This is a genomic window from Dactylosporangium sp. NPDC051484, assembly GCF_040689395.1.
Classification (GTDB): Bacteria; Actinomycetota; Actinomycetes; order Mycobacteriales; family Micromonosporaceae; genus Dactylosporangium.
On the sequence record NZ_JBFAZX010000041.1, the window covers coordinates 1 to 46,703 of the forward strand.

46 protein-coding genes, 1 rRNA gene and 1 pseudogene are annotated in these 46,703 nt (G+C 72.2%); 28 read left to right on the forward strand and 20 right to left on the reverse strand.

What is annotated here, in order from left to right; translation table 11 throughout:
- The 3 genes from rrf to AB0367_RS35340 all read left to right on the forward strand — a co-directional run.
- Window positions 1-98, forward strand: a 5S ribosomal RNA gene (gene rrf, locus AB0367_RS35330); the annotation flags it as partial.
- Window positions 99-1,891: 1,793 nt separating this feature from the next.
- Window positions 1,892-2,956, forward strand: coding sequence for a tetratricopeptide repeat protein (locus AB0367_RS35335; protein WP_366230908.1), 1,065 nt, complete (start codon window positions 1,892-1,894; stop codon window positions 2,954-2,956).
- Entirely contained in the window at window positions 2,953-3,963 is a 1,011-nt protein-coding gene (locus AB0367_RS35340; RefSeq protein ID WP_366230865.1) for an HAD-IIA family hydrolase, read from the forward strand. Before AB0367_RS35335 ends, AB0367_RS35340 begins: the two co-directional genes overlap by 4 nt.
- A 44-nt stretch (window positions 3,964-4,007) precedes the next feature.
- Here AB0367_RS35340 and AB0367_RS35345 read toward each other — a convergent pair whose 3' ends face one another.
- Window positions 4,008-4,346, reverse strand: coding sequence for an SCP2 sterol-binding domain-containing protein (locus tag AB0367_RS35345; RefSeq protein WP_366230867.1), 339 nt, complete (start codon window positions 4,344-4,346; stop codon window positions 4,008-4,010).
- 109 nt (window positions 4,347-4,455) lie between these two features.
- On the opposite strand from AB0367_RS35345, the gene AB0367_RS35350 reads away from it, so the two are divergent.
- From AB0367_RS35350 to AB0367_RS35375, 6 genes are all read left to right on the forward strand, one after another.
- Window positions 4,456-5,097 (forward strand): hypothetical protein, encoded by a 642-nt coding sequence (locus tag AB0367_RS35350; RefSeq protein ID WP_366230869.1) that lies wholly within the window; start codon window positions 4,456-4,458, stop codon window positions 5,095-5,097.
- Window positions 5,094-5,324, forward strand: a complete 231-nt coding sequence (locus AB0367_RS35355; RefSeq protein WP_366230870.1) for a hypothetical protein — start codon at window positions 5,094-5,096, stop codon at window positions 5,322-5,324. Before AB0367_RS35350 ends, AB0367_RS35355 begins: the two co-directional genes overlap by 4 nt.
- Before the next feature lie 22 nt (window positions 5,325-5,346).
- Window positions 5,347-6,144 carry a TlyA family RNA methyltransferase gene (locus AB0367_RS35360; RefSeq protein ID WP_366230871.1) on the forward strand — a complete coding sequence of 266 codons (798 nt, stop codon included), beginning with the start codon at window positions 5,347-5,349 and terminating at the stop codon, window positions 6,142-6,144.
- Window positions 6,141-7,034, forward strand: a complete 894-nt coding sequence (locus AB0367_RS35365) for an NAD kinase (RefSeq protein ID WP_366230872.1) — start codon at window positions 6,141-6,143, stop codon at window positions 7,032-7,034. Before AB0367_RS35360 ends, AB0367_RS35365 begins: the two co-directional genes overlap by 4 nt.
- Before the next feature lie 38 nt (window positions 7,035-7,072).
- On the forward strand, window positions 7,073-8,824 hold the full coding sequence (recN, locus tag AB0367_RS35370; protein ID WP_366230873.1) for a DNA repair protein RecN: 1,752 nt from the start codon (window positions 7,073-7,075) through the stop codon (window positions 8,822-8,824).
- Between the two features lie 156 nt (window positions 8,825-8,980).
- Window positions 8,981-9,613, forward strand: a complete 633-nt coding sequence (locus AB0367_RS35375; protein WP_366230909.1) for a DedA family protein — start codon at window positions 8,981-8,983, stop codon at window positions 9,611-9,613.
- Here AB0367_RS35375 and AB0367_RS35380 read toward each other — a convergent pair.
- Window positions 9,542-9,883, reverse strand: a pseudogene (locus AB0367_RS35380) (PASTA domain-containing protein); the annotation flags it as partial. The gene AB0367_RS35375 and the pseudogene AB0367_RS35380 sit on opposite strands and share 72 nt — an antisense overlap.
- A gap of 15 nt (window positions 9,884-9,898) precedes the next feature.
- Between AB0367_RS35380 and steA the strand changes: the two are divergent.
- The 6 genes from steA to AB0367_RS35410 are packed head-to-tail and all read left to right on the forward strand — an operon-like array spanning window position 9,899 to window position 17,680.
- Entirely contained in the window at window positions 9,899-11,071 is a 1,173-nt protein-coding gene (gene steA / locus AB0367_RS35385) for a putative cytokinetic ring protein SteA (RefSeq protein ID WP_366230875.1), read from the forward strand.
- A gap of 16 nt (window positions 11,072-11,087) precedes the next feature.
- A complete protein-coding gene (locus tag AB0367_RS35390) occupies window positions 11,088-12,035 on the forward strand; it encodes a copper transporter (protein WP_366230876.1) in 948 nt (315 codons plus the stop codon).
- Window positions 12,036-12,051: 16 nt separating this feature from the next.
- Entirely contained in the window at window positions 12,052-12,873 is an 822-nt protein-coding gene (locus AB0367_RS35395; RefSeq protein WP_366230910.1) for a hypothetical protein, read from the forward strand.
- Entirely contained in the window at window positions 12,870-14,456 is a 1,587-nt protein-coding gene (locus tag AB0367_RS35400) for a lipid II flippase MurJ (protein WP_366230877.1), read from the forward strand. Before AB0367_RS35395 ends, AB0367_RS35400 begins: the two co-directional genes overlap by 4 nt.
- Complete coding sequence (locus AB0367_RS35405; RefSeq protein ID WP_366230878.1) at window positions 14,457-15,551, forward strand: glycosyltransferase family 4 protein; 1,095 nt, start codon at window positions 14,457-14,459, stop codon at window positions 15,549-15,551.
- Window positions 15,551-17,680 (forward strand): hypothetical protein, encoded by a 2,130-nt coding sequence (locus tag AB0367_RS35410; protein ID WP_366230879.1) that lies wholly within the window; start codon window positions 15,551-15,553, stop codon window positions 17,678-17,680. Before AB0367_RS35405 ends, AB0367_RS35410 begins: the two co-directional genes overlap by 1 nt.
- A 127-nt stretch (window positions 17,681-17,807) precedes the next feature.
- On the opposite strand, the gene AB0367_RS35415 is transcribed toward AB0367_RS35410, so the two are convergent.
- From AB0367_RS35415 to arfB, 4 genes are all read right to left on the reverse strand, one after another.
- Entirely contained in the window at window positions 17,808-18,395 is a 588-nt protein-coding gene (locus AB0367_RS35415; RefSeq protein WP_366230880.1) for an NUDIX hydrolase, read from the reverse strand.
- Window positions 18,392-20,098: a CTP synthase gene (locus AB0367_RS35420; protein ID WP_366230881.1), complete on the reverse strand. Its 1,707-nt coding sequence runs from the start codon at window positions 20,096-20,098 to the stop codon at window positions 18,392-18,394. The genes AB0367_RS35415 and AB0367_RS35420 overlap by 4 nt, the downstream gene beginning before the upstream one ends.
- 148 nt (window positions 20,099-20,246) lie before the next feature.
- A complete protein-coding gene (locus AB0367_RS35425; protein ID WP_366230882.1) occupies window positions 20,247-20,891 on the reverse strand; it encodes an epimerase in 645 nt (214 codons plus the stop codon).
- Window positions 20,892-20,925: 34 nt separating this feature from the next.
- Window positions 20,926-21,351, reverse strand: coding sequence for an alternative ribosome rescue aminoacyl-tRNA hydrolase ArfB (gene arfB / locus AB0367_RS35430; RefSeq protein ID WP_366230883.1), 426 nt, complete (start codon window positions 21,349-21,351; stop codon window positions 20,926-20,928).
- Between the two features lie 115 nt (window positions 21,352-21,466).
- Here arfB and AB0367_RS35435 point away from each other — a divergent pair, with 115 nt between their 5' ends.
- Window positions 21,467-21,874: an ATP-binding protein gene (locus tag AB0367_RS35435; protein WP_366230884.1), complete on the forward strand. Its 408-nt coding sequence runs from the start codon at window positions 21,467-21,469 to the stop codon at window positions 21,872-21,874.
- On the opposite strand, the gene AB0367_RS35440 is transcribed toward AB0367_RS35435, so the two are convergent.
- Both AB0367_RS35440 and AB0367_RS35445 read right to left on the reverse strand, forming a co-directional pair.
- Window positions 21,871-22,242, reverse strand: a complete 372-nt coding sequence (locus tag AB0367_RS35440) for a YchJ family metal-binding protein (RefSeq protein ID WP_366230885.1) — start codon at window positions 22,240-22,242, stop codon at window positions 21,871-21,873. The genes AB0367_RS35435 and AB0367_RS35440 overlap by 4 nt on opposite strands.
- A gap of 122 nt (window positions 22,243-22,364) precedes the next feature.
- Window positions 22,365-23,075 (reverse strand): RICIN domain-containing protein, encoded by a 711-nt coding sequence (locus AB0367_RS35445; protein ID WP_366230886.1) that lies wholly within the window; start codon window positions 23,073-23,075, stop codon window positions 22,365-22,367.
- Window positions 23,076-23,231: 156 nt separating this feature from the next.
- Between AB0367_RS35445 and ald the strand changes: the two genes are divergently transcribed.
- Together ald and AB0367_RS35455 are read left to right on the forward strand one after the other, a co-directional pair.
- Window positions 23,232-24,347, forward strand: a complete 1,116-nt coding sequence (ald, locus tag AB0367_RS35450; protein ID WP_366230887.1) for an alanine dehydrogenase — start codon at window positions 23,232-23,234, stop codon at window positions 24,345-24,347.
- A gap of 6 nt (window positions 24,348-24,353) precedes the next feature.
- The gene (locus AB0367_RS35455; protein ID WP_366230888.1) at window positions 24,354-25,319 is read left to right on the forward strand and encodes a site-specific tyrosine recombinase XerD; all 966 of its coding nucleotides are present in this window, start codon (window positions 24,354-24,356) and stop codon (window positions 25,317-25,319) included.
- A 105-nt stretch (window positions 25,320-25,424) separates the two neighbouring features.
- Here the strand turns inward: AB0367_RS35455 and AB0367_RS35460 are convergent, their stop codons facing one another.
- The 4 genes from AB0367_RS35460 to AB0367_RS35475 all read right to left on the reverse strand — a co-directional run bounded on the left by AB0367_RS35460 (window position 25,425) and on the right by AB0367_RS35475 (window position 29,284).
- A complete protein-coding gene (locus tag AB0367_RS35460) occupies window positions 25,425-25,682 on the reverse strand; it encodes a hypothetical protein (RefSeq protein ID WP_366230889.1) in 258 nt (85 codons plus the stop codon).
- A 274-nt stretch (window positions 25,683-25,956) separates the two neighbouring features.
- A complete protein-coding gene (locus tag AB0367_RS35465; RefSeq protein WP_366230890.1) occupies window positions 25,957-27,153 on the reverse strand; it encodes a hypothetical protein in 1,197 nt (398 codons plus the stop codon).
- Window positions 27,083-27,730 carry a SigE family RNA polymerase sigma factor gene (locus AB0367_RS35470; protein ID WP_366230891.1) on the reverse strand — a complete coding sequence of 216 codons (648 nt, stop codon included), beginning with the start codon at window positions 27,728-27,730 and terminating at the stop codon, window positions 27,083-27,085. Before AB0367_RS35470 ends, AB0367_RS35465 begins: the two co-directional genes overlap by 71 nt.
- Window positions 27,731-27,982: 252 nt before the next feature.
- Window positions 27,983-29,284, reverse strand: coding sequence for a protein kinase (locus tag AB0367_RS35475; protein ID WP_366230892.1), 1,302 nt, complete (start codon window positions 29,282-29,284; stop codon window positions 27,983-27,985).
- Between the two features lie 168 nt (window positions 29,285-29,452).
- On the opposite strand from AB0367_RS35475, the gene AB0367_RS35480 reads away from it, so the two are divergent.
- From AB0367_RS35480 to AB0367_RS35495, 4 genes are all read left to right on the forward strand, one after another.
- Window positions 29,453-30,388, forward strand: a complete 936-nt coding sequence (locus AB0367_RS35480) for a ParA family protein (RefSeq protein ID WP_366230893.1) — start codon at window positions 29,453-29,455, stop codon at window positions 30,386-30,388.
- A gap of 141 nt (window positions 30,389-30,529) precedes the next feature.
- Window positions 30,530-31,492, forward strand: coding sequence for a ScpA family protein (locus AB0367_RS35485; protein ID WP_366230911.1), 963 nt, complete (start codon window positions 30,530-30,532; stop codon window positions 31,490-31,492).
- Window positions 31,489-32,874 carry an SMC-Scp complex subunit ScpB gene (gene scpB, locus AB0367_RS35490; protein WP_366230894.1) on the forward strand — a complete coding sequence of 462 codons (1,386 nt, stop codon included), beginning with the start codon at window positions 31,489-31,491 and terminating at the stop codon, window positions 32,872-32,874. Before AB0367_RS35485 ends, scpB begins: the two co-directional genes overlap by 4 nt.
- On the forward strand, window positions 32,861-33,670 hold the full coding sequence (locus tag AB0367_RS35495) for a pseudouridine synthase (RefSeq protein ID WP_366230895.1): 810 nt from the start codon (window positions 32,861-32,863) through the stop codon (window positions 33,668-33,670). The genes scpB and AB0367_RS35495 overlap by 14 nt, the downstream gene beginning before the upstream one ends.
- 100 nt (window positions 33,671-33,770) lie before the next feature.
- Here AB0367_RS35495 and AB0367_RS35500 read toward each other — a convergent pair whose 3' ends face one another.
- Entirely contained in the window at window positions 33,771-34,331 is a 561-nt protein-coding gene (locus AB0367_RS35500) for an NAD(P)H-dependent oxidoreductase (protein ID WP_366230896.1), read from the reverse strand.
- Between the two features lie 108 nt (window positions 34,332-34,439).
- Here AB0367_RS35500 and AB0367_RS35505 point away from each other — a divergent pair, with 108 nt between their 5' ends.
- From AB0367_RS35505 to der, 3 genes are all read left to right on the forward strand, one after another.
- Window positions 34,440-35,078, forward strand: coding sequence for a MarR family winged helix-turn-helix transcriptional regulator (locus AB0367_RS35505; protein ID WP_366230897.1), 639 nt, complete (start codon window positions 34,440-34,442; stop codon window positions 35,076-35,078).
- 180 nt (window positions 35,079-35,258) lie between these two features.
- Entirely contained in the window at window positions 35,259-35,930 is a 672-nt protein-coding gene (cmk, locus tag AB0367_RS35510) for a (d)CMP kinase (protein WP_366230898.1), read from the forward strand.
- A 5-nt stretch (window positions 35,931-35,935) separates the two neighbouring features.
- Entirely contained in the window at window positions 35,936-37,300 is a 1,365-nt protein-coding gene (gene der, locus AB0367_RS35515; RefSeq protein ID WP_366230912.1) for a ribosome biogenesis GTPase Der, read from the forward strand.
- A 30-nt stretch (window positions 37,301-37,330) separates the two neighbouring features.
- Here der and AB0367_RS35520 read toward each other — a convergent pair whose 3' ends face one another.
- From AB0367_RS35520 to AB0367_RS35550, 7 genes are all read right to left on the reverse strand, one after another.
- A complete protein-coding gene (locus AB0367_RS35520) occupies window positions 37,331-37,756 on the reverse strand; it encodes a PIN domain-containing protein (protein WP_366230899.1) in 426 nt (141 codons plus the stop codon).
- A complete protein-coding gene (locus AB0367_RS35525; protein WP_366230900.1) occupies window positions 37,753-37,962 on the reverse strand; it encodes a type II toxin-antitoxin system VapB family antitoxin in 210 nt (69 codons plus the stop codon). Before AB0367_RS35525 ends, AB0367_RS35520 begins: the two co-directional genes overlap by 4 nt.
- A gap of 73 nt (window positions 37,963-38,035) precedes the next feature.
- The gene (locus AB0367_RS35530; protein WP_366230901.1) at window positions 38,036-38,812 is read right to left on the reverse strand and encodes a dihydrofolate reductase family protein; all 777 of its coding nucleotides are present in this window, start codon (window positions 38,810-38,812) and stop codon (window positions 38,036-38,038) included.
- Between the two features lie 14 nt (window positions 38,813-38,826).
- Complete coding sequence (locus AB0367_RS35535) at window positions 38,827-39,978, reverse strand: lysylphosphatidylglycerol synthase transmembrane domain-containing protein (RefSeq protein WP_366230902.1); 1,152 nt, start codon at window positions 39,976-39,978, stop codon at window positions 38,827-38,829.
- Window positions 39,979-40,033: 55 nt separating this feature from the next.
- Entirely contained in the window at window positions 40,034-41,113 is a 1,080-nt protein-coding gene (locus tag AB0367_RS35540; RefSeq protein ID WP_366230913.1) for a glycosyltransferase family 4 protein, read from the reverse strand.
- A 59-nt stretch (window positions 41,114-41,172) separates the two neighbouring features.
- Complete coding sequence (locus AB0367_RS35545; protein WP_366230903.1) at window positions 41,173-41,571, reverse strand: 6-carboxytetrahydropterin synthase; 399 nt, start codon at window positions 41,569-41,571, stop codon at window positions 41,173-41,175.
- Between the two features lie 29 nt (window positions 41,572-41,600).
- Window positions 41,601-42,599 carry a zinc-binding alcohol dehydrogenase gene (locus tag AB0367_RS35550; protein ID WP_366230904.1) on the reverse strand — a complete coding sequence of 333 codons (999 nt, stop codon included), beginning with the start codon at window positions 42,597-42,599 and terminating at the stop codon, window positions 41,601-41,603.
- A gap of 191 nt (window positions 42,600-42,790) precedes the next feature.
- Between AB0367_RS35550 and AB0367_RS35555 the strand changes: the two genes are divergently transcribed.
- The 3 genes from AB0367_RS35555 to AB0367_RS35565 all read left to right on the forward strand — a co-directional run bounded on the left by AB0367_RS35555 (window position 42,791) and on the right by AB0367_RS35565 (window position 46,605).
- Window positions 42,791-43,504 carry a CDP-alcohol phosphatidyltransferase family protein gene (locus AB0367_RS35555; RefSeq protein WP_366230905.1) on the forward strand — a complete coding sequence of 238 codons (714 nt, stop codon included), beginning with the start codon at window positions 42,791-42,793 and terminating at the stop codon, window positions 43,502-43,504.
- A gap of 50 nt (window positions 43,505-43,554) precedes the next feature.
- On the forward strand, window positions 43,555-45,192 hold the full coding sequence (locus tag AB0367_RS35560) for a sulfatase (protein ID WP_366230906.1): 1,638 nt from the start codon (window positions 43,555-43,557) through the stop codon (window positions 45,190-45,192).
- 126 nt (window positions 45,193-45,318) lie between these two features.
- On the forward strand, window positions 45,319-46,605 hold the full coding sequence (locus AB0367_RS35565) for a glycoside hydrolase family 3 N-terminal domain-containing protein (protein ID WP_366230907.1): 1,287 nt from the start codon (window positions 45,319-45,321) through the stop codon (window positions 46,603-46,605).
- Window positions 46,606-46,703: the final 98 nt, after the last annotated feature.

A 46,703-nucleotide genomic window follows, 5' to 3' on the forward strand; every position in this document is an offset into this window, starting at 1 on the left:
GGGAAACGCCCGGTCCCATTCCGAACCCGGAAGCTAAGCCCTCCAGCGCCGATGGTACTGCACCCGAGAGAGTGTGGGAGAGTAGGACGCCGCCGGACAAATTTTCGATCGAGGGCCGCCCATCTGGGCGGCCCTCGACTCGTTTCACCGGGTCGAGCGCAGGTGGCGCACCCCGGTCGGGAAGGATGAAGTCGTGAACGCAACGCCACACGACGGCAAGGGCCAGGACGGCAACGGCAACGGCGGCCCGCGGCGGCCGCACAGGGACACCGGGCCGGCTCGCGGTCGCGACGCCCGTGGCCGCGATGATCGCGGTCGCGACGATCGCCCCAGGGGCGGATTCCGCGACGGTGGCGCTCCGCGGGGTGATTCGCGGGGCGATCGGCCTGAGCGCGGCGGGGCAGGCGGCTACCGGGGTGGTTTCTCGGGTGGACCGCAGGACCGTGACAGTGGCTTCCGTGAGCGCAGTGGCGGCTTCCGTGACCGCGACGGTGGGCCGCGTGGGGACCGTCCGTCCGGCTTCCGTGACCGCGACGGTGGGCCGCGTGGGGACCGTCCGTCCGGCTTCCGTGACCGCGACGGCGGGCCGCGTGGGGACCGTCCGTCCGGTGGGTTCCGTGACCGTGACGGCGGCAGCCGTGGCGAGCGTCCGTCCGGTTTCCGTGACCGTGATGGCGGGTCCCGTGGCGACCGTCCGTCCGGTGGGTTCCGTGACCGCGACGGCGGGCCGCGTGGGGACCGTCCGTCCGGTGGGTTCCGTGACCGTGATGGCGGGCCGCGTGGGGACCGTCCGTCCGGTGGGTTCCGTGACCGTGACGGCGGCAGCCGTGGGGACCGTCCGTCCGGCTTCCGTGACCGCGACGGCGGGCCGCGTGGGGACCGTCCGTCCGGTGGGTTCCGTGACCGTGACGGCGGCAGCCGTGGCGAGCGTCCGTCCGGCTTCCGTGACCGCGACGGCGGGTCCCGTGGCGAGCGTCCGTCCGGCTTCCGTGACCGCGACGGCGGGCCGCGTGGGGACCGTCCGTCCGGAGGGTTCCGTGACCGTGACGGCGGCAGCCGTGGCGAGCGTCCGTCCGGCTTCCGTGACCGTGATGGCGGGTCCCGTGGCGAGCGTCCGTCCGGCTTCCGTGACCGCGACGGTGGGTCCCGCGGTGAGCGGCCCGGCGGTGGGTTCCGTGACCGTGACGGTGGCAGCCGCGGTGAGCGTCCGTCCGGGTTCCGTGACCGTGACGGTGGGCCGCGTGGGGACCGTCCGTCCGGAGGGTTCCGTGACCGTGACGGTGGCAGCCGTGGTGAGCGTCCGTCCGGCTTCCGGGAGCGTGATGGCGGGCCGCGTGGGGACCGTCCGTCCGGGTTCCGGGACCGTGACGAGCGGCCGTATCGGGACCGTGACGGCGGGCCCCGTGGTGAGCGGGCCGGCGGTGGGTTCCGGGACCGCGATGGCGGGTCCCGTGGTGAGCGTCCGTCGTCGGGTTTCCGTGACCGTGACGGCGGCAGCCGTGGCGAGCGTCCGTCCGGTTTCCGGGACCGTGACGGCGGGTCCCGTGGTGAGCGTCCGTCCGGCTTCCGCGACCGCGACGGCGGGCCGCGCGGCGAGCGTCCGTCCGGCTTCCGGGACCGCGACGGCGGGAATCGGCCCGGGTCTCGGGACCGTGACGGGGACAAGCGCCCTGGTGGGTTCCGGGACCGGGATTCCGGCGGGCGCGACGGCGGGTTCCAGCGCGGCGAGGGGCTGCGGCGCACCGACGCCGGCGGGTACCGGCCGCGGACGAGTGACCCCGGGTTCGTCAGCAGCGAGGAAACGGGCGAGGAGACGGTTAGCCGGGTTGCCGATCCCGTGCTCGCGGACGACATCGAGGCATCGGAACTCGACCGGGAGGTCCGGGCGGAGCTGAGCTCGCTCGCGCGGCCCGTGGCCGAGGAGGTCGCTCGTCGGATCGTCGCGGCGGGGCAGCTGATCGACGACGACCCCGAGCTCGCGCTTGCGCATGCGCTCGTGGCGCGTCGGAAGGCGTCCCGGATCGCGGTGGTGCGCGAGGCGGCGGGTCTCACGGCGTACCACGCCGGGGAGTGGCAGACGGCGCTTGGAGAGCTGCGGACGTACCACCGGATGAGCGGGCGGCAGACGCACATCGCGGTCATCGCGGACTGCGAGCGGGGGCTCGGTCGGCCGGAGAAGGCGATCGACCTGTTCCGGACCGCGGACCGTGAGCGGCTGTCGGCCGAGGAGATCGTGGAGTTGCTCATCGTCGCCGCGGGTGCCCGCGGGGACATGGGGCAGCACGACGCGGCCGTCGCGATGCTGCAGGTGCGGGAGCTCACGTCGGCGCCGGAGGCACCCTGGGCCGCGCGGCTGCGGTACGCGTACGCCGATGCGCTGCTGCGTGCCGGGCGGCGGGAAGAGGCGCGGGAGTGGTTCGCCCGGGCCTCGGACCTGGACGAGGACCTACGCACCGACGCGGCGGAGCGGCTGCTGGAGCTCGACGGGATCACGCTCGACGGGGACACGGACGAGTCCGACGAGCAGGACGGCGACGAGCCGGCCGCCCAGGCGGCGGACGACGAGGACGATGACGACCGCGACGACGAAGACGACGATGACGACCGCGACGACGAAGACGACGATGAGGACGACGACGTAGACGACGAGGACGATGACCGCGACGACTACGACGACGAAGACGACGAAGAGCAAGACGACTACGACGACGAAGATGACTACGACGACGAGGACGAGGACGACCTCGACGACGATGAGGACGACGACGTAGACGGGGACGCCGACGTCCACGACGCCGACCGTGAGGACGGCGAGGACGGGACGGGCCGGGGAACCGATCCGGATGTGGCCGTGGGCGACGACGACCGGGACGGGGACCACGGCGATACTGAGCCGGTGACCACACGGGACAATGCGAAGCCGGCCGGCGGCCGCGACAGGACGGATAGGGCGTGAGCGCGGCCGGGCCGGAGGAGGACGGCGGCGATCTGGTCGGCCACTACGACCTGGTGATCTTCGATCTTGACGGGGTGTTGTACCTCGTCGATCAGGTCATCCCGGGGGCTGTAGAGGCGTGCGCGAGGCTGCGCGAGCGGGGGATCCCCAGCGCGTACGCCACGAACAACGCCTCGCGGCTGCCCGGCGACGTGGCCGCGCTGCTCACGCGGATCGGCATCCCCGCAGAGCCGCGCGAGGTCGTCACGTCGGCGCACGCGACCGCGCTGCTGATGGCGGAGCGGTTCCCGGCCGGGACGCCGGTGTTCGTGCTCGGGGCGCCGGCGCTGCGCGAGGAGGTCGTCGCGGCGGGGCTGACGCCGGTGACCGAGGCGGAGCAGGCGCGGGTCGTCGTGCAGGGGTACGGGCCGGAGGTGCGCATGCGTGAGCTCGGCGACGCCGCCGTGGCGATCCGCGGCGGCGCGGCCTGGATCGCGACCAACGCCGACAAGACGTTGCCGTCGCCGCGTGGGCCGCTGCCGGGCAACGGGTCGCTGGTCGTGGCGCTCGCCACGGCGCTGGGACGGCAGCCGGACACGATCGTCGGCAAGCCGGACCCGGCGCTGTTCCTGGAGGCGGCGCGGGAGCGGGGCGCGCAGCGGCCGATCGTCGTGGGGGACCGGCTCGACACGGACATCGAGGGCGCGTACCGGGCCGGGATGGACAGCCTGCTCGTGCTGACCGGGGTGTCCGACGCCGCCGAGCTGCTCGCGGCGCCGGTCGAGCGTCGGCCGACGTTCGTGGCGGAGGACCTGGGCGGGCTTTTCGAGGCGGCTCAGGCCGTACCGCGGCAGGGGCAATGGCAGGTCACGGACCGTGACGGACAGTGGGAGCTCGCGGGCGACGGACGCCCGGTCGACGCCCTGACGGCCCTTTGCCAGGTCGCGTGGGCCGCGGGCGAGGTGCGGCCGATCGTCGCGGAGGGCGAGGCCGCGCAGGCCGCGCTGAAGTGGTTGAAGCTGGCCTGAGAGCCATGCGCGGTGCGGCGACATCGTCGCCGCACCGCACCGGTTTACAAGAGCTTGCGGAGCTTCAGCATGTCCAGCATGCCGGCTTCGATCTTGATGCGACCGCTCGTCCAGGCCGACATGACGTGGAGCCCGCCGTTGACCAGGGCGACAAGGTCGTCGCTCGACGAGGTCAGCTTGATCTTGGCTCGTGGGTCGTCGCCGTCCTGAAGGTCGGTGATCTGGCCGTTCTTGAGCCGGCCGTGGAACGCCACTTCGAGGTCGGTGACGCGGCAGGCGAGGGAACGGTCGAAGTCGAGCTTCTCCCGTGCCTCGGTGGCGTTGGCCGAAAGTCGCTCTGCCAGCTTCTGCAGTGCGGCACGACACTCGTCAACCGTTGCCATCGTTTGAATCTCCGTCTTTCTGCGGCTATGTGGAATGTGACGGTACCGTACGGCGCCGAGGCCTGCCCGGTAGCGTGAGGGCGTACACCACTTGGAGGAGAGACGCAACATGGCGCAGGAAGCATGGCGAGCGTATCTGGAACTCGCCTACGGCATGACCGAGGCCACCACGAAGAAGGCGACCAAGACGGTCCGGCGCCTGGTGGGCAAGAGCGGCGCGACGGCCGAGCAGCTGCAGACGATGGCCGAGGACCTGCTCCAGGCCGGCTCGGCGAACCGTGAGGCGCTGACGAAGCTGGTGCGGTACGAGCTGGATCGGGCGCTCGGTGCGGTCGGCCTGGCGACCGCGGACGAGGTCGCGGCGCTCACCTCCCGCGTGCACGAGCTCGAGGCGCAGCTGAAGGAGGCGACCGTGAAGGCGGTCGCGCCGCCGCACGAGCCCGCGCCGCCGGTGGGTGCTGAGGCGATCGAGGAGGCCCCGCAGGAGGCCCCGCAGGAGGCGGCGGTGAAGACCGCGCCCGCGAGGAAGGTCGCGAAGAAGGCGGTGGCTCCGGCGGCACCGGCCGAGGCGGCCGCTCCGGTCAAGGCGGCGGCTCCGGCCAAGGCGACCGCGGCACGGCGGGCGCCGGCGAGGAAGGCCCCGGCGAAGGCCGCCACCAAGACCGTCGCGGCGGCCTCTGAGGCCGGGCCGGCCTCGGACAAGCTGCCCGTGAAGAAGGCCACGCGGACGCCCCGTAAGACCGCGTCATGACGACCCCGGTTCCCGGTCCCGTGCCTGGTGGGGGGCCACGTCCGGGGCCGGTGCCCGGGCCCGCCGCCGCGCCGGGCCCGCCCGGTGCGGCGGTGCTCGGGCGGGTCGAGGCGGCGGTTGCGGCGCTGGGCGAGGTAGCGTCGCTTCCGCTGCGGCAACAGGTCGGGGTGTACACCGACGCGCACCGCACGCTGCAGGAGACGCTGAGCACGATCGAGGAACGCTGAGCATTCAGGGAGCTGCTGGCAGATGGCGCGCCGGAATCGACTCGACGCCGAACTCGTGCGCCGCGGGTTGGCCCGCTCCCGCGAGCAGGCGGCGGCGCTGATCGCCGCGGGCCGCGTGGAGGTGCGGGGAAGCACCGCGGGCAAGGCCGCGGCACAGATCGACCCGGCGGACCCGGTTCGGGTGCTGGAGTCGGCGGTGGACGAGTACGTGTCGCGGGGCGGGCACAAGCTGGCGGGGGCGCTGGACGCGTTCGGCGCGCTGCCGGTCGCGGGGCGCCGCTGCCTCGACGCGGGTGCCTCGACGGGCGGGTTCACCGACGTGCTGCTGCGCCGGGGCGCGGCTTCGGTCGCGGCGGTCGACGTGGGGTATGGGCAGATCGCCTGGTCACTGCGGACGGACCCGCGGGTGCAGGTCATCGAGCGCACGAATGTGCGCATGCTGACGCCCGAGCAGATCGGCGGCGCGTGCGAGCTGACCGTGGCGGATCTGTCGTTCATCTCGCTGCGGCTGGTGCTGCCCGCGCTGGCGGCCTGCACGACCCCCGGCGGCGACCTCGTGCCGATGGTGAAGCCGCAGTTCGAGGTGGGGCGCGAGGCGCTCGGCGACCGCGGGGTGGTGCGCTCGCCGCAGCTGCGCGCCGCGGCGGTGCTCGACGTCGCCGCGGCGGCCGCGGAGCTCGGCCTGGGCGTGGCCGGCGTGGCGCGCAGCCCGCTGCCGGGGCCGCAAGGGAACGTGGAATTCTTCCTGTGGCTGCGGCGCGACGCCCCTGCGGTGGATCCGGCCGCGGTGGACGACGTGGTGGAGGGGGTTGTGGCGTGAGCGTTCGTGAGGCGCTGCTCGTCACGCACACGGGCAAGGCCAGCAACAACGACCATGCTCGCACGGTCGCGGCGGACCTGCTCGACAACGGTTTCACGGTGCGGGTCCTCGCCGACGAGGCCGCGCAGCTGGACATCCCGCGGGCGGTGCCGGTCCGCGGTGAGGCGGCCGCGCAGGGGGTCGAGATCGTGTTCGCCCTCGGCGGCGACGGCACGCTGCTGCGCGCCGCCGAGCTGGCCCGGCCGGCGAAGGCCCCGCTGCTGGGCATCAACCTCGGCAAGGTCGGCTTCCTCGCCGAGGCCGAGATCGGCGACGTCGACAAGGCGGTCCGCGAGGTCGTCGAGGGCACGTACACGGTCGACGAACGGCTCACGGTCGACGTCACCGCCGAGCACGACGGGCGGCTGGTCGGCAGCTCGTGGGCGCTCAACGAGGCCACCGTGGAGAAGGGCGCCCGGGAGAAGATGCTGGAGCTGCTCGTCGAGGTCGACGGGCGGCCGCTGTCGCGGTACGGGTGCGACGGCGTGGTGTGCGCCACGCCGACGGGATCGACGGCCTACGCCTTCTCGGCCGGTGGGCCGGTCGTGTGGCCGGAGCTGGAGGCCCTGCTGCTGGTGCCGATCTCGGCGCACGCGCTGTTCAGCCGGCCCCTGGTGATCGCGCCGACGTCGACCATCACGATCAACGTCGAGCCGCTCACCAGCTTCGCGCTGCTGTCGTGCGACGGCCGGCGGGTCATGGACCTCGCCCCGGGGTCCACGGTGACGGTACGCCGGGGATCACTTCCGGTCCGCGTCGTCCGCCTGCGTGAGCGCCCGTTCACCGATCGTCTCGTGGCGAAATTCGGTCTCCCGGTCGAGGGGTGGCGGCACAACAAACGGCATGGCTGAGTGGAGAACTGGCACACCCCGCAGCTAGTGTTCCTCACGTGCTGGAGGAACTCCGCATTACCGGACTGGGCGTGATCGAAGACGCCACCCTGCCCTTGGGCCCGGGCCTGACCGTCATCACGGGCGAGACCGGCGCGGGCAAGACCATGGTCGTGACGAGCCTCAATCTGCTGTTCGGCGGGCGCGCCGACGCGGGCAGGGTGCGCGCCGACCCGGGGCGCGCCACCGTCGACGGCCGGTTGACGCTGCCCAGGCACGTGCGGGCCGCCGTGGAGAGCCGCATCGCGGACGCGGGCGCCGAGGTCGACGACGACGGCACGCTGCTGATGAGCCGCACGCTGACCGCCGAGGGCCGCTCCCGCGGCCACGTCGGCGGGCGCACGGTCCCGGTCTCGCTGCTGTCGGAGGTCGGCGAGCGGGTGTTCGCACTGCACGGCCAGTCCGACCAGCTGCGCCTGCTGCGCCCGGCCGAGCAGCGCGCCGCGCTCGACCGCTATGCCGGGCCCGAGCACGAGAAGCTCCTCGGCCAGTTCGCCGAGCTTTACGCGCGCTGGCGGGGCGTCGAGGACGACCTCGCCGACCGGCGCGCCAACGCCCGCCAGCGCACCCAGGAGGCCGACCTGCTGCGGCTCGGCCTCGACGAGATCAGCCGTGTCGACCCGCAGCCCGGCGAGGACGAGCTGCTGCGCGAGGAGGCCCAGCGCCTCGAGCACGTCGAGGGCCTGCGCTCGGCCGCGCAGCTGGCACACGTGGCACTGGCCGGCACCGGCGAGGGCGACGACGTGGCCGACGTGCTCAGCCTGATCGCGACCGCCCGGCGCACCCTTGAGGCGCAGTCCGGCGTCGACCGGGTCCTCGGCGAGCTCGCCGCGCGCCTCGACGAGGTCGCCACGCTCGCCGGCGACGTGTCCACCGAGCTGGGCACCTATCTCGCCTCGCTCGACGCCGACCCGGGCCGGCTGCAGGAGGTGTATGAGCGGCGGGCCGCGCTGCGGGCGCTCACCCGCAAATACGCCGAGGACGTCGACGGCGTCGTCGCCTGGGCGGAGCACGCCCGCACCCGCCTCGCCGAGCTCGACACGTCCGACGAGCTGCTGGAGGAGATCGACCGGGAGCGCAGGCGGCTGCACGGCGAGGTCGCCGAGCTCGCGGTCACCCTGTCCGCGGCCCGGCACGAGGCCGCCGGGCGGTTCGCCGCCGACGTGACCGTCGAGCTCGCGGGGCTGGCGATGCCGCACGCGCGGATCGAGGTCGTCGTCGTGCCGAAGCCGGCCGGGAGCGGGCCGAGCATCCCGACGCCGTCCGGCGCGGACAGCGGTGTCGGGCCTGACGGGGCCGACGACATCGAGATCCGGCTGCTGCCGCACCCGGGGGCGCCGGCACAGCCGCTGCAGAAGGGCGCCTCGGGCGGCGAGCTGTCGCGGGTCATGCTCGCGATCGAGGTCGTGTTCGCCGGGGTCGGCGGGCCGCCGACGCTCGTGTTCGACGAGGTCGACTCCGGGGTCGGCGGGACCGCGGCGGTGGAGATCGGCAAGCGGCTGGCCCGGCTCGCGCGGGACCACCAGGTGCTCGTGGTGACGCACCTGCCGCAGGTGGCGGCGTTCGCGGACCGGCACCTGGTGGTGGCCAAGGACACCGGCGGCGCCGTGACGACGAGCGGCGTGCGGGTGGTGGAGCACACGGAGCGGGCCCGGGAGCTGGCCCGGATGCTGGCCGGCCTGCCGGACTCTGACCTCGGGATCGCGCACGCGGAGGAGCTGTTGTCGGTGGCGGATCGGGAGAAGGCTTAGTCCCCTCCAGGCGGCCGCCGGCTGCTTCGTTGCGGGTGGCCTCGTTGTCACTGAGCGTTTGCGTGTTCGTCGTACGTTTCGACTGTGGTGGATGCGGTTGCGGGGTCGCCGTGGGTGCTGCTCGTGGTATTCCTTGTGGCCGGGCTCGATGCGATCGTGCCGCTCTCGCCGAGTGAGTCCACGTTGATCGCGGTCTCCGTGCTGGCCGGGGCCACCGGGGAGCCGCACATCGCGCTCGTCATCCTGGCCGCCGCGTCGGGGGCGTTCGCCGGCGACGTGGTGTCGTATCGGATCGGGGTGCGGGCCGGGGCCGGGGTGCTGCGCCGCCTGCGGGGGAAGTCGCGCGGGCTGGCCGCGTACGAGTGGGCGCGGCGGACGCTGCACAGCCGCGGGGGACAGGTGCTGGTGTTCGCGCGGTACCTGCCCGGCGGTCGGTCCGCGTCCGCGCTGGCCGCCGGGGTTGTCGGCTACCCGGCGGTGCGCTTTCAGGCCTGGACGGCGCTCGGGGTGAGCGTCTGGGCGTCGATGGCCGGGCTCATCGGGTACACGTGCGGGCTCTCCTTCGGGGGTAGCCCCTGGAAGGCGCTGCTGGTCGCCTATGCGGGGGCCGGCGCGCTGCTGGTCGCGGCGGAGCTGGTGCGGCGTTTCTCAGCGCCGGCCGACCAGCAGGTTGACTTTCGTGCCGACGGGGGCGACGGTCATGGCCAGGGTGGACTGCTCGAGCACGATCATGTGGCCGGTCGGGCCGATCTCGCGGATCACTCCGAGCTCGAGTCCGGCGGCGCGTAGTGCGGCGGTCGCCTCGGCCGGGGTCTGTCCGGCGAGGTTGGGCACGCGGGTCAGGCGGATCGACGATAATGTTTCCATCTGGCGACTCCTCATGATGGACCCCTGCGCTGACGTGAGGCACCGCCGGACGTCGTAAATACGCCTCCGTAGTGTCGGGTAGGCGACATTCAGCGTGGGGTGTCGAGGGTGACCGGCATCACGCCGAAACGTGAAATAGGGCGTTCCACCTGGTCGTGGACATGTCGCACGCGGCTTTCGGCAACGGTCCATGCCAGGATGGTGCTGATGCGACTTCCAACCTTGCGCCGCACCCGGCCCGCCGAGCCGGGTGTCATCGCTGGCGTCGTGCGGCTCGATCGGCGGACGAAGCGCCTGGTGGGGCGGCTGCGGCCGGGGGACGTCGCGGTCATCGACCACATGGACCTCGACCGGGTGGCGGCCGACTCGCTGGCCGCGTCGGGCGTGGCGGCGGTGCTCAACGCCAAGCCGTCGGTGTCCGGGCGGTATCCGAACCTCGGGCCCGAGGGATTGATCAAGGCCGGCGTCCCGCTCGTCGACGACCTGGGCGAGGAGCTGTTCGAGCGGCTGCGCGAGGGCAACTCGGTGCGCATCGAGGGTGACACCGTGTATATCGGCGACGAGGCCGTCGCCAAGGGCGTGCGGCAGGACGCCGACTCGGTCGCCCAGGCGATGGCCGACGCCCGGGAGGGCCTGTCGGTGCAGATGGAGGCGTTCGCCGCCAACACGATGGAGTATCTCAAGCAGGAGCGCGGCCTGCTGCTCGACGGTGTCGGCGTGCCCGAGGTGCAGACCCAGATCGCCGGGCGGCACTGCCTGATCGTGGTGCGCGGGTATGACTACAAGGCCGACATCGACGTGCTGCGGCCCTACATCCGGGAGTACAAGCCGGTCCTCATCGGCGTCGACGGCGGGGCCGACGCGCTGGTCGAGGCGGGGTTCACCCCGGACATGATCATCGGTGACATGGACTCGGTCAGCGACGACGTGCTGCGCTGCGGCGCCGAGATCGTCGTGCACGCCTACCCCGACGGGCGCGCGCCGGGCCTGGCCCGGGTGCAGCGGCTCGGCGTCGAGGCGATCACCTTCCCGGCCGCGGCGACCAGCGAGGACATCGCGATGCTGCTGGCCGACGAGAAGGGCGCGTCCCTCCTGGTGGCGGTCGGCACCCACAACACGCTCATCGAGTTTCTCGACAAGGGTCGCGGCGGCATGGCGTCCACGTTCCTGACCAGGCTCAAGCTCGGCGGCAAGCTCGTCGACGCCAAGGGCGTCAGCAGGCTGTACCGGCAGAGCCTCTCCGGTTCCTCGCTGATCCTGCTGCTCGTCTCGGCGATCGCCGCGATGGCCGCCGCGCTCGCGGTCACCACGATCGGCCGGGCCTATCTCAGCGTCATCGCCGAGTGGTGGGACAACCTGATCTTCACGCTGTTCTCGTAGACGGGCCGCATTTCCTGTGATCAACTTCCGATACCACGTGGTGTCGCTGGCCGCCGTGTTCCTGGCGCTGGCCATCGGCCTCGTCGTCGGGACCGCGGCGGCGAACGGGCCGCTCGCCGAGAACCTCAACGAGCAGGTCAACAAGATCACCGAGGAGAAGCAGCTGCTGCGCGACGACCTCGAGCAGTCCCGGGCGGAGCTGAAGAAGAACGCCGACTTCGCCACCGAGGCCGCGCCGATGCTGCTGAGTAACAAGCTGCCGAACAGGAACGTGCTGCTCATCAGGCTCAACGGCAGCGACAGCAGCGACGTGAACACCGCCACCAACGGCGTGGCCGCCATGCTCGCCACCGCGGGCGCCAAGGTCGTCGGCACCGTCACCGTCAAGGAGAAGTTCACGGCCGTGGCCAGCAACGAGACGTTGCTCCGGCTCGCCGAGACCTCCGCCCCGCCGAGCGTCAGCGGCGCCCTGCCCAGCCAGGCCAACGGCGTGGACACCTCGGCCGCGCTGCTCGCCGCCGTGCTCGTCGGCAAGACCGGCACACCGCAGATCGAGGGCGCGCGCACCGTGCTCAGCCAATACGAGTCGGCCGGGTTCATCGGGCTCGACGGCGACTTCAAGGCGCCTGCGGAGGCGGTCGTGATCGTCGCCGGGGCGCCCGCCGCCGGCAAGGACGCCAAGGACCGCAACGCCGCCGCCCTCACCCTGGCCAGCCGGTTCGACCTGGCCGGGCGCGTCGTCGTGGCCGGGCTGTCGGCCAACGGCCTGGTGTCGTCGGTACGCGGCGACGCCTCCATCGCCCACTCCATCTCCACCGTCGACAACGCCGTCACCGCGTCCGGGCAGCTCGCCGCGGTCATGGCCCTCGTCGAGCGGCTCGGCGGCAAGACCGGCCACTACGGCATCGGCGACGGCGCCAGCAGCCTGCTGCCCAAGGGAGCGAGCGTGACCAGTGGCTCGTAGCCGCGTCCTGAGGTTCATCGGCGGCGCGCTCGCCGGCCCGGTCGGCGGCGCCGTCGCCCGCGCCGCGCTGCGCGCCCTGCGGGACAACCCCGCGCTAGAGCGCACCAACTTCCGCGGGCGCACCGTCTCGCTCGCCGGCGGCCCGGCCCTCGCCCTCGGCGCCACCGCCGGCGCGATCGTGCACCGGCCCGAGCACGCCGCCGCGACCGCGATCGCGGGCCTCGGCGCCGGGGCCGTCGGGCTCTACGACGACCTCGTCGGCACGCGGCCCGAGCACGCGGCCAAGGGCTTCCGCGGGCACCTCGGCGCGCTGCGGCAGGGCCGGGTGACCAGCGGCCTGGTGAAGATCGCGGGGGTCGGCGCCGCCGGGCTCGCCGCGGCCGCGCTGCTGCCCCGCAAGCGCGGGATCGACGTGCTGCTCGGCGCCGGGGTCATCGCCGGCGCGGCGAACCTGTTCAACCTGCTCGACCTGCGTCCCGGCCGGGCCCTGAAGGCCGGGCTCGCGGCCGGCACGCCGCTGGGGGCGTCCGGCCCGCTCGGCGCGGCCGGCGCGCTGCTGCCGGCCGACCTCGACGAGCAGATCATGCTCGGCGACGCCGGGGCCAACGCGCTCGGCGCGCTGCTCGGCACCGCCTACACGGCCCGGACCGGCACGTTCGGGCGGCTCGCGGCCCTGGCCGGGATCGTCGCGCTGACCGCGGCGAGCGAGAAGGTGAGTTTCACCCGGGTCATCGAGGGCAACCCGGTGCTCAACGCGGTCGACCAGTGGGGACGGCGTCAGCACGACTCGGATCAATCGAAGACGTCCGACGAGCCCACCCCGTATCCGCGCGGGTGACGGGAAGCCGGATCTTCGGCGCGGCGGCACTCGTCGCGGGGCTCACCATTCTGAGCCGGATCGCCGGATTTGCCCGCATCATGGTGTTCAGCGCGACGGTCGGCTCCACCGGCCTCGGCAACGCCTACCAGACGGCGAACACCGTTCCCAACATCATCTTCGAGCTCGTCGCCGGTGGGGCCCTGGCCAGCCTCGTTGTGCCGCTGCTGGCCGGCAAGGACCGCGAGACCGTCGGGCGGACCGTGGGCGCGCTGCTCACCTGGATCGTCCTGCTGCTCACGCCGATCGCCGTGCTGGTCGCAATGCTCGCCCACCCGCTCGTCGAGCTGCTCGCGAGCGGGCAGAATCCGCAGGTCATCGACGCCGGAGCAGCCATGCTGCGGGTGTTCGCGCCGCAACTGCCGCTGTACGGGGTGGGGATCGTGCTGGCGGGGGCGCTGCAGACGTACCGCCGCTTCGCCTGGCCGGTCATCGCGCCGCTGCTGTCGAGCCTCACGGTGATGGGCGTCTACATCGCGTTCGGCGTGCTGGCCGGGCGCGGGGCCGCGCTCGGCGGCATCTCCGACGGTCACCTGCTGGTGCTCTCCGGCGGCACGACGCTCGCGGTCGCGGTCCTCTCGCTGTGCCTGATCGTGCCCGTGAGCCGCCTCCGGCTGCACGTGCGGCCCACGACCAGCCTCGACGTCGGCGCGATCGCCAAGCTCAAGCCCCTCGCGATCGCCGGGATCGTCACCGTCGGCACCCAGCAGCTGGTGCTCGGGCTCGCCACCCGGCTGGTCAGCTACGGCCCCGACGAGGGCGTCATCGTCGTCTACGGCCTCGCCCAGACGATGTTCCTGCTGCCCTGGGCGGTGCTCGCGGTGCCGGTGGCCACCACGGCCTATCCGGCGCTGGCCGAGCACGGCCACGCCGGCGACCGGGCCGGGTTCGCCGCCGTGCTCGCGCCCGCGGTGCGCGCGGTCGTGCTGCTGAGCTGCCTCGGCGCGGCCGGGCTGATCGTGCTCGCCCGGCCGATCGCGGTGCTGCTGGCCGCCGCCTCCTCGCACCCGCCGGCGATCGGGCCGCTCGCCGCCGGGATCGCCTGGTTCGCCCCCGGCCTGCTCGGCTACGGCCTGTTCGCGCTGCTGTCCCGGGCCCTGTACGCCGGCGGCAACGCCTACCCGGCCGCGATCGCCACCGCGATCGGCTGGGCGGCCGCCGCGGTCGCCGCGGTGGCCCTGGCCGTAGCGCTGCCCGTCGCCGATCGGGTGGCCGCCGTCGCCGCGGCGAACTCGGCGGGCATGCTGGTGCTGGGGGCGGCACTGCTGGTCGCGGTGCGGCGCCGGGCCGGGTCCGAGGCGCTGGCCGGCGCCTGGCGCACCACATCCATCTCGGTCGTGTCCGCCGCGGCGGCCGTCGGCGCCGGGCTGCTCGTGCGGGCACATCTGCCAACCCCGGGTGTGGGCTGGGCCCTCACGCAGGGCATGCTGTGCGGAGTCGTGGTGGTGGCGGTGTTCCTCGCCGGAGCGGCGGTCGCGGACCGGCGGACCCTGCGGCGATTGATCGGAGGCAGGCTGATCCGAAGACGACGAAGGGACGGGTAGGTGAGCGCCCGCATCGCGTTGGTCCTGGCGTCGAGCACGGGCGGCATCGGTCGGCACGTCGGCATGCTCGCCCAGGGTCTGGTCGCCCGCGGCCACGAGGTCAGCGTGCACGGGCCGGCGGCGACCGAGGAGCAGTTCGGCTTCGCGGCGCGCGGCGCGCGGTTCGTGCCGGTGGAGATCCCGGCCAGCCCGCAGCCGGGCGACGTGCTCGCGGTGCGCGCCCTGCGCCGCTCGGTGCGCGGCGCCGACGTGATCCACGCGCACAGCCTGCGCGCCGGGCTCGTCGCCGCGCTCGCCCGCCCGGCCGGCACCCCGCTCGTCGTCACCTGGCACAACCTCGTGCTCGCCACCGGCCTGCGGGCCAAGCTCTACCACCCCCTCGAGCAGCGTGTCGCCCGCGCCGCCGACGTCACCCTCGCCGTCTCCGGCGACCTCGTGGCCCGCGCCCGCGACCTCGGCGCCCGCGACGTGCGCCTGGCCAAGGTGCCCGCGCCGGCGCCGCGGCCCGTGGCCCGAGGCCGCGACCAGGTCCGTGAGGAGCTCGGCCTGGAGCCGGAGCAGCCGCTGGTGCTCGCCGTGGGCCGCCTGCACCCGCAGAAGGGCTTCGAGACGCTCGTGTCCGCCGCCGCGCGCTGGCACGACCGCGTGCCCGAGCCGTTCGTCGCGATCGCCGGCAGCGGGCCGTCGTACATGTCGCTCGCCCAGCGCATCTCCGTCGAGCAGGCCCCGGTGCACCTGCTGGGCAACCGCGACGACGTGCCCGACCTGCTCGCCGCGGCCGACCTCGTCGTGGCGACCAGCGTCTGGGAGGGCCAGCCGCTGTTCATCCAGGAGACGCTGGCCGCGGGTGTACCGCTGGTGTCCACCGCCGTCGGCGGCGTCCCCGAACTCGTCGGCCCGGCCGCGCGGCTCGTCGCGCCGCACGACGTCGACGCTGTGCACGACGCGGTGCTCGACCTGCTCGACGACCCGGCGGCCCGCGCGGAGCTCGGCCGGCTCGGGCTCGCGCAGGCCGCCGGCTGGCCGACCGAAGAGGACACCATCGAGCAGGCCGAGGCGGTGTACGCACAACTGCGCGCCCGCGAGGAGGGCTGATGCGGCACTGGCTGCATCGGTTCACCCCCGCCCTGCTGGCGCTGCTCGCCGGGCTCCTCGGGCTCGTCGCGCTGGTTCCGCAACCGGCCGCGCCGCCCGCCGCGCCTACCGCCGACTACGTGCTGATCGTCGGCGTCGCCGGGATGCGCTGGGACGACATCACCGCCACCGACACCCCGGCCATGTGGCAGATGGCCCAGGACGGCGCGATCGGGGCGCTGTCGGTGCGCTCCGCGCGGCGCATCACCTGCGCTGGCGATGGCTGGCTGACCCTCGGGTCGGGCAACTTCGCGATCTACACACCCGGTGCGGTGACGCCGACGTGCCCCCAGCTGAGCGTGCCGATCCACGTGGACAACTCGGGCGCCTCGCTGCCCGACCAGAGCGACATCGTCGCGCGCAACCGCGGCCTGCACTGGGGCGCCCGGCCCGGCGCGCTCGCTGAGGGCGTGCGGTGCACCACCGCGATCGGGCCGGGCGCGGCGCTGGCCGCCGCCCGCCCGTACGGCCGCGTCGACCGCTACTCCGCGAACCTCAACGACGGCCTGCTCTCCGCCTGCGCGCTGACGCTGATCGACCTCGGCCAGATCGCCGGCGACGACCCGGTGACCCGCGCCGCGGGCGCCCGCCGCGCCGACGCCGCGCTCGCCTCGATCCTCGCAGCCCGGCCCGAGCGCTCGGTCGTCGTGCTCGCCGGCCTGTCCGACCTCGACGCCACCAGCCGGCTGCACGTGGCGATCGCGCAGGGCCCCGGGTTCACCGGCGGCTGGCTCACCTCGCCGTCGACCTCGCGGCACGGGTATGTGCAGGTCGTCGACCTCGCCCCGACCGCGCTCGCGGCGCTGGACCGGCCGGTGCCCGGCAAGCTCTTCTCCGGCGGTGCCGCCTCCACCAGCGACAGCGGCCGCCCGTCCGACGTCGCCGCGGCCATCAGCCGGCTCGCCGACGCCGACCGTGAGGCCAGCGTCCAGCGCCGGGTCGGCACGAACTTCCTCACCACCCTCGTCCTCGCCGAGCTCCTGCTGTTCGTCGCCGTCGTGCCGTTGCTGCGGCGGGCCCGGCGCCCGGCCGGACCGCTGACCCACCGGCCCGTGCCGCGCCCGATCGTGCGCGCCGCCGAGGTGCTGCTCATCTCCGCCTCCCTCGCCGTGCCGGCGGCGCTCGTCGCCGACCTGCTGCCGTGGTGGCGCTGGGCGCGGCCCGGCCTCGGCTTCGGCGGCGTGACCCTCGCCGTGCTCGCCGTCGCCACCTTCGCGATCGCGTTCGTCACCGCCCGCAGCCGGGCCATCGCCCCGCTCGGCGGCGTCGCCGCGATCGCCGCCCTCGCGGTCGCCTTCGACGTGCTCACCGGCTCGCGGCTGCAGCTCAACGGCGTCGCCGGGTACTCCGCCGTGCTCGGCGGCCGCTACGCCGGCGTGGGCGTCATCGGCCTCGGCCTGCTCGTCGCCGGCGCGCTGCTCGGCGGCGCGGCCTTGGCCCAGCGCTTCGAGCGGCGCTGGCGCCCGTTCGTCATGGCCCTCATCGGCGCGGTCGGGATGGTGGTGATCGGCAGCCCGTACCTCGGCGCCGACGCCTCCGGCGCGGTCGCGCTCACCGCCGGCGTGTGCGTGGCCGCGGCGATGGCCGTGGGCGGCTGGCTCACCATCACCCGCCTGCTGTGGGCGGCCGCCGCCGCGCTGTTCGTCACCGCGGGCTTCGCGGTGCTCGACCTGTTCCGGCCGGAGGAGCAGCGCAGCAGCATCGGGCGGCTGCTGGGGCGCACCCAGGACGGCACGGCCGGGTTCATCGCCCGCCGCATCGGCGAGGCCGACGTGGTCACCACCGTCACCAGCCCGCTGACCGTGCTGGTGCTGGGATCCCTGCTGTACGCCACCTTCGTCCTGCTGCGTGGCTGGGGCGGCCTGCGCCGGCTGTTCGGCGTCTTCCCGCCGGTCCGCGGCGCGCTGTCCGGACTGGTGGTCGCGTGCCTGCTGGCCGGCCTCGTCGAGGGCGTGTCGTTCAACGTGCTCGGCGCCGCCCTGGCCACGGCGCTGCCCCTGGTCGTGCTGTCCTGCCTGCGCGTGCTCGACCACGCTGACGACCGCAGCCAGCCCGCCCCGCGCGTGCCCGAGGCGGCTCTGGAGAGCTAGCCGCTGATCTTGCAGTTGTGGTGCCGCGACACTCCGCAAGTGTCCGTGTTTGTCGGCACCACAACTGCAAGATCGACGCCCAGGGGTGGCGTGCGGGGACACCGCATCGCGGTCCCTGGGCGCGGACTCACGTGGCGTCGGTGGCCGGGCGCAGCGTCGCCCAGTCTCGGGCCCGCGACTGGGCGGCGCCGAGAACACCGATCACACAGGCCGCGTTGGTGATCTCGCCGGACAGGGCCATCGTCACGGCCTGGTCGAGATCGATCCAGTGCAGCTCGAGGTCGGCCTCCTCGTGGGTGCGCTCGTGGCGCTCCTGCTGCGGTACCGGCGCGATGTCCCGGGCCAGGAACAGCCGGATGCGCTCGTTGGAGCAGCCCGGGCTGGGGTGGACCTCGGCCAGCAGGTCCCAGCGGGCGGCGACCAGGTCGGCCTCCTCGGCGAGCTCCCGGGCGGCGGCGTCGACCAGCGACTCGCCCGGCACGTCGATGAGGCCGGCGGGCAGCTCCCACAGGACCTGGCGGACCGCCGGACGGTACTGCCGCACGAGCGCCACCCGTCCGTCCGCGTCCAGCGCCACGACCCCGACGGCGCCGACGTGCACCATGTAGTCGCGGTCGACGACCTCGCCGCCGGGCATCTCGATGGCGTCGGTGACGACGGAGAAGACCCGGTTGCGCAGCCGTTCGGTGTGCGAGCGCACGTCATAGGCCGTCACGCGTCCACCGTCTCCAGCTCGACCGGCAGGCGGTCGGCGGCGTTGTAGGCGACGGCGGCGCCGACGAACGCGGCGAAGAGCGGGTGGGCGCGGGTCGGGCGGCTCTTGAGCTCGGGGTGCGCCTGGGTGGCCACGAAGAACGGGTGCCGCTCGCGGTCGAACTCGACGAACTCGACGAGCCGGCCGTCCGGCGACGTGCCCGAGACGTGCAGGCCGGCACGGGCCATCGCGTCGCGGTAGGCGTTGTTGACCTCGTAGCGGTGGCGGTGTCGCTCGGAGACCTCGGTCTCGCCGTAGGCGTCGGCGGTCAGCGTGCCAGGCACGAGCACGGCCGGGTAGGCGCCCAGCCGCATCGTGCCACCCAGGTCGCCCTTGCCCGCGACGATGTCCTCCTGGTCGGCCATCGTGGCGATGACCGGGTCCGAGGCGTGGGCGTCGAACTCGACCGAGTTGGCCCCGGCGACGCCGCCGACGTGGCGCAGCACCTCGATCGTCATGCACTGCAGGCCCAGGCACAGGCCGAGGGTCGGGATGCCGCGCTCGCGGGTGTACTGCGCCGCGCCGATCTTGCCCTCGATGCCCCGCACGCCGAAGCCGCCCGGGATCACCACACCGTCGACGCCCGCGAGGGCCTGCGCGGCACCGGCCGGGGTCGTACACGCGTCGCTGGGCACCCAGCGGATCTCGACCCGGGCCCGGTGCGCGAAGCCGGCGGCGCGCACGGCCTCGGTGACCGACAGGTAGGCGTCGGGCAGGTCGACGTACTTGCCGACGATCGCGACCGTGACCTTCTGCCGCGGGTGGTGCACTCGCTCGAGCAGGTCGTCCCACTTCTTCCACGCGACGTCGCGGAACGACAGGCCCAGGCGGCGCACCACGTAGGCGTCCAGGCCCTCCTCGTGCAGCACCCGCGGGATGTCGTAGATGGACGGGGCGTCGGGCGCGGACACGACGGCCTCGGCGTCGACGTCGCAGTACAACGCCAGCTTGTTCTTGGTCTTGTCGGGGATCTCCCGGTCCGAGCGGCAGACCAGCGCGTCGGGCTGGATGCCGATGCTGCGCAGCGCGGCCACCGAGTGCTGGGTCGGCTTCGTCTTGAGCTCGCCGCTGGGCGCCAGGTAGGGCACCAGCGACACGTGCAGGAAGAAGCAGTTGTCCCGGCCGATGTCGTGGCGCACCTGGCGGATCGCCTCCAGGAACGGCAGCGACTCGATGTCGCCGACCGTGCCGCCGACCTCGGTGATGACCACGTCGGGCGCCACGCCGTCGGCGTCGGGGGCGGACATCGCCCGGATCCGGGCCTTGATCTCGTTGGTGACGTGCGGGATCACCTGGACCGTGTCGCCGAGATACTCCCCGCGCCGCTCCTTGGCGATCACCGCCGAGTAGATCTGGCCGGTCGTCACGTTGGCGTTGCGCGACAGGTCCTGGTCGAGGAACCGCTCATAGTGGCCGATGTCGAGGTCGGTCTCGGCGCCGTCTTCGGTGACGAACACCTCACCGTGCTGGAACGGGTTCATCGTTCCAGGGTCGACGTTGAGGTAGGGGTCGAGCTTCTGCATGACGACCCGCAGCCCGCGGGCGCTGAGCAGGCTGCCCAGACTCGAGCCCGTCAGGCCCTTGCCGAGTGAGGAGGCAACGCCCCCGGTGACGAAGATGTGCTTAGCCTGCCGGCTGACACCGGTCCGTGCTGATGAGGACAAAGCCTGCTCCCGTGGGGTTCGTCACGCTGCCGAGTCAGCGATCCACGGGAGTCCAGCCTAACAGCAGGTAAACGGCGGTGCAGAAGACACACCTTGGGTCACACGCGTCACACACCCCGTCGGTGCCCGCCATTAGGGCCGAGCCCGGCTAGGCCGCAGCGATGTCGCGGGAGGCCCACACGCGCCGGTCGGGCCGGTCGCGGGCGACCTTCAGCATGGCCCGGCCCAGCTGCGAGGTGCTCGTCGCGATGCCCGGGGCGAAGCGGACCAGCAGCGATGACAGCGGGCTGAGCGCGGTGTACATCACGTTGTAGAGCCGGACCTTCGAGCGGGCGCCGTGCTCGGGCATGATGAAGCCGGGGCGGAACGCGTACGCCCGCAGGTCCAGCGCGGCGACGTCGTCCTCGGTCCGGGCCTTGACGCGGGCCCACATCTGGCGGCCGTCGGTGTCGGTGCCGGCCCCCGAGACGTAGACGAAGACCATGCCGGGGCGCTGTTCGGCCATCCGCCGGGCGGCGGCGAGCGTGTAGTCGTAGGTGATGCGGCGGTAGTCGGCCTCGCTCATGCCGACCGAGCTCACGCCGAGGCAGAAGAAGCAGGCGTCGTATCCCGCGAAGTCCACGCCCGCGAAGTCGGTGAAGTCGCCGTGACGGACCTCGCGCAACTTCGGATGCGTCACGCCCGTCGGCGCGCGGGTCACGACCAGGACCTCGTCGACGTCGGCGGCCAGCAGGCACTCGCGTAGCGCGCCCTGACCGACCATGCCGGTCGCCCCGAACAGGATCACCTTCATGCTCACCATGATGCCCGGATCGCCGAAATCGCGGCTAATCGCTGGGGCGGCGGCGTTCCTGCTTGCGCAGGGCGGTGCGGCGTTTGTCCGTCAAGCGGCGCTCCACGGCCCCCTTCGACGGTTTCGTCCGTTTCCGCGGTCTCGGTGGCGCGGCGATCGCGGCCGCGATCGCCGCGGCCAGCCGCTCCTCGGCGGCCCGGCGGTTCTGCAGCTGCGAGCGGTGCTCCGAGGCCACGATCGACAGCACACCGTCGACCAGCCGGCCGGCCAGGCGCTGCAGAGCCCGGGCCTTCAGCGGCTCGGGCAGCGCGGCGGTCGCGGCCACGTCGAAGCGCAGCTCGACCCGCGAGTCGGTGGTGTTGACGGACTGGCCGCCGGGGCCGCCGGAGCGGCTGAAGCGCCACGTCAGCTCCGCACGCGGCAACGCGATGTCGTCCGTCACCCGCAGGTCGTCATCCATCCGCCTAGCATGCGGGTCGCGGAATGCAATTTGCACCTCACGGGTGACTTGACGTCGGCTCGCCTCCCGCTGGAGGTACTCTCACCGAGGCGAGACGCAGCGGAAAGGTGACACCGTGGCTGAAGCCGTTCAGACGACGGCGCTGCTGGTCGAGCAGTTCGGCGTCGCCCAGATCACCCCGATCCGCCACGCCGTGAGCCGTGGCGCCTCGGCCGCCGGGCTGAGCGGGTCGCGGCTGGAGGACTTCGTCCTCGCCGTGAACGAGATCGTCACCAACGCCGTGCGGCACGCGGGCGGCGGGGGCCTGGTGCGGCTGTGGGTGGCCGGCGGCGTCCTGGTGTGCGAGGTCACCGACCATGGCGCGGGCATACCGGCCGAGCGGCTCAACGGGCAGGCACCGCCGCCCAGCTACTCCATCAGCGGGCGCGGGCTGTGGCTGGCCCGGCACCTGGTCGACGAGGTCGAGGTGAGCACCGGCGAGGCCGGCACCATCGTGCGGCTGAGCAGCGCGGTGCCGGATTAGGAGACCTCGTCGAGGTAGCGCCAGGCGCCGCCGACCTTCACGAAGCGGCTGCGGTCGTGCATCCTGCCCGGGCGGCCTTCGGCGACGTATCGGGCGCGAAACTCCACGACCCCCTCGGTGTCGAACAGGCCGCCGCCCTCGCGGTCCAGGATCGTCAGCCCCTGCCAGTTCTGGTCCTCCTCAAGGGTGAGCGCCCGGGGCCGGGTCGTCTCGTGCCAGGTGCGCAGCAGGAACTGCCGGTCGCCCACCACGTACGCCGTGTAGCGCGCCCGCATGAGCAGCTCGGCGCTCGGCGGCTCGGCGCCGCGGTGGTACTTGCCGCAGCAATCGTCGTACGGTTCGCCGAGTCCACACGGGCAGGTGTTCATGCCGAGCATTGTTCCCGACGCGCCCGCGGTGGCACCCCGCGGCCCTTGGCCGGTGGCCCGCCTGGTCCGCTCCGGCCGCCGTCCTGCTCAGGGCCTGACGCCGGCGGCGCGGCGCGCTAGCCTTACAGCTGCTGGAACTGCCAGCGCTGGTTGGTCGAGCCGTCGCAGTCCCACTGCCGGGCCACGGCGCCGGGCGCCGGGTTGCCGGCGTCGATGCCGATGCAGCGGCCACTGTTGAGGCTCACGAGGCGGTATCCGTCGCCGTCGCGGACCGGCCGCCACAGCTGGTTGGGCCCGCCGTGGCAGTCCCAGATGACGAGCTGCGGTCCGTTGTCCTTCGACCCGCCGTCGACGTCCAGGCAGCGGTTGTCGGCGGCGTTGATGAACTCGAACGTGTCCCGGCTGCCGTTCATCGCCTGAGGTACCCACAGCATGGTCCGGTTGTTGCCGTCGCAGGGCTGCTGGGAGGCGTTGCTGCCGTTGCCCGGGTTGGCCTGCAGGCACAGGCCGGAGTGGTCGGGGCGCATCAGGGTCGGCCGCGCGGCCAGCAGCGCCTTCGGCGGGGTCGGTGACGGGGCAGCGGGCGACGACGGGGGTGGCTCCGAGGACGGCGCGGCCGACGGGGCCGGCTGCGACGCGGCGTCGCTGTGCGGCTCGGCCTGCTCGCCGGCGCTGGTGTCGTGCGGCGAGTCCGACATGAAGGCCCGCACGCCGAAGCCGATGCCGACGATCAGCGCCAGCACCAGGAAGCCGAACGCGGCCAGCAGCACCTTGTCGGGCTTCGGCGCCGGCGGCTTGGGTGGTACTGGCCGGGGCCCGCCATAGACGGTCATGGCCGCACAGCATAGATCAGCCGTTCGGGCGACACTGTGTCAATCCGTCCGCGTAGGAGTTCACACTGTGCAGCCCGCACGCGCTGCTCACGGGCCATAAACTCCCGCTTGTACACACAGCGTAACGGTGCGCTGAGTGGAGGAGGGGTCGCAAACGTGAAGGTCGCAATTCCGCGCGAGGTCAAGAACCACGAGTACCGCGTGGCGATCACACCCGCCGGCGTCCACGAACTCGTCGAGAACGGGCACGAGGTCTTCGTCGAGACCGGTGCCGGCGAGGGTTCGTCGATCACCGACCAGGAGTACCGGGAGGCCGGCGCCGGCATCCTGCCGACCGCCGACGACACCTGGGCCGAGGGCGACCTGGTGCTGAAGGTCAAGGAGCCCGTCGCCGAGGAGTACGACCGCATGCGCTCCGGGCAGGTCCTCTTCACCTACCTGCACCTGGCCGCGTCACGCGACTGCACCCAGGCGCTCGTCGACCGCAAGGTCACCGGCATCGCCTACGAGACCGTGGAACTGCCCGACCGGTCGCTGCCGCTGCTCGCCCCGATGTCCGAGGTCGCCGGCCGGCTGGCCCCGCAGGTGGGCGCGTACCACCTGATGCGCGCCGGCGGCGGGCGCGGCGTGCTGCTGGGCGGCGTTCCCGGCGTGTACGCGGCGAAGGTCGTCGTCATCGGCGCCGGCGTCTCCGGGCTCAACGCGGCCGCGATCGCGCTGGGCATGCAGGGCGAGGTGCTGCTCCTGGACAAGAACATCTCCCGGCTGCGCGGCGCGGACGCCATCTACCAGGGGCACCTGCAGACGGTCGCGTCCAACGGTTACGAGATCGAGAAGGCCGTGCTCGACGCCGACCTGGTCATCGGCGCCGTGCTGGTGCCGGGTGCGAAGGCGCCGAAGCTGATCAGCAACGACCTGGTCAAGCGCATGAAGCCGGGCAGCGTGCTGGTCGACATCTCCATCGACCAGGGCGGCTGCTTCGAGGACTCGCACCCGACCACGCACGACGAGCCGACCTACCGGGTGCACGACTCGATCTTCTACTGCGTGGCGAACATGCCCGGCGCCGTGCCGCATACCAGCACGTACGCGCTGACCAACGTGACCCTGCCCTACGCGCTGGAACTGGCCAACCGCGGCTGGCACGACGCCCTGCGCCGCGACCCGGCGCTCGCGCTCGGGCTCAACACGCACGACGGCCACGTCACCTACGGCCCGGTCGCGGACGCGCACGGGATGAACCCCATTGCCCTGCAAGACGTCCTGGCATAGAACTCCATGGTGGACGTCGACGGCGGGAACCCGACTGTGCAGCTGAGCCGTGTCGTCGACGCCTACCTGGACCACCTGACCGTCGAGCGCGCGCTCGCGGCGAACACGCTCGCGTCGTACCGCCGTGATCTCGAACGCTACGTCGAGTGGCTGGCCGGGGCCGGGATCGGCCGCCTGTCCGACGTGGCCGCGCGCGACATCGCCGGCCATGTCGCGGCGCTGCGCACGGCCGACGGCGACAGCCCGCCGCTGTCGGCCTCCTCGGCCGCCCGTGCCGCCAGTGCCGTGCGCGGCCTGCACCGCTTCGCGCTGCTGGAGGGGCTGGCGCCGGACGACCCCTCGCGCGAGGTGAAGCCGCCGTCGCTGCCCAAGCGGCTGCCCAAGGCGCTCGACGTCGACCAGGTGTCGCGGCTGCTCGCGGTGCCGCCGCAGGCCGCCGGGCCGCTGGACCTGCGCGACGCGGCGCTGCTGGAGTTCCTCTACGGCACCGGCGCCCGCATCTCCGAGGCGGTCGGCATCGCCGTCGACGCCCTCGACCTCGACGCCCGGCCCGGCATGGCCGTGCTGCGCGGCAAGGGCGGCAAGACCCGGCTGGTGCCGATGGGCAACTACGCGCGCACGTCGCTGGACGCGTACCTGGTCCGCGGCCGCCCGTCGCTTTCCGCCAACGGCACCGGCGTGCCCAACGTGTTCCTCAACGCACGCGGGGGCGCGCTGTCGCGGCAGAGCGCCTGGACGATCCTGCGCAAGGCCGCGCACCGGGCCGGCCTGCCGGTCGACGGGCCGGCCGGCGTCTCGCCGCACACGCTGCGGCACTCCTTCGCCACGCACCTGCTCGACGGCGGCGCCGACATCCGGGTCGTGCAGGAGTTGCTCGGGCACGCCTCGGTGACCACGACGCAGGTGTACACCCTGGTCACGGTCGACCGGCTGCGCGAGGTCTACGCGACGGCGCACCCGCGCGCACGCTGACCCGCGATGGCTGGATGCGGGAGACCTATCGGGTGCGGCGCGTCGCCCGTGGTGCCGGGTACCCGTGCCGGGTGGCCGGGCGGGCGACGCGCCGCCGGGCGCGGGCTACTTGTGGCGGTTGTACATGCGTGGGGCCTTGGGGCTGCCACCCTTGCCGACGCCGCCGCGGCCGCCGCGGCCGCCCGAACCCGGGGGCAGCGAGCGATTGGCCTGGGCGCGGCGCAGGGCCTCGAGCGGATTGGCCGGCGCGCTCTCCTCGACGGCCTCCGCGGCCGTGCTCTCGGCCTCGGGGGTCCTGTCCGAGGCGTGCGCGGCATGCTCGGCGGCGTGCGCGGATTCGTCTGAATGGTTTACGGCAGGCATGGGAGCGTCTCCTTCGCGGGACGTGCTGACCGCAGCCAACAGGCTGCTGGACAGGCTGCAAACGACTGGCGGTAGACGGACAGGCTGCTGCCGCGCGGGAGGCGAAGCGGGAAGTGATAAACCCACAACGGGGGCCGGCCTGCTGCGCCGGATCGGCGGTCAGCGGCGGGCGCGCGCGGCGTCAGTGGGCTCAGAAACGCATGCGCAAGACGCTACAGCACCCCGGCCCCTCGCGCACGCGAGTTTTCGCCGGGGTGCTGTAGATGCCGTGCGTTCAGGGGAACACCTTGATCGCGGGTGGCCACGCCGCCGTGTTGTCCGCGTCCTGCGGCCTGATGCCCAGCGTGATCTGCGTGACCTGGCTCGCCGGGGTCGGCTTGAGGCCGTTGAGCTCGGCCTTGACATACGTGGTGCCGTCGCCGAGCACCCGCTGGCACTCGATGCTGGACGTACAGTCGAGCTTGTCGGCCATCCTGGGCCCGGCGTCGGTGCGGCCGAACGACAGCGTCAGCGCCGGGAAGCTCTGCAGGTCGATCGGCTCGGTCAGGGGCAGCGCCGGGTGCTGCGGCGACAGGCGGACGGCCGACACCACCTGCTCGCCGCTGCCCATGTCCCCCATGTCGGTGCCGTAGCTCACCGACAGCAGGCTGAAGCCGTGCGGCAGGGACGAGGGAAGGAAGCCGACGGGAAACTCCTTCGTCGCAGACGGCGCGAGCCCGTCGGCGATCGCGACGAGTTCCTCTTTCGTGGGCACGCTCTCCCACGACGACCAGTAGATGGCCGCCCAGGCGTCCGTCGTGTACTGCCAGGCCAGGGTCGGCACCTGCCCCCGCACCGTCTGCATCCCAGCCCGGTCGGCGCTCGGCAGCGGCGGTTCGGCCGAGTCGCCGGCGTAGTGCAGCAGCCCGACGCCCGCGCGCACCCCGAGCTTCTGCGCGGACTTACCGAACGCGGCCGCGTGGAAGGCGCCGGGGCGGTACACCACCAGGATCCCGCCGCGGAGCAGCCCCGGCACGCGCGACAGGCCGGGCACCGACGCCGCCGTCGTGGGCAGCGGCGACGAGAAGTTGGCCGACAGGTCGATCCCGGCGTCGATCGAGGACTGCTGGTACGCCATGGTCACCAGGTCGGGGTCGCTCACCAGGTAGGACCCGGCCGTGTAGCCCTTGTACGTGGTCACGAACGGCTGCGCGTCGGCGAACGCCGTCCAGCCCGCCGACATCGCCGGGTTGTGCAGGGTGCTCGGGTCGACCGCGGGCGTCAGCGCGGCCGGTGTCGCGGCCAGGACCAGGGCCGCGGTGACGGCCGCGACCGCCGCCGCGGCGCCCCCGCCGACCGACGACAGCAGGGCGAGCCGCCGCCGGCGGCGGGCGAGGTGCCGGCCTGCGGCGGTGATGTCGTCAACGCTGAGCCGCGGTGGCGGCGCATCGTCCCGCACCGACGTCAGCAGCGTGCGCAGATCCTGTTCCATGCCCTTCCCTCCCATCCTGGTCGTGGCCGAGGCCGATCGGGACGACGCCATCCGCCACAGCGCCGCCTGCGGTGTCGTCAGTGGCCCGCAGTTCCTCCGCGCCGAGCAGTGCGCGGAGCGCGGCGAGCCCCCTGGCGGTCTGGCTCTTGACCGTGCCCGGCTGGCGGCCGAGCACCTCGGCGGTCTCCTCAACGCTCAGCCCCTCGTAGTACCGCAGCACCAGCACGGCGCGCTGGCCGGGTGCCATGCGGGCGAGCGCGGCGCGGATCCGCAGCCGCTCGTCGACCTGGTCGGCGTGGTCGGGCCCAGGCAGTTCGGGCAGCGCGTGTCCGGCTGAGCGTTCCCGGCGGCGCCACGGTCGCCGGCTCTCGTCGACCAGGGCGTGCACGATCGCCCGCCGCACGTACGCCAGCGGCGTGTCCACCTTCTTCCAGCGCACGTACAGCTTGGCCAGCGACGCGGCGACCGCGTCCTCGGCGGTGTGCCAGTCCCCGCAGGTCAGGTAGGCGAGCGAGCGCAGACCGTCGAATCGCGCGGTGACGAATTCGCGGAAATGCGCCTCGTCGTCTTGATTCACCCGGCGGGCTCCCTTCGTCGAGGGTGGACGGAACCGCCCGGGGAAGGGTTGCACACGATTGCGGATTCTTTTTCCGGTCAACGGGGCCTATGTCCCGATCGACGGCAAATGTCGAGCCAAGTCGGTACGTCCGGACGATACGGGTACCGCCTTGGGGTGACTGCCCGTTTATGCTGAAATAGGCGATAAGCCGGGCTGTGCATGGCCGGACTTATCGCCTGTTTCAGTCTTTCGCCGGGGTGCTGCGCGCGATCACGGTGCCGCGGCGGCCGTGGCTTCCTGCGATGCCGGTGGCGGGGACGGAGCTTGCGTCGTCGGCTCGGCCGGCGGCTTGCTCGTCGCCGGGGGAGCCGACGACGCCGGGTGGCTGCCCGGCGCCGAGGAGCTCGGGGACGCGGTCGCCGAGGGGGTGCCGGCCCGCGGCGAATCGTCGTGCGTCGGGGCGTGCGACGGGGGCGGGGCGCCTGGCTCGTGGGCCGACGTCGGCGTGGCCACCGACGCCGAGACGATCGGGTGGGGGCCGCTGGAGTCGGGCGGGCTGACGAACTTGCGGTTCAGCGCGATCGCCGCCAGGACGACGCCGGTGACGAGCGCGACCATCGCCACGCCGGCGGCGATCGGGACCCACAGCGGGCGCCCGGCCGGCTCGCCATCGCCGTCACCGTCGGGCTCGGGCGTCGTGATGGCGGTCGGTGCGGAGGTGCGCACCAGCGGTACGACATCCAGGTCTTCGCGCGTGGCGGTCCGCTCGGCGCGGGCCGCGGCGGCCATGGCGGCGGCGGTGGGGAAGCGGTCCTGCGGATCCTTGGCCATGGCCCGCTCGACCAGCGCGCGCGTGGCGGGCGCCAGCGTCTCCGGCAGCGGCGGGGGCTCGTCCTGCAGATGCTTGATGGCGATCTCGAGCGGCGAGTTGCCGCTGAACGGCGGGGCGCCGGTGAGGCAGTGGTACGCCACGACGCCGAGCGCGTAGACGTCCGTCACCGGCGAGATGGGGTTGCCGGAGGCCTGCTCGGGCGACATGTACAGCGCGGTGCCGATGACGGCGTTGACCTTCGTGACCGAGGTGACCGACTCGGAGCGGGCCACGCCGAAGTCGACCAGGGTGACGGCACCGTTGTCGGAGACGAGCAGATTGCCGGGCTTGACGTCGCGGTGGATGATCCCCTTCTCATGGGCGGCGTGCAGCGCGTCGGCTGCCTGGGCCACGATCCTGAGGGTCTCCTCGACCGGCAGCGCGCCCGCGGCCTTGATCCGCTCGCCGAGGGCGCTGCCGTCGACGAACGCCATGACCAGGAACAGCGTGCCCTCGGGGGTCTCGCCGTAGTCGTAGACGCCGACGACGCCCGGGTGCCCGATCGAGGCCATGATGCGTGCCTCGGAACGGAACCGGCTGCCGAACTCGGCGTTGGCCACGTGGCCCGGTAGCAGCACCTTCACGGCCACGGTGCGCCCGAGCGTCTTGTCGGTGGCCCGGAACACCTGCCCCATGCCGCCGCTGGCGACGAACTCATCGAGGCGGTATCGAGCGCCGAGCACGTCCCCTGGTCCCAACACGTGCATGACCGTACCCAACGATGAGCTTCGCGACACGCCGGGCGCGCAGTGCGATATGTACCCTGCAGTGACGTACAGTCGGGCAACGGCTGACTCGCTCCCCCCCGCAGGCCGACGCCGATTCGGTCCCGGGTGGAGACAAAGCCGCCGGGAGGGGCGAAGACAGCGATGACAGGCATGGGCGACCAGGCGGAGTCGTGGACCACCGCGATGCGCGCCGAGCAGGCCTCGCTTGACCTCGGTGCGGAGCTCGGGCCGGCCGACCCGACCGCGTACACAATGCGCAAAGCGATTCCCGAGCCGATGCCGATGGACCGGCACGGCCCGGCGCGGATCATCGCGATGGCCAACCAGAAAGGCGGCGTCGGCAAGACGACGTCGACCATCAACCTCGGCGCGGCGCTCGCGGAGTACGGGCGGCGGGTGCTACTCGTCGACTTCGACCCGCAGGGCGCGCTCTCGGTCGGTCTCGGCGTCAATCCCCACAACCTCGATCTCACGATCTACAACGTCCTGATGGACTCCGACGTGACGGTCGAGGACATCAGGATCAAGACGGACGTCGCCGGGCTGCACCTGCTGCCGGCCAACATCGACCTGTCCGCCGCCGAGATCCAGCTGGTCACCGAGGTCGCGCGGGAGATGGCCCTGGCCCGGGTGCTGCGCCCGGTGCTCAAGGAGTATGACTTCATCCTGATCGACTGCCAGCCCTCGCTCGGCCTGCTCGCGATCAACGCCCTCACCGTCGCACACGGCGTCATGATCCCGCTGGAATGTGAGTTCTTTTCACTTCGCGGTGTCGCGCTGCTGCTCGATACGATCGACAAGGTGCGGGAGCGGCTCAACTTCGACCTGGAGCTCGAGGGCATCCTGGCCACGATGTATGACAGCCGCACCACGCACTGCCGCCAGGTGCTGCAGCGGGTCGTGGAGGCGTTCGGTGACAAGGTGTATCAGACCGTGATCACCAAGACGGTCAAGTTCCCGGAGTCGACCGTCGCCGGTGCGCCCATCACCACCCTCGACCCGGCCTCCTCCGGTGCGCGCAACTACCGGCAGCTGGCGCGCGAGGTGATCGCGCAGCAGGCCGAGCGGCGGCTGTAAGGGTTTTCGCTGTTCGTGCGCTAGGTTCTTCGCGTGACTGAGCCGGTTTTGGACTCGGCGTCGGTTTTCGACTCGGCGTCCCCGCCCCCGCCGTCCTCGGACGCCGCCGGGCCACTGGACGCTGCGCCGGTTCCCGCGTCCGTGCCGGCCCCGGCGGCTGCTTCGGACCCGTCGGCTCCGGCCACCTCCGGTTTTCAGGTCAGGCTCGCCAATTTCACCGGCCCGTTCGACCTGCTGCTGCAGCTCATCGGCAAGCACAAGCTCGACGTCACCGAGGTCGCGCTGCACACGGTGACGGACGATTTCATCGCGTACATCAGGGCGATGGGCGACGCCTGGGATCTCGACGAGGCCTCGGAGTTCCTGGTCGTGGCGGCGACACTGCTCGACCTCAAGGCCGCGCGGCTGCTGCCCTCGGCGACCGTCGAGAACGAGGAGGATCTCGCGCTGCTGGAGGCGCGGGACCTGCTCTTCGCGCGGCTGCTGCAGTACAAGGCCTTCAAGGAGGCCGCCGCCCACATCGCCGGCCTTGAGGCGATCGGGTCGCGGCGCTACCCGCGCTCGGTCGCCCTCGAGCCGCGCTACGCTGAGGCGCTGCCCGACCTGGTCCTCGGCGTCGGCCCGCAGCGGCTGCTGAAGCTGGCGCTGAAGGCGTTCACCCCGAAGACTCCGCCGGTCGTGTCGATCGCGCACATCCACATGGTGCGGGTCAGCGTGCGCGAGCACGCGAACATCATGCGCGACCGCCTGCGGGAATGTCGCGTTGCGACGTTCGCCGACCTGTGCGTGGATTGCGAGTCGACGCTGGAGGTGGTTGCCCGCTTCCTCGCCCTCCTGGAGTTGTACCGCGAGAATCTGATCAACTTCGAGCAGGTGCAGGCGCTGGGCGAACTCATCGTGCACTGGACGGCCGCCGAGGACGCGGACGTCAGCATCGAGGTCGAGGAGTACGAAGGGTCGCCGGCTCCGGCGGCCGGCGGCCCCACTCCTGCCGATCCTCCAGATTCCTCCAACTTGGTGGATTCCGCGGGTTCGTTGGATGCTTCGGACCTGTCGGTGGGCGGGGACGCTGGGGTGGACGTGGACAACGAGGTGGACGAGTGAACCAGGACGACAAGCCGACGGGGTCGCTTGCCGACCAGGCCGCGAACTGGATTCCACCGTGGGCCCGCCCGAAGCCGGAAACGCAGCCGCAGTCCTTTCCCGACTTGCAGTGGCAGTCCGACCCCGAGGATCCCGACTCCCCGGATTCCGCTGATTCACCGGCTTCTTCGAATGCGGCTGATTCGGTGGCCTCCGCAGATGCGGTTGATTCGCCGGCTTTCTCGGGCGCCGCTGATTCGTCGGCCTCTCCGGATTCCTTTGATGCGTCGGAACCCACCGCGCCGGAGCCTTCGGATTCGGTTTCGTCTTCGGAGCCTGAGCCGGTCGCTGAGCCCGGGCCGGAGCTTGCGTCGGATTCTGTGCCGGAGTCCGAGCCGGCGCCGGTTTCGCAGCCTGAGTCCGAGCTTGCGTCGGTTTCCGAGCCCGAACCGGCTCCAGAGTCTGAGCCCGAGACCGTCCCCGAGCCCGAGCCGGTCACTGCGGCGGAGCCCGAATCGGTTGCCGAGCCTGAGGCTCTCTCCGAGGCCGGGTCGGTCGTCGAGCCTGAGCTTCAGTCTGTCGCCGAGGCGGTGCCTGAGGCTCTGTCCGAGGTCGGGTCGGTCGTCAAACCTGAGTCTCAGTCTGTCGCCGAGGCGGTTGTCGAGTCCGAGCCCGCTGTCGAAACCGATTCCACTGCCCTGTCCGATTCCACTGCCCCCTCCGAGCCCTCTGTCGCGTCCGAGTCTGTCGCGGATCCTGCGTCTCTCGTTGAGGCTGCGGGGGCGCCGGGTGTCGTGGCGCAGGTCAAGGTGGGCACGAAGAAGGAGGCTCCGGCCGAGAGTGTTCGGGCGGAGATGACCGACAGTGAGCTTCGCGGTGCGGTAGAGGCGATTCTGCTGGTCGTCGACGAGCCGACCAGCGAGGTGACACTCGCCCAGGTGCTTGAGCAGCCGGTCGATCGGGTGCTGACGGCGCTGGAGGCGGCGTCCCGGCAGTACACCTCGATGGGTTTTGGCTTTGATCTTCGGCGGGTGGCCGGGGGCTGGCGGCTCTACACCCGACCCGAATATGCCGCATATGTGGAGAAATTCGTTCTCGACGGGCAACAGATTCGGCTTACCCAGGCCGCGCTGGAGACGCTCGCCGTAGTCGCATACAAGCAGCCAGTGACCAGGTCGCGCATCTCGGCCATCCGCGGTGTGAACTGTGACGGCGTGGTCCGTACGCTGGTTACGAGAGGTCTGATCGAGGAGATCGGGAGTGAGCCCGAGAGTGGCGCATTCCTGTACCGGACCACCACGCTGTTCCTGGAGAAACTCGGCTTGGACAGCGTCGATCAGCTGCCGCCGCTCGCCCCGTTCCTGCCCGACGACATAGATGAGATCGCCGATGCCCAGCGTTGACCCGTCCATTGAGTCCGAGTTCGTGGAGTTCGAGGATTCCGCCTTCGCCGCGCCACCGGACGCCGTGCCGCCGCGCCACGAGGAGCGGCTGCAGAAGATTCTGGCCGCGGCCGGCCTGGGCTCGCGGCGCAATTGCGAGCGCATGATCGACGAGGGCCGCGTCACCATCAACGGCAAGGAGGCCACGCTCGGCGACAAGGCGGACGCGATACGTGACGCGATCCACGTCGACGGTCAGCGACTGGTGACGGACACGCGAATGGTGTACCTGGCGCTGAACAAGCCACGCGGCGTGGTCTCGACGATGGACGACGAGAAGGGTCGCGACGCGATCGCTGACTTCCTGCCGAACATCAGCACGCGGGTGTTCCACGTCGGCCGGCTGGACCAGGACAGCGAGGGCCTGCTGCTGCTCACCAACGACGGGGGTTTGGCGCACAAGCTGATGCACCCGTCGTATGAGGTCGCCAAGACGTATCAGGTGGAGATCCCCGGCCCGGTCCCGCGCGCGATGGGCAGGGAGCTGAAGGCCGGCGTCATGCTCGAGGACGGTCCGGCGAAGGTGGACTCGTTCCGGGTCGTGGACGCGTATGGCAAGGTCGCCCTCGTCGAGGTCATCCTGCACGAGGGCCGAAACCACATCGTGCGCCGCATGTTCGACGCGGTGGGCTTCCCGGTGCAGCGGCTGATCCGCACCCAGATCGGCCCGATCCGCCTGGGCGACCTGCGCCCGGGCCGCACCCGGCACCTGTCGCAGGCCGAGGTGGGCGCCCTGTTCAAGGCGGTCGGCGAGTAGCGGCCGAAGGGCGCGCCGACGAAGAACAAGGGCCGATGAAGGAAAAGGCCGGCCGGAACCCTCCCTCGGAAGCCCGGCCGGCCAGGAATGAGCGGGTCGATCAGCCCTTGCGCACCGTGGCGAGGGCCTTGCCCCAAGCCACCGTCTGATCGAGGACGGTGTTCAGCGTGGCCTCGTGCTGCGGGCCGGGCTTGAAGACGCTGAAGTTCTCGAAGTCCGAGAACAGCGACAGCGCGACCTGGGCGCGCACGTCGGCGATCTGCAGCTCGCCGGCGATGAGCCGCAGGTGCTCGACCGCGCGCGTGCCGCCCGCCGAGCCGTAGCTGACGAAGCCCGCCGCCTTGTTGTTCCACTCGGCGTAGAGGAAGTCGATCGCGTTCTTGAGCGCGCCGCTGGTCGAGTGGTTGTACTCCGGCGTCACGAAGATGTACGCGTCAAACTCGGCGATCTTGGCCGCCCACTGCTTGGTGTGCTCGTTCGCATACTGGCCCATCGCCGCAGGGGCGGCCTCGTCCAGGTGCGGCAGGTTGTAGTCGAGCAGGTCGACCAGCTCGAACTCCGCGTCCCCGCGCCGGCTCGCGATGTCGTAGACCCACTTGGCCACGGCCTCGCCGTTACGGCCCGGGCGGGTGCTGCCGAGGATGATTCCGACCTTGGTCATTGCTTGCTTCCTCTTCCTGGAGGGGCGTCACCGCCAAGGGTGACGTGTCACCGAGACGATAGCTCAGAACTACGGTGACGTGTCACCCATTCCCGTAGACTTCGTCTTGTGACGGAACCGGACTGGCTCGACGAGCGTGAGCAGCGGGCCTGGCGCGGATATCTCGCGCTGAACGCCGAGGTGCAACGGCGCATGGCGCGACAGCTGCAGCGCGAGACCGGCCTGACCGGTGCCGAGTACTCGGTGCTCGTGAGCCTGTCCGAGGCGCCGGGCGGGCGGCTGCGCGTGTTCCAGTTGCGCCACGCGGCCGAGTGGGAGAAGACCCGGCTCACGCACCAGATCACGCGGATGGTGGCGCGCGGCCTGGTCGCGCGCGAGCCCTGCCCGGACGACTCGCGCGGCGCGTTCGTCGTGCTGACCGAGGCCGGCTGGGAAGCGGTGACGGCCGCGGCGCCGCGGCACGTTGCTCACGTGCGGCACTGGTTCTTCGACGCTCTGCAACCGGGGCAGGTGGACGCACTGATCGACATCTCGCGGTCGGTGCTGACGCACCTGCCGGAGGCCGATCGGGCGATGGGGGAGCGGTGCGGGTTGTCTGCCGTCGATGAGGCGGAGGCGTGCGGCTCTGATCTGGCCGGTGCGAGCGAGAATTGCGCCAGCACGGGTTGCCTATCCGAAATGTCCGAGATTTCCGAACCTGCCGAACCGTGCCTGCCCTGTGGCGATGGCGACAGCGCCGACCGGTGAGGTCGACAGCTCACATCTTGGCCGGTATTCCGGAAATGTCCGAAACGGTGGCGAGTCGGTACGCCCGCGTGTCATACCACGGAAGCCAGGTGTGACGGCCCCTCCCGTGGGCGGGTGTCATCGGCGGGTCAAGTACTGTTTTGAAGGGCTTCATCGAGTCATCTGTGTTAGGAGACGGGCGTGCACGACGAAGGTCGGCAACTGGTGGTTGCCGTCGACGGGCCGTCCGGCTCAGGTAAGTCGACGATCTCCCGGCGGGTCGCTCAGGCGCTCAACGCCCGCTACCTGGACACCGGCGCGATGTATCGCGCCGTCACATATGCCGTGCTGCGCGACAACGTCGACCTCGGCGACGCCGACAAGATCGCCGCGGTGGCCGAGGACGTGCAGATGACCATAGGGACGGACCCGGCGGCGCCACACATCAGCGTCGACGGGATCGGCGTCGACCACGAGATCCGCGGGTCCGAGGTGACGCGGGCGGTGTCGGCGGTCTCGGCGGTGCCGGCCGTGCGCGCGCTGCTCGTCGCCCGCCAGCGGGAGATCATCGCCGAGGCGGAACGGATCGTCGTCGAAGGGCGCGACATCGGCACGGTCGTGGCGCCGGACGCCGACCTCAAGGTGTATCTGACCGCCGACGCCGAGGAACGCGCCCGCCGCCGCAGCAGCGAGAACGCCTCGAGCCAGGCGGCGACCGCCGCCGACCTCGCCCGCCGCGACCGCCTCGACTCGACCCGTGCGGCTGATCCGCTGCGCCAGGCCGAGGACGCCGTCGTGCTCGATACCACCTCACTCGGCATCGACGAGGTGGTCGACCGGCTGCAGCGCATGCTCGACAAGGTGACGGCGTGAACTCGATGTCCGCAGACGTCTCGCGCGAGGCCGTCGACGCCGAGCCGGAGATCGAGCTGAGCCTGCCCATCGTCGCCGTCGTCGGCCGCCCCAACGTCGGAAAATCCACCCTGGTCAACCGCGTGCTCGGGCGCCGGCAGGCGGTCGTCGAGGACGTCGCCGGAGTGACGCGCGACCGGATCGCGTATGACGCTGAGTGGACCGGTCGGCAATTCACGATCGTCGACACCGGCGGTTGGCTGCCCGATGCCCGCGAGCGCGCGAAGGCCATCGCCACGCAGGCCGAAATCGCCGCGCAGACCGCCGATGTGGTGCTCCTCGTCGTCGATGCCACGATCCCGCCGACCTCCGACGACGAGGCGGCCGTGCGCATGCTGCGCCGCAACGGCAGCCGGGTCATCCTGGTCGCCAACAAGGTCGACAATGACCGCATCGAGGGCGAGATCGCCAGCCTGTGGGGCCTGGGCCTGGGTGAACCCTTCCCGGTGTCGGCCCTGCATGGCCGCGGTTCGGGAGACCTCCTCGACAAGATTCTGGAAAACCTTCCAAAAGCCCGTCCGGTCGTACCTCGTGAGGCCGGCCCTCGCCGGATCGCCCTCGTCGGACGTCCGAACGTCGGCAAGTCCAGCCTGCTGAACAAGCTCGCCAAAGAGGAGCGGGCGGTCGTCGACTCGGTCGCCGGAACGACCGTCGACCCGGTCGACAGCCTCGTCGAGTTCGGCGGCGAGACGTGGCACCTCGTCGACACCGCCGGCCTTCGCAAACGCGTTTCCCACGCCAGCGGCACCGAGTACTATGCATCGCTGCGCACCAATGCCGCGATCGAGGCCGCCGAGGTCGCGATCGTTCTGCTCGATGCGAGCGAGCCCATTTCCGAGCAGGACCAGCGCATCATCTCGATGGTCATCGAGTCGGGCCGTGCGCTGGTCATCGCGTTCAACAAGTGGGACCTCGTCGACGACGACCGCCGGTATCAACTCGGCAAGGAGATCGACCGCGAACTGCGCCGCGTCCCGTGGGCGGTGCGCGTCAACGTCTCCGCGCTGACCGGCCGCGCTGTGGACAAGCTCGCCCCCGCGCTGCGCACGGCCCTGGCGAACTGGGAGCGCCGGGTGCCGACCGGCCAGCTCAACCAGTGGCTCACCGCGCTCGTGCAGGCAACCCCGCACCCGGTCCGCGGCGGCCGCGCCCCGCGGGTGCTGTTCGCCACCCAGGCCGGTGTTTCCCCGCCGAAGTTCGTGCTGTTCACTACCGGGGCCCTGGACCCGGGTTATGTCCGTTTCGTGGAGCGCCGCCTGCGCGAGGAGTTCGAGTTCACCGGCACCCCGATCCACATCACGGTCAAGCCGCGGAAAAAGAACAAGAAATAGCAGATCCGGGACGGCGCTAGATCTTCGTGGTTACGTGATGGAGCCGGGTGGGGCGATCCATATCGTCGGCTGGCCGGTTACCTTGGTGACTTCGTCGAAGTCGTGGTCGTAATGGACCAGTGTGAGGCTGCTCAGTTCGGCGGTCGCGGCGAGGAGCAGGTCGGCCGCGCTGGCTGAGCGATGGGTGCCGCGAGCGGTCATGGCAGCCTGGACCTCGGTTGCTCGGCTGAAGACCCGCTCGGGCATCGCGATCCATGCGAAGGTCGCGTCGAACAGTTCCAGCCATTCCTCACGGTCGGCCTTCGACCGGGCGCTGTGCAGCAGTTCCAGCTCGGTGATTGGGCAGATGCCCATGACGCCCGCGGTGACCTGCGGCTGCCAGCGAGCGCGAACGTCTCGGTCGCGCAGCAGCCGGACCACCGCGCTCGTGTCGACCAGGAAGCGGGCCGGTGTCATGTGCGATACGTGCCCTTGTCCAGCAGTTCGTCGAATGCGCCGCTCTCGCCGAGCTCTGCGAGGCGAGCCAGGGCCTTGGCCCGACGCAGCTGGTTGGCTGTCTCGCGCAGGGCGGTGTTGACCGTGTCCTTCTTGGTCTTGGTGCCGAGCAGCGCCGATGCCTCGGCAAGGGCGTCATCGTCGACATCGATAAGTACCTTCGTCATCGCAGACCATCCTTTATATATCGGGTACCGTTCGAGTATATCCGGATCCGAGTGGTCGGACTGCGTCACGGGGTCAAGAGGTCTCGAAACGGTCGGACATGGCGTACCGGAGCAGGACCAGGTCGTCCATCTGCCGGACCTCGGCCATGGCGGCACGGTGGCCCGGATGCCACGGGAACAGTCCGTCGCCGACGAAGCGCGGCGCTCGCCCGTCACCCACGAAGAACGGCGCGATCACCAGCTGGAGCTCGTCGACAAGGCCGGCCGTGAGGAACATCGTGTGGATCGTGCCGCCGCCCTCGACCAGCAGCCGCCGCACGCCGCGCGCCGCGAGATCCTCGAGGGCGAGGCCGGGGTCGACCGGCTCGCCGCCGTCGACGACGGTGGCGCGGCCGTCCAGCCGGGCGCGGTTGCGGCGGGCCGTCCTTGTCGCGCAGTACACGATCTTGTCGGTGTCACCCTCGGTGAAGAACCGTGACTCCGGGTCGACATCACCGTGCCCGACGATCGCGACCTTGGCCGGCAGCGGTGGTAGCCCGTTCTCGGCGCGCCGCTCCCGCCGCTCCTGGGCGCGCACCATCAGCCGCGGATTGTCGCGGCGGATCGTGTTGGCGCCCACCAGGATCGCGTCGCATTCGGCGCGCATCGCGTCGACGCGATCGAGATCCTCGCTGTTGGACAGCATGAGCCGTTCGTCGGTGGCGTCGTCCAGGTAGCCGTCGAGCGACATCGCGCAGCTCAGCACCACGTACGGCCGTTCGCGCGGCGTCGTGACATCGCTGCTCGTGGCCGCGCCGGCACTGCCGGCGGGCGAGGTGTGCGCATCGGTGCGAGCGCCGAACGTGGTCATGCTGTCGCTCTCCTTCAGCTGGCCATGGCGCGTCGGCGGAACAGCAGGACCGCGACGCCGGGAAGGCTCGACACCAACACCAGTACCCCGTAGACGCTCGCTGTCGCGACTCCCTGCGCGGCGGTCAGCCCGGCGGCGCCGAACGCCCACGCGGCAACGCCCTCGCGCGGACCGAACCCGCCGACGTTCGCGGGCAGGCCCATCGCCAGCAGGGCCAGGAGCATCAGCGGCAGCAGCTGTGCGGCCGGGGCGGTCAGCCCGGCGGTACGCGCGGCGACCAGAAACGTCACGAGGTGCCCACCGACGGCGACCGCCGAGAAGAACACGACGCCAGGCCAGATCCGCCGCGCCAGCAGCACTTCGCGTACGTCGGCGCGCACGGTGCGCACCGTCCGCCGCCACGCCCGCGGCCCACGCCGACCGGCGACCAGCGCCAGCAGCGCGAAGACCAAGCCGATCACGGCCAGCGCGATCGCGATGCGCGGCACATACGGTTGTACCGGCGACGGCAGCGCCCACAGCAGTGCCACCGCGAGCGCGCACTGCACCACCTGCCCCGCGGTGCGCTCCCACACCACAGCACGGATCCCCCGGCCGACGTCGCCGCGCTCCCGCCCGTGACCGACCGCACGGTCGACGTCACCCAGCACGCCCCCCGGGAGCATGGAGTTGATCAGCACCGCGCGGTAACAGTCCGCGACCGCCGAGCGCAGGGGCAGTCGCAGGCCCAGCCCGCCCGCGACGAGCCGCCACCGCCAGGCGCACGCCACGATGGTCGCCGCCCCGACCCCGAGCGCCGCGACCAGCGCCCAGGCGTCGATCATCCGCAGCCCGGCGAGGAACGGCCCGCTGCCCAGCCGCCACAACAGCACCGCCAGCACGGCCAGCCCGCCAAGCGTCCGCAGGAGCCCCCAGGGGATTTTCGGCCTCCGCACACCGTCGCGCCGGCCGCCGGGAGAGCCCGCACCGGGGCCGGATTCCGCGTCGGGACGGCGGCCCGCCGCAGGAGGGCGTGTGCGGCGGTGGTCGAGGCGCCGTTGCAGCCTGCTCTCGTTCTCCGCGCCTTCGTCCGCGGCGAGTGAGCTGCGAGCGTCAGGAGCGACCGCCGGCGCCGGCGCGTTCGTGTCCGGCGCGGCCTCGTGCGCGGGCACGTGGATGCGCTGCATGGCGGACTCCTTCAGGGGATCTCTGAGTGTCGTACGTCTTCCGCGGCGATCGGGTTCATCCCGGGTGCCGGATCTGGTCGGATGACAGCCGCCGGAGCGCCTTCGCGACCGTACGGGCGGTTACCGTCCAGTCCGTCAGCGTCGCGCGGCGGGCCAGGGCGGCGAAGCGCAGGCGGCGACGGAGGGCGGGATCGGTCAGCCAGCGGCGCAGGGCGGCGGCGAGCGCGGCCGGGTCGTCCGGCGGGACCAGCAGTCCGGGCACGGCGCCGTCCGGGGCGCGTCCGACGGCATCCGTCAGGCCCTTGGCTGTCGTGGCCAGGACCGGGATGCCGCGGGCCAGGGCCTCGGCGGCGACCATGCCGTACGTCTCGCCGCGGGACGGGTGGACGAGCAGGTCCGCCGCCGAGTACAGGGCGTCGAGGTCGGCGCCCGTCCTCGGGCCGGCCAGTCGCAGCCGGTCGCCGATGGTGAGCGCGTCGATGCGTGCCGTCAGGGTGCGGACGAAATCCGGGTCGCGGTCCAGGGCGCCCACGCAGACACACGTCCAAGGTAGGTCGACGAGCCGGGCCAGGGCCTCCACCAGCACATCGTGGCCCTTGTGGGGCCCGATCACCGCAACGCACAGCAGCGCAGCGCCGCCGCCGAAGTCAACGTCGCCGCTGCCGGTGGCGGGCTGGGCCGGGGTGACACCGGGCGTGGCGACGTCGATACGGTCGGTGGGAAGGTCGTACAGGTCCGACAGGCGGCGGCGCGTCCACTCGCTGGTGGCGATGATCGCGGACGCGGCGAGCAGCGCCCGCGACTCGGCCGGGCGCGCCGCCGGGTCGGTGTCACCGAACGGCATGTGCACCAGCACGGCCAGCCGCAGCCGGGGTGCGTGTGCCGCCACGGTCTCCGGCGCGCACGACGCGACCAGGCCGTCGACCAGGACGGATGCGCCCCGCGGCAGACCGGCCATGAGTTCGTCGAGCGCGGCCAGGTCGCCGGCGTCCGGCTTTGGCCAGGCGCCCTGCGCGGGGTGCTCGCACACCGGCCAGCCAAGTGCGGCGAGGCCGGTGCAGAGCTCGCGGTCGTACCGATTGCCGCCGCTCGGCGCCGCGGCGTCGTCGATGTCGTTGGGCAGTACCACGTGCAACTCGGTGTCGCTCGGCGGCGCTGCTTGCGGTTTGTCCGCCGTGGCCCGGTGCGGTCGGGTCACAGGGGACGCTCGTATGTCGCCCAGGCGACGTGGGACTCACGCAGTGTCACCGAGATTCGCTGCAGGCCTGCGGCGCCGGCACCCAGGGCGCCCGCGTGCACGCGGGCGGCCAGGCGGTCGGCGACCACTGCGGCGAGCATCTCCGTTGACGTGTTCACGCCCGCGAAGCCAGGGTCGTCGTCCAGGTTTCGGTAGTTCAGCGCGGCCAGGACATCCTTCAGCTCCTCTGCCGCGCGGCCGATGTCGACCACCAGGTTGTCGGCGTCCAGTTCCGGGCGGAAGAAGGTCACGTCGACGATGTACGTCGCGCCGTGCAGACGCTGGGCCGGGCCGAAGACCTCGCCGCGGAAGCTGTGGGCGATCATCATGTGGTCACGGACGGTGAGGCTGTACACGCGGAGTGGCTCCTGTCTCGGGGAATTGCTTACTCGTTGCCGTAGGTGATCAGGTGGCACAGGGCCGGCAGGGTGCCCGCGGCGAGGCGAGGGAGCACCACCGGCAGGTCCTCGAACGGCGAGGAGCCGGTGATGAGTGCGTCGAACGCCGGATCGCGCAGCAGGCGCAGGGCCAGCGCCATCCGGTCGGCGTACGTGCGGCTGGCGCGCCGGGCCGGTGACACGGTGCCCACCTGGCTGCTGCGGATCGTGAGCCGGCCGGAGTGGAACGCGCCGCCCAGGGCGAGGGTGACCGGGCGGTCGCCGTACCAGCTCAGCTCCAGGACCGTCCCCTCCGGGGCGAGCAGGTCCAGCGAGCGCTGCAGGCCCGCCTGGGAGGCGCTCGCGTGTACGACGAGGTCGCGACCGGTCGACGCGGTGTCCGGCGTCGCGAACGTCACGCCCAGCGCCTCGGCGGTCGCCCTCCGTGCCGGGTCGGTGTCGACGAGCTCCACCTCGGCGCCCGGGAAACGGGCCAGCAGCGCGGCGACGCAGCAGCCGACCATGCCGGCGCCGACGACCGTGACGCGGTCGCCGATCAGCGGGGCGGCGTCCCACAGGGCGTTCACCGCGGTCTCGACCGTCCCGGCGAGAACGGCCCGCTGCGGGGGCACGCCGTCGGGCAGTTCCACGACCGATTCGCGCGGTACCACATAGCCGGTCTGATGAGGGAAGAGGCAGAACACCGCGCGGCCGACCAACGCTGGCGGGCCGGCCTCGACGACGCCCACGTTGAGGTATCCGTACTTGACCGGATACGGAAAGTCGCCTTCCTGGAACGGTGCGCGCATGATCGCGTGCTGGTCCGGCGGGACCTTGCCGGAGAACACCAGCGTCTCGGTGCCGCGGCTCACGCCCGAGTACATGGTCCGGACCATGACCTCGTCGCCGGTTGGCGGGCGCAACGTGACCGAACGGATCTCACCGCGGGGCGGCGCGGGGACCGCGGGGGAGCCGGCGGTGATCCAGAACGCCCGGGCCTCGCGCATTGGGCGCTCCTTCCTGGTTCGGTTCATCGGGGCGTACCCGTTTCCTGCGTCTGCGATCGGCTCGTCCCGGCCGGACCCGAAGCCGGTGCCGCGTCCGGCATGATCCAGGGCGATCGAACCGCCGCGGAGCCGTGCGCGTATGCATTGTCGGGTCCATTGTCACGAAGCACAGCCACCTATACGGAGCGACGATGCCGAGGGTTCGAACCGGTCCGGTCGTTGGACTGATCTTCCACTTCGCCGTGCTGGGCGCTCTCGCGGCGAGTGTCCGGCTCGGTACGGCGGGCTGGCTGGTCGGTCTCGCCAGCGGTGTCGTCACGTTCGTGGCGCTGGGTCACGGGCTGCGACGCAGCGGAGCCGAGGTGTTCGGCGCGGCGAACTGGGTGACGCTGACCCGGGCCGGGCTCGTCGGCGGGGTGGCCGCGCTGATCGCCGACTCGTTCACGCGTCCCGCGCCCGTGCCGGTCCTGTGCACGCTGAGTGCGGTCGCGCTGGCGATGGACGCGGTCGACGGGTATGTCGCGCGGCGTACCGGCGGGGTCACGGCGCTGGGTGCGAAGTTCGACATGGAGACCGACGCCTGGCTGATCCTGGTGCTGAGCGTGTACGTGGCGCAGTCGGTCGGGCCGTGGGTCCTCGTCATCGGGGCGATGCGGTACGTGATCGGCTTCTCCACCTGGCTGGTGCCGTGGCTGCGCGGGCCGGTCCCGCCGCGATACTGGCGGAAGGTGGTCGCGGCGATGCAGGGCGTGACCCTTGCGGTGGCGGCCTCCGGGCTGCTCCCGCGCGGGGTGACGACCGCCGCCGTGGCGATCTCGCTGCTGTTCCTCGTGGAGTCGTTCGGCTCCGAGGTGTTGTGGCGCTGGCGGCGGCAGTCGCTCTCGGTGTCGGTGTCGTCCGGATGACCGTGTCGTCGCGTTCCGTGAACGCCGCGAAGGCCGGTGTCAGGGGCCGCGTGGGTGAGGGTGCGGGACGCGGTGCCGGCAGCGTCGCACGCGGCGTGTTCGCCTGGGTCGGGACGCTGCTCGGGGCCGCCGTCGTGCTGTTCGCGCTCCTCGCCCCCGACCGTCTGACGCAGTTCGGTCCGGCGGCGTTCGCGCGCGTCCCGATCGAAGGGCTGCTGCTCGTCGCGGTGTTCCTCGCCGTGCGCGGGCGGATGCGGATCGCCGTCCTCGCCGTTGCCGGGGTGGTGCTCGGCGTGCTCGTCGTCATCCGGTTGTTCAACCTCGGGTTCTACACCGCGCTGGGGCGGCCGTTCGACCCGGTGCTCGACTGGGTGCTGTTGCGGCCGGCGTTCGGGCTGGTCAGCTCGTCCGCCGGGCGCCCGGCTGCGATCGGGGTCGCGGTCGTGCTCGGGGCCGTGGTGCTGTCGGTGCCGGTGGTCATGACGCTGACGCTGCGGCGCCTCGGGCGGCTCGCGCTGCGTCATCCGGTCGCCACGACCCGTGGCGCGGCGGTGCTGGCGGCGGTGTGGGCCGTGTGTGCGGTGCTGAACCTGCAGGCCGCCCACGGCCTGCCTGTCGCGTCCGACAGTGCGACCGGGACCCTCGGCGACCAGGTTTCGCTCGTGCGCCGGGACATCGACGACGCGAAGAGGTTCGGCGACCAGGCCGCCGAGGACGCGTTCCGTGACAAGCCCGGTGCGCAATTGCTCACCGCGCTGCGCGGCAAGGACGTGCTGTTCATGTTCGTGGAGAGCTACGGACGGGATGCGGTGCACAACCCGCCGTTCGCGGCGCAGGTCGGGGCCACCCTCGACGATGGCACGCGGCGGCTGGGAGCGGCCGGGTTCGGTGCCCGCAGCGCGTTGCTCACCTCGCCGACGTTCGGCGGTGGCAGCTGGCTCGCCCACGACACGCTGCTGTCCGGGCTGTGGGTGAACAACCAGCGGCGCAGCGACACGCTGCTGGCCGGCGATCGGTTCACGCTCAATGCCGCGTTCCGCCGGGCCGGCTGGCGCGTCGCCGGGATGATGCCGGCGAACGACCGGGACTGGCCGGAGGGCAGGTTCTTCCAGTACCACGAGTTCTACGATTCCCGGAACATCGGCTACCGCGGGCCGAAGTTCAGCTACGTGCCGGTGCCCGACCAGTTCACGCTCGCCGCGTTCCAGCGGCTCGAGCGCGGGCCTGGACACCGGCCGGTGATGGGGGAGATACCCCTCGTGTCCAGCCACGCGCCGTGGACGCCGATCCCGCGGATGGTCGGCTGGGACGAGGTCGGCGACGGCACCGTGTACGACTCGATGAGCACCGCCGGCGACCCGCCGGACGTCGCGTGGCGCACGCCGGAGAAGGTCCGCACCGCGTACCGCAACGCGATCGTGTACTCACTGAGCAGCATCATCTCGTACATCGAGCGGTATGGGGACGACAACCTCGTCGTGGTGTTCCTGGGCGATCACCAGCCGTCACCGGTCATCGTCGGGGACACGCTGAACCGGGACGTGCCGATCACGATCGTCGCCCACGACCCGAAGGTGCTCGAGCGCATCTCGGGCTGGGGATGGCAGAACGGGCTGCGACCCGATCAGAGGGCTCCGGTGTGGCGCATGGATGCGTTCCGTGACCGCTTCCTCACGGCGTACGCGTGAAGAGTGGGGACGCGCGATGGTGTGGCAACTCTGTCGGATCCGGTGAGGCGCTCCTGACCCGCTTCCGTATCCTCGGTCGTGGCGTGGGAAGCGCCGCCAGCGAGTCGCGCGGGATGGAGTAAACGGATGCCGAGAGGAACGCGCCGCCTCGGCGAGCGCGGGCGGATCGGGCCGTTCCCGGTGTGGGCCGTCGTCACGGTGGCCGTCGCGCTGGTCGCGGCCGGGGTCGTCGTCACGGTCTCGGGGGCGCTCGGCGGATCGTCGCGGGACGTCGGGGCGAACTCGTCGGCCGGCGCGGTGTCGCCGGGACGGAGCGATGCCGGGTCCGCGGGCGCGCCGTCGCCGTCGGCGAGCGCCGACTGCGCCACCTCGCTGGTGGCCAAGATGACGCTGGAGCAGCAGGCCGCCCAGCTGCTGATGATCGGCACGCCGATCGGGTCTCCGTTGAACGCGGTGCAGACGATTCAGCGGTACAAGATCGGGGGGATCTTCCTGGCCGGGCGCAGCTCGGCGTCGGCCGCCTCGATGCGGCAGGCGATCGGCCAGCTGCAGGACGCGTCACGGCAGGCTTCCGGGCTCGCGCTGCAGATCGGCATCGACCAGGAGGGCGGGCAGGTGCAGACCCTGAAGGGCACGGACTTCCCGGCCATCCCGTCCGGGGTCAGCCAGGGCCGGCTCGACGCCGGCACGCTGAGCGGGCGCACCGCCGAGTGGGCGGGGCGCCTCAAGGACATCGGCGTGACCATCGACCTCGCGCCCGTCGCCGACGTGGTGCCGACGGACGTGGGCAAGGCGAACCCGCCGATCGGAGGGTTCGACCGGCAGTACGGCTCGACGCCGGACGAGGTCGCCGACGACGTGGCGACCGTGGTGTCGGCGGTGCAGGGCGCCGGGGTGCTCACCACGCTCAAGCACTTCCCGGGGCTGGGCCGGGTGCGGGTCAACACCGACACGTCGACCGGCGCCCGCGACGACCTGACCACCGCGGACGATCCGGCGCTGCGGCCGTTCAGCAAGGGCATCGCGGCCGGATCGGCCGCGGTCATGATCTCCTCGGCGACGTATCCCAAGCTCGATCCCGCCAACGTGGCCGCGTTCTCCGCGCCGATCGTCACCGATCTGCTGCGCGGCAAGCTCGGCTTCACCGGGCTGGTGCTCTCCGACGACCTCGGCGCCGCCGAGGCGGTCGGCTCGGTGCCGTTGGGGCAGCGGGCGGTGCGCTTCGTGAAAGCCGGCGGCGACCTGGTGCTCAGCGTGCGACTGTCCGACGCGGGGCCGATGTCCGAGGCGCTGGTGGCGGCCGCGAAGAGCGACCCGGCGTTCGCCGCGCGGATCACCGAGTCCGCGACACGCGTGGTGCAGAGCAAGATCCGCGCCGGTATCGCGAGCTGCGCGAACACCGCGACGCCATGATCACGGAGCGGGGGGGGCCCCCCGGGGGGCCCGCGCGGCCGGGGGCTGGCCGGGGGCGGGCAGCCCGGGGGGGTGGCCAGGGCCGGGCGGCCCGGGCG

Bases quoted from the DNA above. Each gene is read 5' to 3' on its own strand.
- AB0367_RS35345 (WP_366230867.1), bottom strand. From the start codon at position 4,346: ATGGCAACGGTTGACGAGTGTCGTGCCGCACTGCAGAAGCTGGCAGAG.
- AB0367_RS35350 (WP_366230869.1), top strand. From the start codon at position 4,456: ATGGCGCAGGAAGCATGGCGAGCGTATCTGGAACTCGCCTACGGCATG.
- AB0367_RS35355 (WP_366230870.1), top strand. From the start codon at position 5,094: ATGACGACCCCGGTTCCCGGTCCCGTGCCTGGTGGGGGGCCACGTCCG.
- AB0367_RS35360 (WP_366230871.1), top strand. From the start codon at position 5,347: ATGGCGCGCCGGAATCGACTCGACGCCGAACTCGTGCGCCGCGGGTTG.
- steA (WP_366230875.1), top strand. From the start codon at position 9,899: ATGCGACTTCCAACCTTGCGCCGCACCCGGCCCGCCGAGCCGGGTGTC.
- AB0367_RS35410 (WP_366230879.1), top strand. From the start codon at position 15,551: ATGCGGCACTGGCTGCATCGGTTCACCCCCGCCCTGCTGGCGCTGCTC.
- AB0367_RS35425 (WP_366230882.1), bottom strand. From the start codon at position 20,891: ATGAAGGTGATCCTGTTCGGGGCGACCGGCATGGTCGGTCAGGGCGCG.
- arfB (WP_366230883.1), bottom strand. From the start codon at position 21,351: ATGGATGACGACCTGCGGGTGACGGACGACATCGCGTTGCCGCGTGCG.
- AB0367_RS35440 (WP_366230885.1), bottom strand. From the start codon at position 22,242: ATGAACACCTGCCCGTGTGGACTCGGCGAACCGTACGACGATTGCTGC.
- AB0367_RS35445 (WP_366230886.1), bottom strand. From the start codon at position 23,075: ATGACCGTCTATGGCGGGCCCCGGCCAGTACCACCCAAGCCGCCGGCG.
- AB0367_RS35455 (WP_366230888.1), top strand. From the start codon at position 24,354: ATGGTGGACGTCGACGGCGGGAACCCGACTGTGCAGCTGAGCCGTGTC.
- AB0367_RS35460 (WP_366230889.1), bottom strand. From the start codon at position 25,682: ATGCCTGCCGTAAACCATTCAGACGAATCCGCGCACGCCGCCGAGCAT.
- AB0367_RS35465 (WP_366230890.1), bottom strand. From the start codon at position 27,153: ATGGAACAGGATCTGCGCACGCTGCTGACGTCGGTGCGGGACGATGCG.
- AB0367_RS35480 (WP_366230893.1), top strand. From the start codon at position 29,453: ATGACAGGCATGGGCGACCAGGCGGAGTCGTGGACCACCGCGATGCGC.
- AB0367_RS35495 (WP_366230895.1), top strand. From the start codon at position 32,861: ATGCCCAGCGTTGACCCGTCCATTGAGTCCGAGTTCGTGGAGTTCGAG.
- AB0367_RS35500 (WP_366230896.1), bottom strand. From the start codon at position 34,331: ATGACCAAGGTCGGAATCATCCTCGGCAGCACCCGCCCGGGCCGTAAC.
- der (WP_366230912.1), top strand. From the start codon at position 35,936: ATGTCCGCAGACGTCTCGCGCGAGGCCGTCGACGCCGAGCCGGAGATC.
- AB0367_RS35520 (WP_366230899.1), bottom strand. From the start codon at position 37,756: ATGACACCGGCCCGCTTCCTGGTCGACACGAGCGCGGTGGTCCGGCTG.
- AB0367_RS35525 (WP_366230900.1), bottom strand. From the start codon at position 37,962: ATGACGAAGGTACTTATCGATGTCGACGATGACGCCCTTGCCGAGGCA.
- AB0367_RS35530 (WP_366230901.1), bottom strand. From the start codon at position 38,812: ATGACCACGTTCGGCGCTCGCACCGATGCGCACACCTCGCCCGCCGGC.
- AB0367_RS35535 (WP_366230902.1), bottom strand. From the start codon at position 39,978: ATGCAGCGCATCCACGTGCCCGCGCACGAGGCCGCGCCGGACACGAAC.
- AB0367_RS35550 (WP_366230904.1), bottom strand. From the start codon at position 42,599: ATGCGCGAGGCCCGGGCGTTCTGGATCACCGCCGGCTCCCCCGCGGTC.
- AB0367_RS35555 (WP_366230905.1), top strand. From the start codon at position 42,791: ATGCCGAGGGTTCGAACCGGTCCGGTCGTTGGACTGATCTTCCACTTC.
- AB0367_RS35565 (WP_366230907.1), top strand. From the start codon at position 45,319: ATGCCGAGAGGAACGCGCCGCCTCGGCGAGCGCGGGCGGATCGGGCCG.